The sequence below is a fragment of the Crenalkalicoccus roseus genome, assembly GCF_004761865.1.
GTDB lineage: Bacteria > Pseudomonadota > Alphaproteobacteria > Acetobacterales > Acetobacteraceae > Crenalkalicoccus > Crenalkalicoccus roseus.
In genome coordinates this window covers 1-55763 of record NZ_SJDM01000018.1, presented here as the reverse complement: position 1 = coordinate 55763, position 55763 = coordinate 1, and the positions used below count along the sequence as shown (strand labels likewise).

Genomic DNA, 55763 nt, shown 5'->3' with positions numbered 1-55763 from the left:
CAGAGCGCCGTCTGCGCGTCCACCGGCACGACCATGCAGCGCGCCCGCATCAGCCCCTCGGCCGCCACGCGGTCCCTGAGGTCGCGGAGCTGGGCGGTGGTGACGATGTCGAGGCGATGTGTGAGGCTCATGTCCACCCTGAAATACCGCGCGCGAATCCCGCATCCGGGCGAAGGCCAGCGGAGGCAGAGCCACCATAGGTTGCATCCTCCCCCGCAGGCAACCTTGCTTCCGCCGGCGGGCCGGATTCGCCTGGCGGAGCGCGACCCGGCCGGCGGGGGTGCCAGCCCGGTGGACGGCGGCGGCGGCGGCGTCTAGACCGCCCGCATGCCGGAGCCGCCGATCCCCGCCTCCATCCCCCGCGCCGCCCTCGTCACCGGGGGGGCGAAGCGGCTCGGCCGCGCCATCGCCCTGGCGCTGGCGGAGGCCGGGTTCGATCTCGCCGTGCATTACGGCGACAGCGCGGCGGAGGCCGAGGAGACGGCGCAGGCCATCCGCGCCCTCGGGCGGCGCGCCGTTCCCCTGCGCGCCGATCTCGGGCGGGAGTCCGAGACGGCGGCGCTGCTGCCGGCGGCGACGGCGGCGCTCGGGCCGCTCGGGGTGCTGGTGAACAATGCCTCGCGCTTCGAGCGCGACGAATGGCACGACGCCACGCGGGAAAGCTGGGACCGGCATATCGAGCCGAACCTGCGCGCCCCCTTCGTGCTGACCCAGGCCTTCGCCCGGCACCTGCCCGAGGCGGCGGAGGGGGTGGTGATCAACATGCTCGACCAGCGGGTCTGGTCGCTGACGCCGCATTTCGTCTCCTACACCGTCGCCAAGGCGGGGCTCTGGGCGCTGACGCGGAGCCTGGCGCTGGCGCTCGCGCCGCGCATCCGGGTCTGCGGCATCGGCCCCGGCCCGGCGCTGCCGAGCGCGCGGCAGAGCGCGGAGCAGTTCGCCCGGCAATGCGCCTCGGTGCCGCTGCGGCGCGGCACGGGGCCGGAGGAGGTGGCGCGCGCCGCGCTCGCCATCCTCGCCCTTCCCTCCATGACGGGGCAGATGATCGCGCTCGACGGCGGCCAGCATCTGCAATGGTCGCCCGCCCGCGGCGGGGAGCCGCTCGCCGAATGAGCCTCGCCCCGGATGCCGAGCGGCGGCTGCGGCTGGTCTTCGTGCGCGGTCTCGTGGTCGAGGCGCGGCTCGGCGTGCATCCGCACGAGAAGGCCAGGCCGCAGCGGGTGATCCTGAGCGTGGAGCTGGCGGTGGAGGACGAGGCGGCGCCGCACGGCATCGGCCGCGACGACCTGCGCCGCGTCGTGGATTACGAGCGGACGGTGCGCACGGCGCGGGCGGTGGCGGCGGCGGGCCACACGCTGCTGGTCGAGACGCTGGCCGAACGGATCGCGGAGGCCGAGCTGGCCGATCCGCGGGTGCAGCGGGTGCGGGTGACGGTGGAGAAGCCGGACGCCTTCCCGGATGCGACGAGCGTCGGGGTCGTCATCGAACGGACACGGCGCTGAAATGGTTTCGTCGTTTACTTTGTCCACCGCCATCACGATTTTGAGAGGACGTGACGCATCTCCTGCACCCTCCCCCGGCGAATGTCCGAAGCACGCAAAAATCCTTTCTTAATCAAAGCCATGAAGGGCAGCGCGGGGCGCGCGGGACGGCGGATGCCCGCCAGCGTCAGCGGTTTTCCCCCTCCACGGCGCAGTCCTTCCACAGACTTGTCCACAGGGTTTGCAGCAAAGCCGGCCAAGCTTCCGGAGGGCGCCGCCCTCCCGGCGGCAACGTTCCGCGGGGGATAGGCCACGTCCCTTCCGCCGCGGATTTCCGGGCCGGCCTGATTCCAGCCACCCCCGATCGGCCCTAATTCCCTGGTCATGAGCGAAGCCGAGACCGAGGCCGCCGGCGTCCCGGCCATGGAGGGCGCGCGCGTGATCGAGCGTGCGCTGGCGACCCTCCCCCTCTCGCCCGGCGTCTACCGCATGCTCGACGCCAAGGGAGATGCCCTCTACGTCGGCAAGGCCCGGGCGCTCAAGCGGCGCGTCGCCACCTACACCCGCCCCGCCCGCCTGCCCGAGCGGCTGCGCCGCATGGTGCACGAGACGCGCAGCCTCGAGGTCATCACCACCGCGAACGAGGCCGAGGCGCTGCTGCTCGAGGCCAATCTGATCAAGCGCCTGCGCCCGCGCTACAACATCGTCCTGCGCGACGACAAATCCTATCCCTGGCTGGTGCTGACGGAGGATCACCCCTTCCCGCAGATCGCCAAGCATCGCGGGGAGCGGCGCAGGGGTGCGAGCTACTGGGGGCCCTTCGCCTCCGCCTGGGCGGTGAACCAGACGCTGACGGCGCTGCAGCGCGTGTTCCTGCTCCGCTCCTGCCGCGACACGGTGTTCGACAGCCGCGACCGTCCCTGCCTGCTCTACCAGATCAGGCGCTGCTCCGCCCCCTGCGTCGGCCGCATCTCGCGGGAGGACTATGCCGGGCTGGTCGCCCAGGCGAAGCAGTTCCTCTCCGGAGAGACGCCCTCCATCCAGAAGGACCTGGCGCGGGAGATGGAGGCGGCGGCGGAGCGGCTGGAATTCGAGCGCGCCGCGGCGCTGCGGGACCGCATCAGGGGGCTGACCCATGTGCAGGGCCGCGACCGCATCAACATCGAGGGGCTCGGCGATGCCGACGTGGTGGCGCTGCATCAGGCCGCCGGCCAGTCCTGCGTGCAGGTGTTCTTCTTCCGCGGCGGGCGCAACAACGGCAACCGCCCCTTCTTCCTCAGCCATGCGCGCCAGGAGCAGGGGCCGGAGCAGGTGCTCGGCGCCTTCCTCGCCCAGCTCTACGACGACCTGCCGCCGCCGCCCCTCATCCTGGTCAGCCACGATCCGCCGCAGCGCGAGCTGATCGCGCAGGCGCTCTCCCTCAAGGCCGGGCGCAGGGTGGAGATCCACCGCCCGCAGCGCGGCGACAAGCGGGCGGCGGTGGAGCACGCCGAGACCAATGCGCGCGAGGCGCTGGAGCGGAAGCTCGCCGAGGGCACGGCGCAGCAGGCGCTGTTGCAGGGCGTGGCCCGCCTCCTCGACCTGCCCGCGCCCCCGGAGCGGATCGAGGTCTATGACAACAGCCACATCCAGGGCGCCAGCCCCTATGGGGTGATGATCGCCGCCGGACCCTCCGGCTTCCTCAGGCAGGCCTACCGCAAATTCGCCATCCGCGGCCCGGTCGCCCCCGGGGACGATTTCGCCATGATGCGCGAGGTGTTCGAGCGCCGCTTCGGCCGCGCGCTGCGCGAGGATCCGGAGCGGGAGAGCGGCACCTGGCCCGACCTCGTGCTGATCGACGGCGGCGCCGGGCAGCTCAACGCCGCGCGGGAGGTGCTGGCCGAGCTCGGCTGCGATGACATCCCGCTGGTCGCCGTCGCCAAGGGGCCGGACCGCGACGCGGGGCGGGAGTGGTTCCACCGCGCCGGCCGCGAGCCCTTCCAGCTCCCGCCACGCGACCCGGTGCTCTACTACCTGCAACGGCTGCGCGACGAGGCGCACCGCTTCGCCGTCTCCGCCCACCGCGCCGGGCGGTCGAAGACGCTGACGCGCTCGGAGCTGGACGACATCCCAGGCGTCGGCGCCGCCACCAAGCGGCGCCTGCTGCACCATTTCGGCTCCGCCCGCGGCGTGCGCCAGGCGGGGATCGAGGATCTGGAGAACTGCCCCGGCATCGGCCGGGGCCTCGCCCGGCGCATCCACGAGCATTTCCACCCCGGCGCCCTCCCCTCGCAGGAGTGACGCCGGGCGCCGGGCCCTCCCGGCCGGAACCTCCCCTGGCACCCGGGCGGCGGATCAGCCACCCCCTCAGCAAGGGGCGGAAGCATGATCCCCCGAAGTGCTGTAGGTTGGGGGTCCGAACCAGGGACCCCCTTCGCCCGAGACAATGCCGACCGACCTGCCCAACCTGCTCACCCTCTCGCGCATCGCTGCCATCCCGCTGCTGGTGGCGCTGGTGGCGCTGCGCCATCCCTGGGCGGATGTCGCGGCCTGCGCGGTGTTCTCCGCCGCCGCCATCACCGACTACTTCGACGGCAAGATCGCGCGCGAGCGCCAGATGGTCAGCGGCTTCGGCCGCATGCTGGACCCGATCGCGGACAAGCTGCTGGTCGGGGCGGCGCTGATGCTGCTGGCGGGGATGGAGCGCCTCTCCGCCGCCGCGCTCTACCCCGCCATCGTCATCCTGCTGCGCGAGATCCTGGTCTCGGGCCTGCGCGAATATCTCGCCGGGCTGAAGGTGAGCCTGCCGGTGACACGGCTGGCCAAGTGGAAGACCGGCTTCCAGATGGGCGCGCTCGGCACGCTGCTCGCCGGCGACACGGCGGCGGCGGCGCTCGGCCTCCCCTTCCTGCCCGTATCCTTCATCGGCGAGGCGATGCTCTGGATCGCGGCGGTGCTGACCCTGATCACCGGCTGGGACTACCTGCAGGCGGGGCTGCGGCATGCCGGGCACGACACCGGCAAGCCCGGCACCCGGTCCCACCCGGCGGTGCGGCCTTGAGCCGCGCCACCGGGCGGCGCATCTTCCAAGCAGCTTCGCGGGAGCAGGCGATGGAACGGACTCGGAGTGGCCGGAGCATGGCGGGGGGCGTGGCGGCGCTCGGCCTGCTGGTGCTGCTCGGCGGCTGTCAGGGGGGAGAGGGGCCGTTCACCACCTCGGCCAACCACCTGCGGGCGGGCGGCGTCTTCGGCCCTGCCTGGGGCGGAAGCCCGCCCGAGATCCTCTCCGCCAGCACCACCGTCGCGCGGCTGCGCGGCGAGCCGGTGGCGCTCGCGCCGCTGCTGCCCGAGCCGGGCGATGTCTGGCCGGGCGAGCTGCCGCCGCGCGCCACCCTCGCCAACCCGGACGCGGCGCTGCGCGGCATCCCGGACTACCGGCCGGCGCAGCGCGACCCGCTGCCGCCCCTGGAGCCGCCCCCGCCTCGCCGGCCCGGCCAGGTGCGCGGCAGCTCCTCCCTGCCCCCGCCGCCGCCGGACCAGCCTCTGCCGCCGCGCGCGGTCGCCCCGCTGCCGCCGCCCGCGCCGCTGCCGGAGCGGCCGCCGCCGCGGGCCGACGGGCGGGTGCTGATGACCCCGAACGGGCCCGTGGTGACCACCGGCGGCACGGATCGGGTGCAGAGCTACGTGGATCCGCAGGGTCGCACCGGCGTGATCCACCGCGACGGCGAGCGCGCCGTCGCCTTCCCGCCGGACCGCCCGCCCGAGCCGGCGGTGCCGGCGCGCTGAGGAGGCCGGACGGATGCGGGTGCTCTATTTCTCCTGGGTGCGGCAGAAGGTCGGCGTGGCCGAGGAGGAGGTGGCGCCGCCCCCGGAGGTGACGGACGTCGCCGGGCTGATGCGCTGGCTCGCCGGCCGCAGCCCCGGCCATGCCGCCGCTTTCGCCGAGGCGCGCGCCATCCGCGCCGCGGTCAACCAGGACTTCGCCACACCGGACCGGCACGTCGGCCCGGGCGACGAGGTCGCCTTCTTCCCCCCGGTGACCGGCGGATGACCGCGCCGCGCGTGCGGGTGCAGGAGGCGCCCTTCGACCCGGCCGCGGAGACCGCGGCGCTGCTCGGCGGGCGCACCGACATCGGCGGCATCGCCAGCTTCCTCGGCGTGTGCCGCGCCGATGACGGGCTGGAGGCGATGGTGCTCGAGCACTATCCCGGCATGACGGAGCGCGCCATCGCCCGCATCGCCGCCGAGGCCTGTGCCCGCTGGCCGCTCGCCGGCTGCACCGTGATCCACCGCCACGGCCGGCTGCGCCCGGGCGAGCCGATCGTGCTCGTGCTCACCGCCTCCTCGCACCGTGCCGCCGCGCTTGAGAGCTGCGCCTTCCTGATCGACTGGCTGAAGACCAGGGCCCCCTTCTGGAAGCGGGAGGAATTCGCCTCCGGCGAGACCCGCTGGGTGGAGGCGAAGGCCGAGGACGAGGTCTCCGCCGCCCGCTGGGAGGAGAGCCGCCCGGCTGCCCCGGCGTGAACCCCGGCGCCCTTGCGCGGGTGGAGCTGCCCTGCCACGACCCGCCCCGGCTGCACGACTTCTACGGCCGCATCCTGGGCCTGCCGCCCGCGGGACCCTATGGCTTCCTGCTCGGCGCGGTGGAGCTGGTGCTGCGGGCACGGGGCGACGCGCTGTTTCCCCTCTCCGCCCCTTCGGGCGGCGGTGGGGTGCTGCTGGCCCTGCCCGTGCCGGAGGAGGAGCTGGACCGCTGGCACCGGCGGATGATGACGACCCGCGTCGCGGTGCTGGAGGCGCCGGGGCCGGGCGGAACGCCGCCGCGGCGCCTGCGCGTCGCCGACCCGGAGGGCAACGTGCTCGAACTCTTCGCCGCGCCGTGACCCGCGCACCATGATCCGCCGCCTGCTGGCGCTCCTCGGGGGGGCGGCGCTGCTGCTCTGGCCCGCAGCGCTGAACGGCTACCCGCTGCTGTTCAGCGACACCGGCGCCTTCCTCGCGCAGACCCTGATGGCCTGGCCGATCTGGGACAAGCCCTATGTCTACGGCCCGGTGCTGCACGCCTTCCACTGGCGCCTGACCTTGTGGCTGCCAGCGCTGGCGCAGGGGATGCTGCTCTCCTGGCTGCTGTGGCTGGCGCAGCGGGCGCTCCGGGGAGAGGCGGAGCCGGGGCGCCATCTTCTGCTCTGCGCCGGGCTCGCCGCCCTCACCGCCGCCCCCTGGTTCGCGGCGCTGCTGATGCCGGACCTGCTGGCGCCGGCCCTGGTGCTGGCGCTGTTCCTGCTCGGCTTCGCAGAGGAGCGCCTCTCGCGGTGGGAGCGGCTCGGCCTCGGCGCGGTGGCGGCGCTCTCGGTCTCGGCGCATCTCTCCCACCTGCCGGTGGCGGTGGCGCTGGTGGCGGTGGTGCTGGCGCTGCGCCGCGCCTGGCGGCCGGCGCTGGCCGCGGCGGTGCCCGTGCTGGCCGGCGTGGCCGTGCTGCTGGCGACCAACCTCGCCGTACACGGGCGCCTCGCCATCTCCCCCTATGGCGCGGTCTTCGCCCTGGCGCGGCTGGTGGCGGACGGGCCAGCCGCGCGCACCATCGAGGCGCGCTGCCCGGAGGCGGGCTGGCACCTCTGCCGCTGGACGGGACGGCTGCCGACGGATTCCGACGCCTTCCTCTGGGACGGCGACGGCCCGGTCTGGGCGCCGCGCGCGGATGACGCGCGGCCCGGTGGGCCGATCAGCCTCGCCCCGGAGGCGCGGGCCATCGTCGCCGAGACGCTGCGGCGCGAGCCGCTCGCCGTGCTGCGCGCCGCGGCGGCGAACACGCTGCGCCAGCTCGCCATGGCGCGGGTGGGGGATACGCTGGTGCCGGACCACCTGGCGGTGCAGGTGGGCGGGCAGCTCGCGCGCGGCTTCCCCGAGGCGGAGCGGCGGCGCTTCGCCGCCTCGCTGCAGGCGCGCGGAGCGCTGCCGCAGACGGCGGCGCTCTTCCTCGCGCCGCATGGGCCGGCGCTGCTGCTCGGCGCGCTCGGCACCCTGCTTGCCGCCTGGCGGGCGGCGCGGGCGGGGGATGGACGGCGCCTCGGCCTGGCGCTCTGCGTGCTGGCTGGCCTCCTCGCCAACGCCGCCGTCACCGGCGCGCTGAGCGGACCGCACGACCGCTACGGGGCGCGCATCGCCTGGCTGCTGCCGCTCGCCGCCCTGCTCGCCTGGACCCCGCGCCGCGCCGTTTCGTTCCGCGCCGCACCATCGCCGCGCGCGGCGCGGTAGGAGGGCGCCGCATGGGCCTCGACCTCCTCGACGCCGCGCTGGTGTTCGGCATCTTCACCCTGGCGGGGCTGATCAAGGGCATCGCCGGCTTCGGCCTGCCGACGGTGAGCCTCGGCCTGCTGGCGCTGACCCGGCCGCTGCCGGAGGCGATCCCCCTCGTGCTGCTGCCGACGCTCGCCACCAACATCTGGCAGGCCTTCGGCAGCGGCGCACTCGGCCCGACGCTGCGGCGCTTCGGCGGCTTTTTGCTGGCGGCGGCGGTCTGCACCTTCGCCGCGGCGGGGCAGCTCGCGCGCGCCGATGCGGCGCTGCTCGCCGGGTTCCTTGGCCTGCTGCTGGCCGCCTCCTCGCTGCTGGCGCTGCTCGGGCCGCGCTGGCCGATGCCGCCGCCGCGGGCGGAGCGCTGGCTGTCGCCGGTGATGGGCGGCGCCTCGGGCGCGGTGGCGGGGCTGACCGGCAGCTTCATGGTGCCGGCCGCGCCCTGGCTGGCGGCGCTGCGCCTCTCCCCCGACATGTTCGTGCAGGCCTTCGCGCTGGGGGCGGTGGTGGCGACACTGGTGCTGGCGGTGAGCATGGCCGGGCAGGGGCTGCTGCCGCCGGAGCTCGGCCTCGCCTCGGTGGCGGTGATGGCGCCCGCCTTCCTCGGCATGGCGGTGGGGCGGCGGGTGCGCGGGGCGCTGTCGGAGGCGGCGTTCCGGCGGGTGGTGCAGGTGTGCCTGCTGGTGCTCGGCCTGTATCTGGTGGCGCGCAACCTGGCGTGAGGCGGCCGCCGGTGCCTCCGGCCCGTTGCCTGGGGAGCGGAGGCACGCTCCCGGCCGATTCGGCCCTCTGCGATCTGCTCTAAAGCTGCGGCCTGAGGAAGCTCAGCACCCAATCCGATACTTTCTTGCGCCAGCCGCGGTTGCGCCACTCCTCCAGCGTGATGCGCCGGGACCTGGCGAGGTCCTGCTCGAACAGCGCGATCTGCTCCCGCACGAAGGCAGGATCATAGACGTTCAGGTTGGCCTCGTCGTTCAGGCGGAAGGAGCGCTCGTCGAAATTGACGGAGCCGACCGAGGCCCAGGCCTCGTCGACGACCAGCAGCTTCAGGTGGTACATGGTCGGCTGGTATTCGTGGATCCGCACCCCGGCTTCCAGCATCGCCCCCCAGAAGTGGCGCGAGGCGCGGCGGACGAACTCCTTGTCCATGTGTTCCCCCGGCACGATCACGTCCACCTCCACCCCGCGCGCCCGCGCCGCGACGAGGTGGCGGATGGAAAGATCGTCCGGCACGAAGTAGGGCATGCCGATGCGGATGTGGCGCTCCGCCGCGGCGATCGCCATCATGAACATCAGGTGCATCGCCGTGCTGCCGCCGAGCGGCGCGCTCTTCATCACATGCGCGGGTGAGTCCCCGACCGGACCGAGCGGCGGGAACTGGCTGGCCTCGGCGGGCAACCTCCCGACCGCCTCCAGCCAGTTCTCGATGAAGGCGGCCTGGAGCTGCGCCACCACCGGCCCGGTGATGCGGTAGTGGTTCTCCCGCCACTCCCCCTCGTGGCGCGCGTCGCCCAGCCACTTGTCGGCGATGCCGACGCCGCCGGTGAAGCCCACGGCCCCGTCCACGATCAGCAGCTTGCGGTGGGTGCGGTTGTTCATGCGGTCGAGCGTGTACCAGCGCGGGCGGCGGAAGCGCCGCACATCGGCGCCGGCCTCGCGCATCAGCGCGAGCAGGTCGCGGTCCATCGGCACGCTGCCCTGCCAGTCGAGCAGCACGCGCACGGCGACGCCGGCCCGGGCACGCTCCGCCAGCGCCTCGGCGAAGCGCCCCGCGATCTCGCCGGACCAGTAGACATAGGTCTCGAAGTTGATGGAGTCCGAGGCGGCGCCGATCGCCCCCAGCATGGCGGGGAAGATGCGGTCGCCGTTCACCAGGGTCTCGACCCGGTTGCCTTCCAGGATCGCGGCGGAGAGCACGCCGCTCATCTGGCGGCGGAACGCCTCCTCCGCCGCGCCGTGGCGGTGGTCCAGCAGGTATTGCAGGTCGCGTCGCGCGGGCAGGATGTTGAGGACGAGCAGCGTCGCCACGACGGAGGCCAGCGCGGTGCCCAGCACCCAGCCCAGCCATCGCCATCGCCGCGCCATTGCCGCCCCCTGCCGTCCCGGAAGTTTCGCAGCTACTACGGGCCGGCGACCGCGGGGTTCCCGCTCAGCCGGGTCCGCGCACCGCCCCGCCGGCGAGCAGCGCCGCGATCTCCGCCTCCGCATAGCCCGCCTCGCGCAGGATCTCGGCGCTCTGCTCGCCGAGGCGCGGCGCGGGGCGGCGCTCGCCTGGCGTGCTGGCGGAGAAGCGCATCGGTACCGCCATGCGGCGGAGGCGGCCCTCGGTCGGGTGCTCCTCCGTCTCGAAGAAGCCGGTGGCCCGCACATGCGGGTCGTCGAAGATGCTGTCCAGCGTGTGCACCGGCGTCACCGGCAGGTCGGCCTGTTCGAGGATCTCCATCCACTCCGCCGTGGTGCGCGTCAGGAACAGGTCGGACAGCAAAGCCAGGATCTCGTCGATGTGCCGCGTGCGGGTGGCGTGGCTCGCGAAGCGGGGATCCTCGCTGACCAGGTCCGGCCAGCCGACGGCCTTGCAGAAATTCCGCCACTGCCGGTCGTTGTAGATCATGGTGCAGATGTAGCCGTCCCTGGTGCGGTACGGCTTCCGGTCCGGCGAGAGGTGGCGCTGGTACCCACCGCCGTCGAGCGGCGGGTCGTACACCTTGCCGCCCAGGTGGTCGCCGAGGACGAAGGTCAGCATCGTCTCGAACATCGGGACCTCGACGAGCTGCCCCTCGCCATGGCGCTCCCGCCACAGCAGCGCGGCATTGATGGCGTTGGCCATCATCAGGCCGGTGATGCGGTCCGCCATGGCCAGGGGCGCGTAGCGCGGCTCGCCATCCGTGGCGCGGGCGAAGAGGCCGGCGATCAGCGCCGCGCCCTGCATCAGGTCGTCATAGGCCGGCTTCGGGGCATAGGGGCCATCCTGGCCGTAGCCGAGCACGGCCGCATAGACGATCCGCGGATTGGCCTGCCGCACCGCCTCGTAGTCGAGGCCGAGCCGCGCCATCGCCTTCGGACGGATGTTGGTCACCAGCACGTCCGCGCCGCGGGCGAGGCGCAGCAGCACCTCCCGCCCCTCCGGGCGCTTGAGGTCGAGGGCGATGCTGCGCTTGCCGCGGTTGATGGTGAGGAACATGCCGCCCATGCCGGGGTGCCGTTCCGGCCCGATCAGACGGACCACGTCGCCCTCGGGCGGCTCCACCTTCGTCACCTCGGCGCCCATCTCGGCGAGAAGCTGGGTGCAGTAGGGCCCGACCAGCACGGTGGTGAGGTCGAGCACGCGGATGCCCGCGAGCGGTCCCGGCATTCCGTCTTCCCTTCGGTGGCGGCGCGTCAGGCGAGCCCGTACACCGCCCGCGCGTTTGCGGAAAGGATGGCCCGGCGCTCGGCCTCGCTCATCCGGCACTTGAAGGCGTAGCGGGGATCGTCGGAATCCCAGTGCGGGTAGTCCGAGGCGAAGAGCAGCCGGTCCCAGCCGATCCAGCCGATCAGCCGGCGCAGGTGCTCCGGGTTCTCCGGCTCCTCCACGGGCTGGGTGGTGAACCAGAATTGCGACTTCAGGTATTCGGAGGGCTTCCTGCGCAGGTGCGGCACCTCGGAGCGCAGCGCCTTCCAGTGGCTGTCCATGCGCCAGCCGAGCGAGGGCACCCATCCGAAGCCGCCCTCGATGATGACGAATTTCAGCCTCGGGAAGCGCTCCGCCACGCCTTCCAGGATGAAGCTCGCGCACATGGCGGCGAGCGACATGGCCACCGCCTGGTGCTCCTCGAAGTAGAAGGAGGGCCAGCCGCCGCCGGCCACCGAATGCCCGCTGGTGCCGAGGGTGTGCAGGCCGAGCGGCAGGCCGTGATGCTCCGCCGCCTCGTAGATCGGCCAGTAGCGCTGCCGCCCGAGCGGCTCTAGCGCCCGCGTCACCAGGGAGACCTGCACGAAGTCCGGCTGCCCGGCCCAGCGCTCGATCTCCCGCACCGCCGCCGCCGCGTCCTCGCCCGGGACGGCGATGGTGCCCCTGAGGCGCGGGTCGCGGCTGGTCCAGTCCTCGCGCTGCCACTCGTTGACGGCGCGCGAGACGGCCTCGGCGAAGCCCGGCACGCGCTCATCCATGCCGCGTACCGAGAGCGGCTGCAGCATCCCGTACTCGATATCGTGCGGGTCGAGGTGCTGGGCGCGCATGAAGTCTAGGTCGCTGCCGGGCGGCCCGCCATTCGGCGGCCAGCTGTCGCGCCGCGACAGCGCCGGCGTCGCCTTCGGATAGGGGTAGGTGGCGGTGAAGGGCTGGCGCAGCCGCAGCCCGTACTCGCGCCGGTGCCGCCGCCAGCGCTCCGGCAGCCAGCGGTCGAGCTCGGCGCCGGAGCGCATGGCCGGATGGATGTCGCAGTCCACCAGGCGCAGCCTCGCCTGCGCCGCGGTCTCGGGCCGGGGAAGAGTCGTCGCGCTCACTGCACCGTCTCCCTCGCGGTTGGGGCCGGCCGGGACGCGCCCTCGGGCGGGCGCAGCCTCGGATAGGTATCCAGCGCATTGCCGCGCAGCAGGCGCGGCAGCAGCCGCTCCGGCAGGCCGCGCGGCAGCGCCTCCGTGCCGTCGAAGCGCCAGTGCGGCCAGTCGGTGGCGAAGAGCAGCACCTCCTCGCTGCCGATCATGTCGAGCAGCGCGGCGAGGTCGTCCGGCTCCTCCGGCGCGTCGGCGGGCTGGATGGAGAGGCGCACCTGCTCGCGGAAGATCTCCGCCGGGCTGCGGTCCACCCAGGGGATCTCCTTGCGCAGGGCGCGCCACATCTTCACCCCGCGCCAGAGGAAATTCGGCACCCAGCCGATGCCGGCGCCGAGCAGCACCACCTTCAGCCGGGGAAATTTGGTGAACGCCCCCTCCGCGATCAGGCTGAGGAGCTGGCTCTGGAAGGTCTGGGCGAAGGCGACGTGGTCCTCGATCAGATAGGTGGGCCAGCCATTGGCGGTGGGCGAGAAGCGCGTACCGCTGCTCACCTGCAGGGCGATGGGCAGCCCATGCCGCTCCGCCGCGGCGTAGATCGGCCAGTTCGCGCGCCGGCCGAGCAGCGTCTCCCCCGCGCCGAGCATCAGCACCTGCACGAAGCGGCGGTCCGGCGCCAAGCGCTCGATCTCCTCCACCGCCAGTTCGGGGCTGTCCACCGGCACCAGGATGCCGGCGCGCAGGCGCGGCTCGCGGTCCAGCCATTCGGCGGCCAGCCAGTCGTTGGCGGCGCGGCAGAGTGCGGCGGCCATGTCCACGTTGTGCAGGGCGGGCGCGCCGAACAGGGAGTTGCAGATGGCGATCTCGGAGCCGAAGGGCTCCAGCGCCTGGCGCCGCAGCGCCTCCAGCGTGCCGCCTGCCAACCCCTTCTCCGGCCGCCAGTCGGGCCGCGCCGTCAGCGGCGCGCCGCGCGGCCACAGCGCCAGGTCGAGATCGTCAAGGCCACGGCCCGTGATCACCTCCCGCCAGTGGTCGTCGAGGTAGGGGAGCAACGCCATGCAGCCGGGAAGGGCCGGGTGCAGGTCGCAGTCGATCGGCGCCATGCCAAAGGGGGCCATGCGCTGTCTCCTCGCGCCGGTGCGCGGCGGGGCCGCCAGTGGTCGAGCCTGCCCCCGGGGCCGGACACGGTCAACCCGCAGCCGCCCGGCGGCGGAGGCCCGAGGCGGCCGCGGCGAAGCCGTTGACCGCCGCGGCACGCCGCGCGAGTGTCCGGCGAAAGGCCAGGTCAGGCGCGCCGCCCCGGCCCCGCGGCCGCAGGCGCGCGCGGGGAGAAGCATTGTCCATGTTCTGCCATGTCGGCGACATCGTGATCCACGCCCAGGTCGAGGGGCCGGCGACCGCGCCGGCGGTGCTGCTGCTGCACTCGCTCGGCACCACGCTGCACATGTGGGACCCGCAGGCGGCGGCCCTGAGCAGGCGCTTCCGGGTGATCCGCATGGACATGCGCGGCCACGGCCTGACCGACGCGCCGCCCGGCCCCTACCGCATGGAGCAGCTGGTCCAGGACGCGCTCGGCCTGCTGGACGCGCTCGGGGTGCGGGAGGCGCATGTCGGTGGCGTCTCGATCGGCGGGCGCATCGCCATGGGAATGGCGGCGCGGGCGCCGAGCCGCGTGCTCTCGCTGATGCCCTGCGACACGGCGCTGGAGTTCCAGCCGGCCGAGACCTGGCAGGAACGCATCGCGGCGGTGGAGCGGGGCGGCATTCCCGCGATCGCGGAGGCCACCATGGGCCGCTGGGTGCTGGACCAGTCCCTCGCCTCCTCGCACGGACTGCGGCGCATGCTGCTCCGCACCGATCCCGTCGGCTGGCTCGGCTGCGCCGCGGCGCTGCGCGACTGCCGCAAGGAGGAGATCCTGGGGCGGATCCGCTGCCCCACCACCATCGTCGTCGGGGACCGCGACGTTTCCACGCCCCCCTCCGCGGCGCAGGCGATCCACGAGGCGATCCCGGACAGCCGCCTGGTCACCATCGCGGAGGCGGCGCACATCCCGAATTTCGAGCGTGAGCAGGCCTTCACCGCCGCCATCCTCGCGCACATGAAGCTGGTCACCGCCCTGCCCGCCGACACCGCCGAGGCCGGCATGGCGGTGCGGCGGCAGGTGCTCGGCGCGGCGCATGTCGAGCGGTCCGACGCCGCGGTCACCGCGCTCGACGCGCCGTTCCGCGACTTCATCCTGGAAGGCGTCTGGGGAAGGGTGTGGACGCGCCCGGGCCTGTCGCACCGCGACCGCAGCCTGCTCTGCCTCGCGATGCTGGCCGCGCTCGGCCACCACGAGGAGCTTCGCCTGCATGTGCGCGCCACGCGCAACACCGGCGTGACGGTGGAGGAGATGGGCGAGGCGCTGCTGCAGGTCGCCGCCTATGCCGGCGTTCCGGCGGCGAACGCCGCGCTGCGCGTGGCCAAGGACACGCTTCGGGAGATGGAGGACGCATGAGCGACCCGGCCGGCTACCGCCTTCCCGCCCCCGGCACCCAGCCGCCCTACGACGCGCCGGACTATGGCAGCACGCGCCGGCGCCATCCGACGCGTCCGCTGCTGCGCGTCCCGCACACGCCGACGGAGGTGAGCGCGCCGCGGATGGACCCCGCCCGCTACCCGCCCCACGCCGACCTCTCGAAGCTGGAGGGGCGGGAGGGGCTGGGCGAGCGCATCATCGTCGCCGGCCGCGTCCTCGACGAGGAGGGCCGCCCGGTGCGCGGGGCGATGGTGGAGGTCTGGCAGGCCAACGCCGCCGGCCGCTACCACCACCCCGGCGACACGCACGACGCGCCGCTCGACCCCAATTTCCGCGGCCAGGGCCGCGTCTTCGCCGACGCGGAGGGCCGGTACCGCTTCACCACCATCCGCCCCGGCGCCTATCCCTGGCGCAACCACCACAACGCCTGGCGGCCGGTGCACATCCATTTCAGCCTGTTCGGCGCCGGCTTCGCGCAGCGGCTGATCACGCAGATGTACTTCCCCGGCGACCCGCTGCTGCCGCTCGACCCGATCTTCAACAGCATCCCCGACCCGGCGGCGCGGCAGCGCCTGGTGGCGCGCTTCGACCTCGACGTCACCGAGCCGGAATGGGCGCTCGGCTACCGCTTCGACATCGTGCTGCGCGGGCGCGAGGCGACGCCGATGGAGGACGCGGCATGAGCGCCGCGACGCCGAGCCAGACCGCCGGCCCCTACTGGCACCTGATCGACTTTCCCGAATGGGCCGACCTGCTGCGCGAGGACGGCCCCAATGCCGGCCTCGCGGGGGAGCGCATCCTGCTGACCGGCCGCGTCACCGACGGCGACGGCGCCCCCTGCCCCGACGTGATGGTGGAGCTGTGGCAGGCCGGGCCGGATGGGGAGTATGGCGGCGCCTTCCACGGCTTCGGCCGCTGCGCCACCGACGCGGAGGGGCGGTTCCGCTTCGTCACCCTCAGGCCGGGCCCGGTGCGCGGCCGCGGCAACGCCGTGCAGGCGCCGCACGTCACGCTCAGCCTCTTCGCCCGCGGGCTGCTGAGGCAGCTCGTCACCCGCCTCTACTTCGCGGGAGAGCCGCTGAACGAGACCGATCCGGTGCTCTCCGCCGCCGAGCCGGAACGCCGCGCCACGCTGATCGCGCAGCCCGCGGGCGGCGGGGAATGGCGCCTCGACATCCGCCTGCAGGGCGAGGGCGAGACGGTGTTCCTGGAGGTCTGAGCCCATGCCGGTGAACCCCGCCGACGCGCCGGTGCTCGGCGCCCTCTACGGCACCGACGCGATGCGCGCGGTGATGGGCGAGCGCGCCTTCCTGCAGCGCATGCTGGATGTGGAGGCGGCGCTCGCCCGCGCCCAGGCGCGGCTCGGCATCGTGCCCGAGGCGGCGGCACGCGCCATCGCCGAGGCGGCGCGGGTGGAGCGGCTGGACCTCGCCGCGCTCGCCGCGGCCACCCGCAACACCGGCTATCCGGTGGTCGGGCTGGTGCGGCAGCTCTCCGCCCTCGCCGGGCCGGAGGCGGGGCGGTGGACGCATTGGGGCGCGACCACGCAGGACATCATGGACACCGCCGTGGTGCTGCAGATGCGCGAGGCGCTGACGCTGCTCGACGAGGATCTCGCCTCCCTCAACGCGGCGCTCGGGCGGCTCGCGCAGGCGCATCGCGGCACGGTGATGGCGGGGCGGACGCATCTGCAGCACGCCCTGCCCGTCACCTTCGGCTACAAGGCCGCGGTCTGGCTCTCGCCGCTGCTGACGATGCGGGAGCGGCTCGCGCAGCTCCGTCCGCGCGTCGAGAGGCTGCAATTCGGCGGCGCCGCCGGCACCCTCGCCTCGCTCGGCGCGCAGGGCGAGGCGGTGCAGGCCGAGCTCGCGCGCGAGCTCGGCCTCGCGGTGCCGGACATCACCTGGCACGTGGCGCGCGACGGCCTCGCCGAGGCGGTGTGCTGGCTCGGCCTGCTCTGCGGCTGCCTCTCGAAACTCGCCACGGACGTCATGCTGCTGATGCAGACCGAGCTGGCCGAGGTGGCGGAACCGCACCAGGAGGGGCGCGGCGGCTCCTCCACCATGCCGCAGAAGCGCAACCCGATCGCCTGCGAATACGTGCTCGCCCAGGCGCGGGGCGTGCACGCGCTGGTGCCGCAGGTGCTCTCCGCCATGGCGCAGGATCTGGAGCGCGGCACCGGCCCCTGGCAGGCCGAGCCTCTGGCGCTCGGCCAGGCCTTCCTGCTGACGCATGGCGCGCTCGCGCAGGCGCGGACCATCGCCGAGGGTCTGGTCGTGGACGCGGCGCGGATGCGCCGGAACCTCGACGCCACCGGCGGGCTGATCGTGGCCGAGGCGGTGATGATGGGCCTCGCCCCGGCGCTCGGCCGCGGCGAGGCGCACCATGTCGTCAACCGCGCCTGCGACGTGGCGCGGGAGGAGGGCGTGCCGCTCGCCGATGCGCTGCTGCGCGAGCCGCGCGTCGCCGAGCGGCTTTCGGCGGAGGAGGTGGCGCGGCTGACCGATCCGGCCGCCTATCTCGGATCGGCGAACGCCTTCATCGGCCGGGTGCTGGCGCGGCTGCGGGGCTGATCCGCGCCACGCCGCCGGCCGGTTCCGGCCCCCGCGCCCCGCCCTATCCCGGCAGGCCCGACCGCTTCGCCCCCATGCCGCGCATGAAGCGGTCGCGGATCTGCGCCGGATCGCGCTCGGTCTGCCCGGCCGGCGGCGCGTCGTCGAGCTTGAGGCCGATCACATGCGGCCCCTCGGTATCGAGGCACTGGGCGACAAGCCGGTCGAAATCCGCCTCGTCGGCGGCCCAGGCGGCCTGGGGGAGGCCGGCGGCGCGCGCCACCGCCACCAGGTCGGTGCCCGCCAGCTCCGCCGGCGTCCGCTGGCCGCCGGTGATCTGGTAGGTGCCGTTGTCGAGCAGCAGGATCGCCAGGTTGGCCGGCCGCTGCGCCGCCACGGTCGAGAGGCAGCCGAGCTGCATCAGCAGCGAGCCGTCGCCCTCCAGCACGAACACCTTGCGCCGCGGCTGCGCCAGGGCGACGCCGAGACCGATCGGGACGGCAAGCCCCATGCTGCCGAGCATGTAGAAATTGCGCGCCCGGTGCCCGGCGGCCCAGAGGTCGAAATTGGAATGGCCGATGCCGCCGATCACGGCCGGATCCTCGCCGATGCGCGCGACCAGGCGCCGCACCAGCGCGGCGCGGTTCATCCGCTTGGCGTTGTGGGCGGTGGTGACGGACGCGCTCATGCCTTCAGCACCTTGCCGCCGGTCAGCAGGGGGGAGAGGATCAGGCAGGCCGGCGCCTGGGTCGTCACCGCCTGCCTGATGCTGCGGTCCAGGATGAAGCCGCATTCGTCGCGCCGGGTGATGGTGTGGTGCTCGATGCCGAGGCTGTCCAGCACCGGGCGCATGGTGCGGTTGACCATCGCCTGGCCGATGTTGAACTCGCCGAGCGTGCCGCGCTCGCTCACCATCATCAGCGCCGGAATCTGGAAGGCGCAGGGCAGCGAGGCGAGCACGTTGGCGAGGGTGGCGAAGCCGCTGGTCTGCATCAGCGCGATGCCCCGCATACCGGCCATCCAGGCGCCGCAGAGGATGCCGATCGCCTCCTCCTCGCGCGCGGCGGCGAGGGTGGTGAAGAAGGGATCGGCATGGCAGCCGGAGATCAGCGGCTTGAGCACGTTGTCCGGCACGTAGGCGACGAGGCGCACCTCGTTCGCCTTCAGCACCTCGAGCACGATCTCGTGCCAGGGCTGCGCTGCGCCCTCGTTCATTCCTGACGGTCCTTCCGGTTGCTGGGGCGCGGGGTCGGTCAGGCCGCGTCCGTCTCCTCGGGCGGGAAGTTCAGCTCGACGGCGATGCCGTCCGGGTCGCGCAGGAAGAGCTGCGTCTGCCGGTCGCGCGGCACCACCCGCTCCTCATGCGGCACGCCGTGCCGCTTCAGCCGCTCGCGCATCTCGGCGAGGCCGGTGCAAGTGAAGGCGATGTGGTCGAGCAGGCCGGTCGGGCCCGCCTCCCGCGGCAGGTGCGCGTCGCGCTCGCGCGGGCCGACGAGGTGGACCGTCGGCTGGCCGCCGCAGTAGAGCCAGTAGCCCGGAAAGCCGAGCGGCGGGCGGTGGCCGACCTCGAGGCCGAGGACGGTCACGTAGAAATCCCTGGTGCGTTCCAGATCCGCGGTGCGGATCGTGTAGTGGTTCAGCGCGTGCAGGCCCATCGGGCGTTCCTCCCCCGGCGGCACCAAGCTCAGGGGAGCGGAGGCGGCCCGTCAAGGCCCCCGGCCCGCCCCGGCAGCGGGAGGCCACCCGGTTCGCGCGGCCTCAGCGCGGGTCGGCCAGCGGCACCGCCGCGGCGCGTTCGATCGCCCGCGCCGCGCGGAAGGCGAGGTCGTCGCGGTAAAGGGCGGCCGCCACCTGCACCGCGCGCGGCATCCCCTGCTCGTCGAGGCCGACGGGCAGCGCGATCGCCGGCTGGCGCGTCAGGTTGAAGGCGAAGGTCCAGGGCGCCCAGTCGCGCCAGAGCGCCTCGGTCGGGCGGACCGTCGGCTGGTCGGCGGCGAAGGCCGCGGTCGGCGTCGCCGCCGTCAGCAGCACATCATAGCGCTGGTGGAAGCGCGCCATGGCGTGCGCGGCCTCCAGACGCAGCGCCTCGGCACCGAGATAATCCACGGCGGACATGCCGCCCTCGCGCTCCGCCACCTCCTCGAGGCCCTGATCCAGAAGCCGGCGCTTCTCGGGCGGCATCTGCGCCACCAGCCGCGCCAGCGCCACGCCCCAGACCCGGCCGAAGATGGCGCGGGTGTCGGGCAGGTCGGGATCCGCCTCCTCCACGATGGCGCCCTGCTCCTCCAGGAGCCGCGCGGCGGCCGTGAGCGCCGCCTCGCCCTCCGCGTCCAGCGGCGGGTCGAAGCCGAGGCGGCGCACCAGCGCCACGCGCAGCCCCTCGACGCCCTGCTCGATGCCCTGCCGCCAGTCGCGCGGCTCGTCCGGCAGGCAGTAGGGGTCGCGCAGATCGTGCCGCGCCATGGCGGAGAGCATCAGCGCCGCGTCGCGCACCGTGCGCGTCATCGGCCCGGCCACCGCGACATGGGCGAAGGCGCCGAGCGGCCATTGCGGCACGCGGCCGAAGGACGGCTTCACCCCCACCAGGCCGCAGAAGGCGGCCGGAATGCGGATGGAGCCACCGGCGTCGGTGCCGATGTGCAGCGGCCCGAAGCCGGCCGCCCCCGCCGCCCCGGCGCCGGAGGAGGAGCCGCCCGGCGTGCGTTCCCGGTTCCAGGGGTTGCGGGTGATGCCGTGCAGCGGGCAGTCGCCGGGCGACTTCCAGCCGAACTCGGTGGTGGTGGTCTTGCCGAGGATGACGGCGCCCACCGCCTTCAGCCCGAGCACGGCGGGCGCGTCCTGCGCCGCCGGCGCGGCCTCCGTGGTGCGGCTGCCGCGGCGGGTCGGGAAGCCGGCGAGGTCGAGCAGATCCTTCACCGTCGCCGGCACGCCGTCGAGCGGGCCGATGGGGCGCCCCGCCGCCCAGCGCGCCTCGCTCTCCCCCGCCGCCTGCACGGCGCGGGGGTTCATGGCGGCGAAGGCGTTCACCCAGGGGTTCAGCCGGGCGATGCGCTCCGTCACCGCCTGCAGCGCCTCCACCGGCGAGAGGGCGCGCCGGGCGTAGAGGGCGAGCAGCGTCTCGGCCGGCATCAGGGCGGGATCGGTGGGCAGGTTCATCGGATGGTTCTTGAGAAAGGAAGGAAACGCGTCCGTCAGTTGCCCTGGTGGGTAACGATGGTGACCCCGAAGCGCAACCGCAGCGCCTCGTTCTGCCGCAATTCGCGCTGCCAGAACCGCTCCTGCCAGCCCAAGGGGTCGGGAAGGCCCTCGTAGCGGCCACCCACGATCCGGTTGGCGGCCTCATCGGCCGCGAGGCGCCTGTGGTAGGCACCCGGCAGGACGCTGGGGTGCCACGACAGGCCCGATTCGATGAACCAGTGTAGCGCCGCCTGGTATTCGCCGATCTCGTTCTCCAGGGATATGACGCGCACCACCGCGTCGTTCTCCAGGTTCAGCCTTTCGCTCATCGCCCTGGCATAGGTGCTGACCTGCTCGAAGCATCCCGTGAAGAACGGCGCGAGGCTGGTGCTCGCGCCGGCGCCCTGGCTCAGCGAGGTCGCCGTCCGCACGAGGCCGGCGCACTGCTCGAAGGGCACCACGAAATTCAGCGTCAGGATCACGTGGCGCGTCATCGAGCGGTACTGTTCCTCGTTGATCAGGTTGTTGATCTTGGCCTCGCAGAGGCGGAACATCAGGTCGCGCAGGGCCTGGATGCCCTGCGAACGCTCATAGAGCTTCTCGACGGCGGAACGGAGCTCCTGTGCAACCTGCCCGGACCCTTCGGCGTCACTCCCGCGGCGAGCGGCGAGCTGGGCGGAAAGCTGCGCGGCCACCGTGCTGGCTGTGTCCGGCGGCGGTTCGGCGCAGACGGAACCGCCAGCGGTTGCGATGATGTTCCGCCGGCTCGCATCCATCGGATAGGCCCAGACCGCCTGGTTGATCTGGGCCGCGGCCGCGGGCGGATCCTGCAGGAACGAGGCGTGCGGGAGAAGGAAGCGGCTGATCACCAGCCCCGCGACAAGGCCCGCGATACCGACGGCGAATGCCAAACCAAGGCTTTCAACCTTCTCGCGCATCGCCGTTTCCTCCGGCAGGCCGTGAGGAAAGGTTGAACCAGGAGAGGAGCGCTCCGCAACATGCGGTGCGCGCAGCATGCGGAATCCGCTTGCCGGCAATGCCCGCGCGCACACTGGAGAAGGAGCCGCCGATGTCCGATGCCGCCCCCTGGGAATGGCCCGAGGCGACCTGGCGCCGCATCATCGGCCGCGCCCGTGCCGGGCGCAGCCTGAAGCCGCCCGCCTGGCCCGCCGGGGCGCGCTGCGCCGTCGCGCTCTCCTTCGACGCCGACCACGAGACCATCCCGCTGCGCGATGCCGACGAAAGCCCAATGCGCCTCAGCCAGGGCCATTACGGCGCACGCCGGGGCGTGCCGCGCATCCGCGCGCTGCTGGCGCGCCACGGCATCGCCGCCACCTTCTTCTACCCAGCCGTCTCCGCCCTGCTGCATCCGGAGGAGGTGCGCGCCCTGGCCGCGGAGGGCCACGAGATCGCCCTGCATTCCTGGATCCACGAATCCAACACCACCCTGCCGCCCGGCGCGGAGCGCGAACTGACCCTGCGCGCGGCCGAGGTGCTGGAGAGGCTGGCGGGCCGCCGGCCCGTGGGGCTGCGCACCGCGAGCTGGGACTTCTCCACCGAAACCCTCGGCATCCTCCGCGAGATGGGGCTGCTCTACGATTCCAGCCTCATGGCCGATGACGAGCCCTATGAGCTGCTCGACGGCGGCGAGCCCACCGGCATCGTCGAACTGCCGGTGGAATGGATCCGCGACGACGCGGTGTACTTCCCCATGCGCTACGCCAGCGCGCTGCGTCCCTATACGCCGCCCTCGGCGGTGGAGGAGATCTTCCGCGCCGAGTTCGACGGCGCCTTCGCCGAGGGTGGGCTGTTCCTGCTGACCCTGCACCCGCACATCATCGGCCACCGCTCCCGCCTGCCGCTGCTGGAGCGGCTGATCCACCACATGAAGGCGCAGGACGGCGTGTGGTTCGCCACGCATGAGGACGTGGCGCGCTACTGCCGCGACCGGATGGGGGCCGAGGCGGCGTAGAGCGCGGCGCCGGCTCAGCCCGCCGCCACCGCCGCGCTCCAGGGCGAGGCGGCGTCGCTGACCCCCACCACCCGCCCCTCCGCGTCGCGGCGGATCAGGTTGGGACAGGCGAAGTTGATCGGCATCGCCGCGTGCTCCACCACCGTCAGCGGCGCCTCGGCCTCGAGCGCGGCGAGCGTCGCCGCATCCAGGCGCCGGTCGGCGGTCACGCCCTCCGGCCCCGAGACGTCGATGCGCGGGTGGTGCGCCGCCTCCTCCGGATCCATGCCGAAATCGGCCACGAAGGAGAGAAGCTGGAACACGCTCGCCATGATCCGCCGCCCGCCGGAGGCGCCGGCGGCGATCTCCGGCGCGCCGTCGCGCGCCGCGATCACCGGGCACATGTTGGTCAGCGGCCGCTTGCCGGGGGCGATGGCGTTCGGCGTGCCGGGCTGCGGGTCGAACCACATCACCCCGTTGTTCATCAGCACGCCCGAGCGCGGCAGCACCATGCGGCTGCCCATGGAGGAGAGCAGCGTCGTCGTCATCGCCACCATCATCCCCTCCCGGTCGCAGACGGTGAGGTGGGTGGTGCAGGACTCGGCGGCCCGCGGCTCGGCGTCGCCAAGGCCCCTGAGGCGGTCGGCGTAGGCCTCCCGCATCACCCGGGCGAGGCGGGCATACCAGGCGGCATCTGGCGCCGCGCCGAACTCCGCCCCTTCCATGCCGCGCAGCACCTGCGCAAGCGTCGGTGCGGCGGTGAGGCCGTTGGCGAGCATCAGCGTGCGTCCGCGCCAGGGCACGGCGAGGGCGGGCAGCACGCGGGCGCGGCAGCGGGCGAGGTCCTCGGCGGAGAGCACCCCGCCCATCTCCCGCATGTCGGCGGCGATCTGCGCCGCGATCTCGCCCCTGTAGAAATCCTCGAGCCCGGCCTGCTGCAGCCGCTCCAGCGTCGCCGGCAGGTTGCCGAGGGTGAAGAAGCCGGGGCTGCCCTGATAGGGCGGCACCGGCGGCAGCCCGTCCGGCAGGTAGATGCGCGCGGATTCCGGGTAGAGGCGGAGCACCGCGGCCGAGGTCGCGATCTTCAGCGTGGTGTACCAGTCCTGCGGCAGGCCGCGCCTGGCCAGCGCCACGGCGGGGGCGAGCACGTCGCGGATCGGCAGTCGGCCGTGGCGCTCGTGCAGCAGCGCGTAGCCCGCCACCGCGGAGGGGACGACGCAGGAGAGCGGCCCGTGGATGTTGCGGTCGCCCTCCACCTCCGGCCAGGCGAAGAGGTCCTGCTTCATCCGCCCGGTCAGGGGGAAGGCGGAGGGGTCGAGGCCGGCGGGGGCGACCGGGCCGAAATCGAAGGTCTCGGCCGCGCCGCCGGGCGCCATCACCTGCGCGAAGCCGATGCCGCCGAGGCCGCTGTTCCAGGGCTCCAGCGCAGCGAGGGCGAAGGCGGTGGCGACGGCGGCATCGGCGGCGGTGCCGCCCGCTTCCAGCATCGCCGCCCCGGCTTCCGCCGCCGCCTTGACCTGCGAGGCCACCATGCCGCCCCTCCCCCGCGCCGCGGGCTTGCGCAGGTGCCAGTGCTGGGTGACGTGCGGGCCTGGGGTGAAGGCGAGGGTCATGGGCTGGCACTCTCCGGTGGAAGGCGGGGCGCATCGTCCCGCCGCGCGGCCCTGCCGGCAAGCCCGCCCGCGCCCCGGCTCAGGGCCTGTAGAGCAGGTCCGCGCTTCCCGATGGCGCCGCCCTCCGGTGGCGATCCGCCCGCAGCGCCGGCAGCGCGAGCAGGGCGGGCGCCAGCACGAACAGCCAGGCGATCCGCGCCTGGTAGCGTTCCGCGGGGCCGGAGAGCCCTCCCGTCACCGCGGCGTTGCCGAGCGCCGCCGCCAGCACGAAGGCGGCGAGGGCGAAGCGGGGCAGGCCGAGCGTGCGCCGGTGGCGGACCACGAGCAGCGCCACGCCGAGCAGCCCCGCCAGCGCCAGGAGGCGGTGCAGCGGCGCCAGACTCCGGACGTCGTCGAGCAGAAGCCCCTGCTGCTGGCGCGAGGCCAGGAAGCGCTCCCGCTCCTGCGGGAAGAAGCGGGCGATCAGCGGCTCCGGCCCTGGCACGCCGGGCCAGGGCTCAAGCCCGTCGCCGGGGGCGACCAGGGCGAGCTGGCGCAGGGTGTTGGCCAGGGCGGCGGCTCCCATCGCGGCCGGCGCCTCCCGCAGGGTGCCGAGCACGATGGCGGAGGCCTCCGGCGCCCAGGCCTTCGGCCCGCCGAGTTCGTTGTGCAGGGGGCTCGTCGGATACCAGAGGAAGGCGTTGTGATAGGGGCCGAGACGGTCGAGCACGCCGCAGATGCGATAGCCGGCCTCCGGGCAGGCGCGCCGTAGATGCGCCATCCCGGGCCCGTCATAGATGACCCGCGCCGCCATGAAGACGGAGCCGAAGGGGGAAACCGCGAGCCGACCATGGCCGGCGGCGTTCGCCGCCATCATGGCAAGGGAAGCCAGCAGCGGCGGCGCCAGCATGCGCGCCGCGCCGAGATACGCCTCCCGCCGGCCGCGAAAGGCGAAGAGCAGCGCGCTGCCCAGCAGGCCGAGGCCGAGGGCCAGCGGCAGGTGGCTGAGATGCACGGCCACCCCTCCGCTGGCCAGCAGCAGCACCCAGACCCGCTCCCCCGTGCTCAGCACCGCGGCGCGGAAGCCGAGCAGCCACAGCGCGAGGACGAGCAGGCCGGTGAACAGGTCCGGCATGAGCTGGGCGGCGAGCCATGGCAGCCCGCTCAGCACCGCGAGCCCGGCCGCCGCCAGGAGCAGGGGCAGGTTGCCCGGCAGCCCGTGCGCGCGCAGCACCAGGGAGAGCAGATGGGCGGTGATCAGCCCCTGTGCCAGCACGGACAGCCAGAGGGTGAGCCGCCAGTGGGTGAGCAGCAGGAACAGGCTGTAGAAGGCCGGGCGATCCCAGCCGAGATAGCCGATCAGCGCCTGGCCCAGATAGGTGCCGGTATCGGAAAAGACCAGGGGGTAACCGTTCCAGGCGGCGGGCCAGATCAGCAGCAGCGCGGACAGGCAGAGGGTGCCGAGGCGCCTTGCCGTCCGCATGGCGGGGCGCCGGGGCGCCCGCTCCGCCGGCTGCGGCAGCGGGGCCGCGCCCTCCGCGGGCATGGGGGGTCAGGCTGAACGGTCGGCGAAGCCGCGCGGATGCGCCGCGTGCCACGCCCAGGCGGTGCGCACGATGTCGTCGAGCGCGCCGAAGCGAGGCGCCCAGCCGGTCTCGCGCCGGATGCGCTCGCTGGAGGCCACCAGCACCGCCGGGTCGCCGGCGCGCCGGGGGCCGTAGCTGTGCGGCACCGGCCGCCCCCCGATCCGTTCCACCGTCTCGATCACCTGCCTCACCGAGTATCCCGTTCCGTTGCCGAGATTGTAGCGCACGCTGCGCTCTTCCAGAAGGTTGAGCACGCGGATGTGCGCATCGGCGAGGTCGGAGACATGCACGTAGTCGCGGATGCAGGTCCCGTCCGGGGTCGGGTAGTCGGCGCCGAAGACGGTGAGCGGGGGGCGGGTGCCGAGAGCGGCGCCGATGGCGAGGGGAATGAGGTGGGTCTCGGGCTCGTGGTCCTCGCCGATCCGGCCGGCCGGGTCGGCGCCGGCGGCGTTGAAGTAGCGCAGGCAGGCGGAGCGCAGGCCGTGGACGCGGTCGGCCCATTCCAGGCCACGCTCGACCATCAGCTTGCTCTCGCCATAGGCGCTGGTCGGGGCGAGGCGGGCCTCCTCATCGATCGGCACCCGCTCGGGGTCGCCGAACAGCGCGGCGGTGGAGGAGAGCACGAATTTGCGGCAACCCGCCCGCACCGCCGCCTCGGCCAGGCGCAGGCTGTTGGCGACGTTCTCGGCGCAGTAGCGCAGCGGCTCGCGCATGCTCTCACCGACCAGCGAGAGGGCGGCGAAATGGAACACCGCGTCGAAGCGCGGGCCGGAGAACACCTCCCGCAGCAGCGCGGGCTCGCCGACCTCGCCGACCACGAGCCTGGCTTCGGGAGGCACGGCGGCGCGATGGCCCTGGCGCAGGTTGTCTAGGACCACCACCTCCTCCCCCCGCTCGATCAGGGCGAGCACGAGGTGGCTGCCGACATAGCCGGCGCCGCCGGTGACCAGGTATCGGGCCAAGGATCACTCCCGGAAGTAGCCGCCGTAGCGGGGGTGGTAGACTTCCGCGTCGGCGTAGCCGGAGCGGCCGTGCACCTTGGCATCCACCTGCGTCAGCGCCGCGCCGACCACGCGCGCATGCGCCTCCTCGAGCAGGCCGAGGGAGTTGCGCACCACCGAGCGCGGCGTGTCGCGCCACTTCACGCAGAGCAGCGTGGCGTCGGCGAGGCGGGCGACGACGCGGGCATCGGCCATGGCAAGGGCCGGCGGGGCGTCGAGCACGATCAGGTCGTAATCCCGGCGCACCCGATCGAGCAGCCCCGCCATCGCCTCGGACATGAACAGGCCGAGGGAGTGGATCTCCGCCGCCCCGGCCGGGATGTAGTCGAGGGAGGAGAGGTGGTCGCGGCGGATGATGCGCTCGAGCACCGCCTGGCCGAGCAGCAGGTCGGTCACGCCCGCCGCGCCCTCGCAGCGGAACACCTGGCCGAGCGAGGGCTGGCGCACGTCGCAGTCTATCAGCAGCACCCGCTCCCCGTTCATCGCCGCGGAGCGGGCGAGGGCGACGGCGGTGGTGGTCTTGCCCTCGCCCGGGCGGGCGGCGGTGATGACGATCACCCGCGGCGGCTCGGCGCCGAGCCAGAGCGCCGCGCGCAGCGTGCGCATGCTTTCCGCGAAGGGCGAGAGCGGCTTGCGCACCACGTAGTCCTCGGCGCGGTGGCGGCCGAGCAGGCCGCGCTTCAGCATCGGCACCAGGGCGAGGCAGGGCAGGCCGAGGGCGCTGCGCACCTCCTCGCCGCTGCGGATGGTGCTGTCCGCCTGCTCGAGGAACCAGATGACCAGCAGGCCGAACAGCACGCCGAGCACCACGGCGGCCATCACGAAGGTGGTGACCTTGGGGAAGCTCGGCAGCGCCGGCGTGGTAGCGGGGGAGAGCACGCGGGCGTCCGGCCGCTCGATCGCGGTCTGGGCGACGGTCTGCTGCGAGCGCTCCAGCACGGCGCGGAGCAGGCTGCGCGAGGCCTCCGCCTCCCGCTCCAGCGCGGCGAGCTGGATCTCGGCGGACTGGCCGGTGTTGACCCGGTCCTCCTGCAGGCGCAGCGCCTCCTCCAGGCTGCGCACCCGCGCCCGCGCCGCTCGCGCCTCGGCGTCGAGCGCCTGCACCACCCGCGTGGTCTCGGCGCCCACGGCCCGCTCGGCCTCGGCGAGGCGGGAGCGCGCCGCGCGCACGTCCGGATGGTTGGCGCCGAGCGTCGCCTGCAGGCGCTCCAGCTCCTGGCGGGCGGCGTCGCGGGCGGTGCGCTGCGCCGTCAGGTTGGCCGCGCCGAGCGCGGTCAGGTCGGCGCCGCCGCCGCCGCCGCGTGCCGCGGCAAGCCGCGCCTCGGCGGTGGCGAGCTGGTTGCGCGCCTCCAGCAGGTCCGCGTTGATGCGGCTGATCTGCTCGGTCGCCAGCACGGCGCTGACGCCGCGCGTCAGCCCCGAGGCCGCGCGCAGCTCGGCGATCCGCTGCTCGGTGACGGCGACCTCCTGGCGGAGCTGCGCGACCCGCGCCTCCAGCCACTCGTTGGCGCGGCGGACGGCGTTGAACTTCCCCTCGAGCTGGTCGGCGATGTAGAGCTCGGCCACGTAGTTGGCGACGTCGCGCGCGAGGTGGCGGTCCTCCGAGGTGAAGCGGATGGACAGCACGCGGGAGTTGCGCACCACCTGCACCTGCAGGGCGTTGATCATGGCCTCCGCCGCCATGATCTCGGCCGCCTCAGGCGGCGGCACCCGCGCCGGCGGGCGCGGGGCGATCGGCTCGGCCAGCCAGGGCGCGAAGGAGCCGAGCCAGCGGCTGAGCCCGTCCTGCATCCGGTACCAGGCCCCCTCGGCCCGCTGCGCGTCGCGCAGCCACCAGGCGAATTCGGGCCGCTGCTCGAGGCCGAACCGCTGCACCACGCGGCGCGCGATGGAGAGGCTGCGGATGATCTCCACCTGGCTCGCGAGCACGGCATCGGTCGTGTTCTCGTCGCGCAGGATGCTCTGCAGCTCGCGCACCGAATACTCGGTCGGCTCGAACATCACCGTGGTGTTGGCGGTGTAGCGCGGCGTGAGCTGCTTCGCCGCGATGTAGGCCGCGAGCGGGAACAGGATGGCGCAGAGGATCAGCACCCAGCGGCGGCGGCGCAGCGCGGCGAGCAGCGCGGTGACCGTCAGCCCCTCCGGCTCGATCGGCGCGCTTCCCGGCACCGGGGCGCGCGGAGGCGGCCGGCGGTCCGTCGGTGGCCGAGCATCAACCGTCCTGTCGAGCATGCGCGGTCTTCTTCCCTTGGCCGATGCTGCAGTGGGCGCCGAATACGCGCCGTGCGCCGCGGCGGTCAATCAACGGTAGGGCGATACAGCATCAAGTCAGAAAAACTCGGTGTGATGAACCAGCCGCGCAAGGAAAAACGAATGTGCGGAACGGTCCCGCTCTGGCAAAGAGGGGGTGCGACGTCGCCGCCGCAACCTGCGCGCGCGACGCAGGGAAGCAGTCGCTTCAGGATCAGAAGGGAGTTCCGATGCCATCACGCCGCCTGCTCTGCCTCCTGGCGCTCACCGGCCTCGCCGCCTGCGCCGCTCCCGGCGCCCATCTGCCGCCGCTGCCGGAGACGACGGCACCCACCACCTACCGTCTGGGGCCGGACGACCGGGTGCGCGTGACCGTCTTCAACGACCCGAGGCTGACGGGAGAGTTCCGCGTCTCCGACGCCGGCACCCTCGCCCTGCCGCTGGTCGGCACGGTGCAGGCGGCCGGCCGCACCACGAGCGAAGTCGAGGCCGCGATCGCGCAGGAGATGCGCCAGCGGGGCCTGTTCAGGGACCCCAACGTCGCCGTCGAGGTCACGCAGTACCGGCCGATCTTCGTGCTCGGTATGGTTGAGCGAGGCGGCCAGTTTGCCTACCAGCCCGGCATGACCGTTCTCACCGCGGTGGCGGTGGCCGGCGGCTTCAACTATCGCGCGATACAGAACTACGTCTCGATCACCCGCATCGGGCCGGACGGCCGCGCGCAGGAATTCCGCGCGCCCCGCGACGCGCTGGTGCTGCCGGGCGATGTGATCACCGTCTTCGAGCGCCGCTTCTGATACGGCTCGGCGGCAACCCGTCGCGCGGGTTGGCGTGACGGCCTTGGCCCGAGCCGCCGGTGGGGGGCGCCCTCTTCGCGCCCCGTGGGGGCCGGCCCGTCCCCGCAGGGCCTGTGCCCCCCCGGCCGCCGCCCTCCGGCTACCAGCGACGCGAGGGGCCGCAATCAAGGTGTACGAAGCCGTCGCTCCGGTAGAGGCCGACGCCGCCCAACTGCATCTGGGCGGCGAGCCGCGCCAAGCCGATGGAGTCCCGCCCCGGCAGGCGCAGATCGGCCGCCATGCCCGACATGTGCAGCGAGACCCGCGAGACGCGGCTGGACTGGCGCGCCCGCGCCGCGTTGGTTTCCGGCGCGCGGTAGCCGCTGATCACCTCGAAGGGACCGGCCGCGTCGAGCCGCTCCGCGATGTGGTGCATGGCGTCGAAGAGGCGCGGGTCCATCGGCGTCGCCTCATCGCGGGAAAGGTCGCGGAACAGCCAGTCCAGGCGTGCCAGGGCCTCTCGGTCGTGCCGGCCGTCCCGCCAGTAGACGCCCTCGAAGGTCTCCCCCGTCTGCACGCGGATGACCGACAGGCTGCGGGCGCCGCCCGCCGACGCGGCGATGGCGGGCGCGGCGAGGCCGGCGAGCGCGACGCCCAGCGTGGCGCGCAGCAGGCCGCGGCGGCCATGGACGTTCCCCTCGCAGCAGGGGCAGGCGAAGAGCGGGCGCCGCATCTCAGCGCCACCCCCCATCCGGCCGCTGCCCCCCGGCAAGCCGGGGGCGGGGCGCGTCCAGCGCCCGCGCATAGGCCTCGTCGAGGCCGTAGAGGTCTGACCGCATGCGTATCTCCCCCCTCTCGATCACCACGGTCGTGTAGTGCAGCCGCACCGGCAGGTCGCGGGCAAGGGCGACGATCCGCGTCTCCCGGCTGTCGAGCTGCCGTGCCGCTTGCGCCGGATCCCAGCCCGGCGTGCCCTCGAGCGCGAGCGCGAGCAGCTCCATCGGCCGCTCCAGCCGCACGCAGCCCGAGGAGAAGGCGCGCTCCGCCCGGCGGAACAGGTGCCGCTCCGGCGTGTCGTGCAGGAAGATGTCCTCCCGGTTCGGCAGGATGAATTTCAGCCGGCCGAGCGCGTTGGCCTCCCCCGGGTCCTGCCGGACCACATAGGGAAAGTGGTCGGCGCGGACGGCCTTCCAGTCGATCGCCATGGGGTCGAGCTCGACGCGCTGGCCGTCCACCATGCCGAAGATGCGGAACCCCTTCTCCATCATGGCGCGCGGGTCCTGGCGGAAGCGTGGCAGCAGATCCTCCCGCGCGTTGCGCTGCGGCACCCCCCAGGGCGGGTTGAACTGCACCGCCGTCAGCCGCGCCACCAGGGTTGGCGTGGGGCGGGACGGCCTGCCGACGATCACCGCCATCTCCAGAAGCGGCCGGCCATCCTCGATCACCTGCAGGCGCTGATCGGGGATGTTCACCTCAATCCGCCGCCCCCGCTCCGGCGGCGGGGCGCCGCGGCGCATGTCGAGCGCCACACGGAGCTGGCGGAGTTCCGCCTCCGCCGGGCGGTTGAGCGCGGCGAGGGTGTGCCGGCCGACGCGGCCATCGGCCTCCAGCCCCCGCGCGGCCTGGAAGCGCCGCACTGCGGCGACCAGAGCAGGATCGTAGAGCGGGCCCGCATCCGGGGCGGCGGCGAGCTCCGGATCGGTCGCCAGCAGGCGCGCGCGCAGCGCCGGCACCCGCACCGGATCCTCGGCGCCGGGCTCGATGGTGGCCGTGCCCGGCACCTCCCCCCATCCGCCCGCCGCGACGGCGGCCCGGGCGCGGGCCAGGGCCGCCTTCAGCGGCACCATTCCGGAATGCAGCAGCGCCGCCCGGTCCAGCACCGCGGCGGGCTCGTCCGTGGCCGCCAGCTCGGCGAGCCAGGTGTCGAGCGGGATGGTCTCGGGGCTGCGCCGCAGGTCGGCGCGTCCGGGCAGCGCCCGCACACGGCCGTGCAGCAGGTCCTCCAGCGCCCGGCGCGCCGCTTCGGCCAGGGCGGCGCGCCAGGCGGCGGCATCCCGCCGGGCCAGCGCCTCGTCCGGAATGGCGTAGGCGGCCGGGTCGAGCCCGTCCTCCCCGAGGCGCCGCAGGCGCTCGGCGAGCCGCAGCAGGGCCGGCTCGGCGGCGGCGAGGGGCGCTGCGACGGGCAAGGCCGGTCCAGCGGCGGCAGATCCGCAAGACGGGAGACATGCGCCGAGGAGGAGCAACAGAAGGGGAAGGAAGCGCACGGCGGGCCTGCATAGCTGCACGCCCGGCGGCCGCCAAGGCACCTTCACCCCGGCGCGGCGCGGGCGTGCATCGGCGGGGCCGTCCGCTGTAGCCTCGCCGCGCAGGCCGGGCCGCACGGCGCGACGACCCGGCGCGAGAGCCAGCAACACGCCGCGGAGGCTGCGATGGGCGTTCCCGGGCCACGATGCATCCCTGCCGGCCGCCATGCCCGGCGGCGACTCCTGCCGGGCCTCGGCCTCGCCCTGCTGCTGGCGCCGGAGGCCTGGGCGCGCGACACCCTGACCATCGGCATCACGCAATTCCCCTCCACCTTCCACCCGAACATCGAATCCATGGCGGCGAAATCCTACGTGCTCGGCTTCGTCCGCCGGCCGCTGACCGCCTACGACCCGGGCTGGGAGCTCACCTGCCTCGCCTGCGAGACGCTGCCGACGCTGGAGAACGGCCTCGCCGTGCGCGAGACGACGCCGGAGGGCAAGCCGGGCATCCGCGTCACCTACCGGCTGCGCGGGGACCTGCGCTGGGGCGACGGCACGCCCGTCTCGGCCGAGGATCTGCGCTTCGCCTGGGAGGCGGGTCGGGATCCCGCCACCGGCTTCGGCCCGGCGGAGTTCTACCGCTCCGCCTACGAGCTCCGGGTGGAGGATTCGCGCACCGTCACGCTGCGCTTCGACAAGGTCACCTTCCAGTTCGCCGCCGCCGGCGACTTCCAGCCCCTGCCCGCGCATATCGAGCGCGCGCGCTGGGAGGCGGAGCCGCGCGGCTACCGCAACCGCACCGCCTACGACACCGAGACCACCAATCCCGGCCTGTGGAACGGGCCATGGCGCATCGCCGCGGTGCAGCCCGGCGCCGGCGTCACGCTGGAGCGCAACCCGGCCTGGCAGGGCCGCGCCCCGGCCTTCCGCCGCATCCAGATCCGCACCGTCGAGAACACGGCGGCGCTCGAGGCGCAGCTCCTCGCCGGGCAGATCGACATGGTGGCGGGCGAGCTCGGCCTGCCCGTGGAGCAGGCGGCGGCGCTGGAGCGGCGCACCCGCGACCGCTTCCGCGTCACCTACAAGCCGGGCCTGATCTACGAGCATCTGGCGGTGCAGCACGACCACCCGGCCCTGGCCGATGCGCGGGTGCGCCGCGCCCTGCTGCAGGCGCTCGACCGCGGGCAGATCGTCGCCCGGCTGTTCGAGGGACGGCAGACGGTGGCGCACGCCAGCCTCAACCCCCTCGACCCGATGCACCACCCCGACGTCGCGCAATGGCGCTTCGACCCCGCGGCGGCGGAGGCGCTGCTGGACGAGGCGGGCTGGCGGCGGGGCCCGGACGGCATCCGGCGCAACGCCGCCGGCGAGCGCCTGGCCCTGGAGCTGATGACCACGGCAGGCAACCGCGCGCGCGAGCAGGTGCAGCAGGTGCTGCAGGGCATGTGGCGCCAGGTCGGGGTCGAGACGCGCATCCGCAACGAGCCGCCGCGGGTCCTGTTCGCCGAGACGCTGTCGCGCCGGCGCTTCCAGGGGCTCGCCCTCTTCGCCTGGATCAGCGCGCCCGAGGGGGTGCCGCGCGGTCCCCTGCACTCCGAGGAGATCCCGACCGAGGCGCGCAACTGGTCCGGGCAGAACTACGGCGGCTGGCGCCACGCGGAGACCGATGCGCTGCTGGAGGCGATCCCGACCGAGCTCGACCGCGAGCGCCGGCGCGCGCTCTGGGCGCGGCTGCAGACGATCTACGCCGAGGAGCTGCCGGCGCTGCCGCTGTGGTTCCGCTCCGACGCGCATGTCTGGCCGCGCTGGCTCGACGGGGTGCGGCCGACCGGGCACCTGAACCCGAGCTCGCTCTGGGCCGAGGAGTGGACGGCGCGGTAGGGCGGGGTGACCGGGAACGGTCGCGCGGCAGAGCTGCTCTCGAATTCATTGGCGGAAGCCGCCGCGGGAATGCCTAGATTGCAGGGTGCGGCCGCGCCGGCCGCGGGGGATCGCGGCCGGGCGCCCGCGCGATACTGCGCAGGGAGGCCAGGAATGCCGAAGCAGAGCCAGCACCCCTTCCTCGACATGCTCGCCGCGGCCCTGTCCACGCATGTGCTGCACAGCGCCGGCCATGAGAGGGACCCCCCTCCGGTCGAGCGCCTGCTGCCGCAGGGACTGACGGAGCCCGAGCTGCGCGGGCTGATCGATTTCTTCGTCGCCGCCGACCACGACATGCGCGAGGACCGCTACGTCGCGGCGGCGCGCCACCTGGAGCTGGCCGAGACGCGGATCCGCCTCGCCATCAGCCGCGGCGGCGGGCCGCGGGAGCGCCACGAGGCGACGCTGCGCCACATCGCGCGGGCGCGGGACGCGGCGGAGCGCCGGAACAGCGCCGAGGGCTGCCGCGCGGTCGCCGAGGCGGTACGCTGCACCCTGGCCGAACTGCGCGCCCATTAGAGCGGATCCCGGAGGCGCGACAGCGGCCGGAAACGCCCATCCGCTCCACGCATGACGCGCTGCGGCGTGATCCGCCCTGGCGGATCACGCTTCCGCCTTCGCGGATCGGGCGCTAGCGGTAGCCGGGATCCGCGAGGTTGGTCAGCGGGAAGGCGCTGTGCACGCCCGGCGGCACGACCGGTGCCGCCGGGTGCAGGTAGCTGCCATCGAGCTGGCCGTAACCGGTGACGCCGAGCAGCCCGAGCACGGTGTGCATCTCCGCCTGCAGCAGCCGCAGCATCTGCGTGATGCCGGCCTCGCCGGCGGCGGCGAGCGCATAGCAGTAGAGGCGCCCGAGGCCGACCAGCTCGGCGCCCATGGCCATCGCCTTCACCACGTCGCTGCCGCGGCTGAAGCCGCCGTCGATCCACACCTTGGCGCGGCCGCCCACGGCCTTCACCACCTCCGGCAGCACCTCCAGCGCGCCGCGGCCGTGGTCGAGCTGCCGCCCGCCATGGTTGGAGACATAGACCGCCTCGACGCCATGCTCCACCGCAAGCGCCGCATCCTCGGCGGTGGCGATGCCCTTGAGCACGAGGGGGATCCGGTGCCGGTCCTTGAAGTGCTTCACGTCGTCCCAGTTCAGCGCCGCCTGGAAGTCCTGCCCCATGGCGCGGGCGCGCCAGGGCTTGACGAAGCGCTTGGCGATGTCGCGCTCGCGGCGGCTGTAGATGGCGGTGTCCACCGTCAGGCAGAAGGCGTCGTAGCCGGCGTCCACGGCGCGCTTCACCACCTCGTCCACCCAGTGCCGGTCGCCGCGGACGTAGAGCTGGAAGATCTTGGGCCCCTTCCCCGCCGCCTCCGCCATCGCCTCCAGGCCCGGCGCGCTGACCGAGGAGACCATGATCGGCACGCCGTAGGCGGCGGCGGCGCGCGCGGCCGGGGCGCCGCCCTCGGGGTCGAAGCTCTCGAGGCCGCCGACGGGGGCGAGCATCACCGGCAGCGCTATGGGCCGGCCGAGGAAGCGGCCCGTCACGTCGATCTTCGAGACGTCGCGCAGCACGCGCGGGCGGAAGGCCACGCTGTCCAGCGCCAGCCGGTTGCGCAGCATGGTGGTCTCGGTCTCGGTCGCGCCGACCAGGTAGTCCCAGTGACCGGGGCTGAGCTTGGCCTTCGCCGCCTTGACGAATTCGTGGAGGGTGAGGAAGTCGCCCTCGGTCTCGCTGAGCATGGTCGGGTTCCCTTGTGCCGTCAGGCGCCGCCGAGGAAGTTCCTGGTCCGGCGCCGGTACTCGTCCTCGCGCGTGACGCGCGCCATCAGCCCGCCCTCCGGCAGCCCCGGCAGCCTCGAGGGCGGCGTGCCCTCGCGCAGCGCCTTCAGCGTCTCGTACACGGCGCGCTGCGCCGCCATGATCGGCTGGTGGCCCTGCAGCGCGACGCGCACGCCGCGCGCGGCGAGGTATTCGCGGTCGTCCACCTCCGTCCCCTCGATGCCGCCGAGGATGATGGGCAGGGTGGCGGCGGCGGCGACCGCGTCCAGCTCGGCGCGGGTGCGGATGCCGGTATAGAACAGCGCGTCGGCGCCGGAGGCGCTGTAGGCGCGCGTCCGCTCCACCGCGTCCGCGATGCCGTTCACCGAAACGGCGCCGGTGCGGGCGACGATGACGAAGGAAGGGTCGTCGCGCGCGGCAAGCGCCGCCCTCACCCGCCCGAGGCCCTCCTCGATCGGGACCAGCCGCATCCCGCCCTCGCCATAGGGGCGCGGCAGGACCGTGTCCTCCAGCGTCATCGCCGCGACGCCGGCCGCCTCCAGCTCCTCGACCGTGCGCATGGCGTTCAGCGCGTTGCCGTAGCCGTGGTCGGCATCCACCAGCAGCGGCAGCCGCCGCGCCGCGCGGCAGATGCGCCGCGCCTGCTCGGCGAACTCGGTGAGCGTCAGCAGGATCAGGTCCGGCGCGCCGAGCACGGCGAGCGAGGCGGTGGAGCCGGCGAACATCCCGGCCTCGAAGCCCAGCTCCTCGGCCATGCGCGCCGACATCGGGTCGAAGACCGAGCCGGGGTGGATGCAGGCCTCGCCGGCGAGCACGGCGCGGAAGCGGTGGCGGCGCTCCGTCACGCTGGTCATCGCGGCGCCCTCAGCCCTGTCCGTCCAGCGGCGGCACGGCGGCGGCGTAGGGCACGTTGCGCCCGCCATGGCGCCGCACCCGGATGTTCGCCTGCTCGGCATGGCCGGCGAAGCCCTCCAGCATGCAGAGGCGGGAGCAGACGGCGCCGATCCGCGCGCTGGCCTCGTCGGTCAGCACGCGCTGGTAGGTGACGGTCTTGAGGAACTTCCCCACCCAGAGGCCGCCGGTGTAGCGCGCCGCCTTCTGCGTCGGCAGGGTGTGGTTGGTACCGATCACCTTGTCGCCGTAGGAGACGTTGGTGCGCGGGCCGAGGAACAGCGCGCCGTAATTGGTCATGTGGCGCAGGAAGTGGTCGTCGTCCCGCGTCATCACCTGCACATGCTCGCTGGCGATGCGGTCCGCCTCCCGCACCATCTCCTCCAGACCGTCGCAGAGGATCACCTCGCCGTAGTCGCGCCAGGCCTGGCGCGCGATCTCCGCCGTGGGCAGGATGCCGAGCAGCCGCTCCACCTCGGCCATCGTCTCGCGCGCAAGCTTTTCCGAGTCCGTCAGCAGGATGGCCGGGCTGGTCGGGCCGTGCTCGGCCTGGCCGAGGAGGTCGGTGGCGCAGAGCTCGGCGTCCACCGTCTCGTCGGCGATCACCAGCGTCTCGGTCGGGCCGGCGAAGAGGTCGATGCCGACGCGGCCGTAGAGCTGGCGCTTCGCCTCCGCGACATAGGCGTTGCCGGGGCCGACCAGCATGTCCACCGGCGCGATGCTCTCGGTGCCGAGCGCCATCGCACCCACCGCCTGCACCCCGCCGAGGCAGTAGATCACGTCCGCCCCCGCCAGGTGCTGCGCCGCGACGATGGCGGGCGCCGGCCGGCCCTGGTAGGGCGGCGCGCAGGTGATGATGCGCGGCACCCCCGCCACCTTGGCGGTGACCACCGACATATGGGCCGAGGCGAGCAGCGGGTACTTGCCACCCGGCACGTAGCAGCCGACGGAGTTCACCGGGATGTTGCGGTGGCCGAGCACCACGCCCGGCAACGTCTCCACCTCCAGGTCGCGGAGCGCCTCCTTCTGGTGCTGCGCGAAGGTCCGCACCTGCTCCTGGGCGAAGCGGATGTCCTCGAGGTCCTGGCGGGAGAGCTGGCTCAGGCAGTCGCGGATCTCGGCGTCGGTCAGGCGGTAGTCGGCACGGTCCCAACCATCGAAGCGGACGGACATCTCGCGCACCGCCGCGTCGCCGCGTGCGGCGATGTCGGCCAGCAGCCCCTCCACCGCGGCGCGGACCTTCGCCTCGGCCGCCGCCTTGTCCGTCGCGGGGATACTCGTCTTCAGCCAGCGCGCCATGGCGATCCTCCTGAGCCTCGTGCCTTGGGGTTGGCTACTCCGCGGTCCAGCCGCCGTCCACCACCAGCGCCGACCCGGTCATCAGCGCCGAGGCGTCGGAGGCGAGGAACACCACCGGCCCCATCAGGTCCCGCACCTGCCCCAGCCGGCCGAGCTTGATCTTGGACAGCACCCAATCGCGGAAGCGAGGATCCTCGAAGAAGGGCCTGGTCAGCGGCGTCTCGACGAAGGTGGGCCCGATGGTGTTGGCGCGGATGCCGTGCGGGGCGAGGTCGATCGCCATCGCCTTGGTCCAGCCCTCCATCGCCCATTTCGAGGCGCAGTAGACGCCGCGGTTCGGCCCGCCGACATGGCCCATCTGGGAGGAGACGTTGATCACCGAGCCGCGCACGCCCTCCGCGATCATCCGCCGGACCACCGCCTGGGCGGCAAAGAAGGCGGCGCGGAGGTTGAGGTCCATCACGGCGTCGAAATCCTCCACCCGCACCTCGTGGAAGGGCGCCGGGCGGTTGGTGCCGGCGTTGTTGACGAAGACGTGGAAGGCCGGCCGCGCGCCGACGGCGCCGGCGAAGGCGCCAAGATCGGTGACGTCGAGCGCCAGCGCCTCCGCCCGCCCGCCGGCGGCGCGGATGGCGGCCGCGGCCTGCTCGACCTCTGCGGTGCTGCGCGCCACCAGCGTCACCGCCGCCCCCGCGCCGGCCAGGGCCGCCGCGGCGGCGAGGCCGATGCCGCGGCCGGCACCGGTGACCAGCGCCCGCCGGCCATCGAGGCGGAAGGAGGGCGTTTCGGGCAGGGCGGGAGTGTCGGTCATGGGGGAAGGCTAGAGGCTCCCGGCCGGGCCGCCCATCCCCCGTCCGCCCCTCATTCCAGCAGCAGCTCGCGCAGCGCCTCGAGGCGCGGGGGATCGAGGCCGAGCCCGTGCTCCAGCAGCCCCGCCTCGTCGCCGAAAGGCTCGACCGCAGCGTCCAGCGCCGCTTCCAGAAGGTGCGGATGGGTGCCGTAGAGCGCCTCCGCCAGCGGCCGGGGAGTGCCCGCGGGCAGGGCGTATTCGCGCCGCCACAGCCGGTCGGTGGCGACATAGTCGGCCATCACCGTCTCGCGCGAGGCGCCGAGCGCCATCAGGAGCAGCGCCGCGCCGAGGCCGGTGCGGTCCTTGCCGGCGGAGCAGTGGAAGAGCAGCGCGTGCCGCTTCGGCTGCAGCAGCAGCTCGAACAGGCGGCGATAGCGGTGCAGGTGCGTCGTGACGTAGTCCGTGTAGGCGCGGCCGAGGAGCAGCACCACATCCTCGCCCGTGCTCGCCTCGCGCGCCAGCAGGTCCCGCAGCGAGGCGCCGACGGTGGGCTCGATGGGCAGGGCCACGCGCTCCACCCCCGGCGGCAGGCGCGAGGGCGCGCGCGCCGCCTCTTCCTCGCCGCGGAAGTCGCAGACGGTGCGCAGGCCGAGCGCGGCGAGGGTGGCCATATCCTCCTCGGTCAGCCTGGCGAGAGAGGCGGAACGGAACACCCGGCCGTAGCGCACCCGCCGCCCGTCGGCGACCCGCCAGCCGCCGAGATCGCGCAGGTTGGAGGCGGCGCGCAGCGGGACGGCGCGCGGCAGGCTGTCCGGTTCGGCTGGTCTCACGGCGGGCGTTCCTCGCTGATCGGCGCCGCCTTGTAGCGCGGGCCGCGCGGGAAATCGTCCCCCGCGGCTTGACGCTGCGGCGCGGCGCGGCCGAGCATCCTGCCGCCACAGGCCTTGCGCCATCCCCACGCAGGAGGAACCGCTGCCATGCCAGGCTCGTCCCTGTTCGACCTTTCCGGCAAAGTCGCCATCGTCACCGGCGGCTCCCGCGGCATCGGCCGCGCCATCGCCGAGCGCATGGCGGAGCATGGCGCGAAGGTCGTCGTATCGTCGCGCAAGCTCGATGCGTGCCAGGTGGTGGTGGACGCCATCAGGGCCAAGGGCGGCGAGGCGATGGCGGTCGCCTGCAACATCGGCCGCAAGCCGGAGCTTCAGGCGCTGACGGACCAGACCCTGGCCGCCTGGGGGGGCGTGGACATCCTGGTCTGCAACGCCGCCATCAACCCGCATTTCGGCCCGGCCATGACCATGCCGGACGAGATCTTCGACAAGATGATGGCGACCAACGTCAAGTCGAACCTCTGGCTGTCCCACATGTGCATCCCGAGCATGGAGGCGCGAGGCGGCGGGGCGATCATCATCATCTCCTCGATCGGCGGCTACCGAGGCTCGGTCAATCTCGGCGCCTATGCGATCACCAAGGCGGCGGACCTGCAGCTTGCCCGCAACCTGGCGGTGGAATGGGGCCCGAAGAACATCCGGGTGAACTGCATCGCCCCCGGCCTGATTCGCACCGATTTCGCCCGCGCCCTGTGGGAGGATCCGGTGAACTACCGCAAGCGCACGCGCGAGACGCCGCTGAAGCGGATCGGCGAGCCGGACGAGATCGCGGGCGCGGCGGTGTTCCTCGCCTCCCCCGCCGGCAGCTTCATGACCGGCCAGAGCATCATCATTGACGGGGGCGTCCTCGCCGGCAGCCCTGCCGGGGCCGAGGAGTAAGGGAGGCGGACGGTGCGGCCCGGGCGTGGTGCGTCCTGCCCGGCCCGCTCGCGGAAACCGGAACCGGAGGCGGTGCCCAGGCCGCGGACAAGGAATCGTGTCGGCCCTGGAATCGGGAACAGGTGGTCCGCCCCCCGGCTCCATCAGCAAGACGGGCCAGTCCCCCACCGTTGCAGGCAGTCAAAAACCTCGCCCCCCGGATCGCGGAGGCAATAAAGGGCAAGTGCCGGCTTCGCGCTCTTCCGGGCGCGTCCCGGTCTGTCACCCACCGTTACATTGTCTCTGGACGTCCCCTTGCGGTCGCGCTCCAGATGCCGCGCCCGCACCCCCCTATATCTGTGCCACTCTACAGGGCTGCAGACCGCCTCAGCAATAAAAGTTTACCGCAGGACGCGCCGACAATCACCATCCTATTGGCGTTGCCTGCGATGACGCAGGTTCCAGGGGCGGCTGATGGACACCATGCACGACATCTTCGCGGACTATGCCCGGGCCTATGAGGCACGGCGCGAGTCCGACATGTCACTCCGGGAGTATCTCGAGGGGTGCCGGAACGACCCCTCCATGTATGCGAGCGCGCCCGAAAGGATCCTGAAGGCGATCGGCGAGCCGGAGGTGGTGGACACGGCCAAGGATCCGCGACTCGGACGCATCTTCCTGAACCGGACCATCCGCATCTATCCCGCTTTCTCCGAATTCTACGGCATGGAGGACACGATCGAGCGGATCGTGGGCTTCTTCCGCCATGCCGCGCAGGGCCTCGAGGAGCGCAAGCAGATCCTCTACCTGCTGGGGCCCGTCGGGGGCGGCAAGTCCTCGCTCGCGGAACGGCTGAAGGCCCTGATGGAGCAGGAGCCGATCTACGTGCTCCGGGCCGGGGACCAGCTCTCCCCCGTGTTCGAGAGCCCGCTCGGCCTCTTCGATCCGGAGCGGATGGGGCCGGTGCTGGAGGAGCGCTACGGCATACCCCGCCGCCGGCTGACGGGCCTGATGAGTCCTTGGGCGCTGAAGCGCCTCGATGAGTTTGGGGGCGACATCACCCGCTTCCAGGTGGCGCGGATCCGCCCCTCGCGGCTGCGCCAGATCGCGGTGGCCAAGACCGAACCGGGCGACGAGAACAACCAGGACATTTCGAGCCTGGTCGGCAAGGTGGACATCCGCAAGCTCGAGATGTTCGCGCAGAACGACCCGGACGCCTACAGCTTCTCCGGCGGCCTGAACCGGGCCAATCAGGGCATCCTTGAATTCGTCGAGATGTTCAAGGCGCCGATCAAGATGCTGCACCCGCTGCTGACGGCGACGCAGGAGGGGAATTACATCGGGTCCGAGAACATCGGTGCCATCCCCTTCCACGGCATCATCATGGCCCACTCCAACGAGGCGGAGTGGCAGAGCTTCAAGAACAACAAGAACAACGAGGCCTTCATAGACCGCATCTACGTCATCAAGGTCCCCTACTGCCTGCGCGTGACCGAGGAGCAGAAGATCTACGAGAAGCTGGTGCGGGGCAGCGAGCTGGCGGCCTCCCCCTGCGCCCCCGGCACGCTTGAGATGCTGGCGCGTTTCAGCGTGCTGACCCGGCTGAAGAAGCACGAGAACTCCAACCTTTTCGCCAAGATGCGCGTCTACGACGGGGAGAGCCTCAAGGAGACCGACCCGCGCGCCAAGACGGTGCAGGAGTACCGGGACGCGGCGGGCCCGGATGAGGGCATGGACGGCGCCTCGACCCGCTTCGCCTTCAAGGTGCTGGCGGCCACCTTCAACTACGACACCACCGAGATCGCCGCCGACCCGGTGCATCTGATGTACGTGCTGGAACAGGCGATCAGGCGGGAGCAATTCCCTGACGAGACGGAGAAGCGCTACCTCGAATTCATCAAGGCGGAGCTTGCCCCTCGCTACGCCGAGTTCATCGGCAATGAAATTCAAAAAGCTTACCTTGAGAGTTACCATGATTACGGTCAGAATCTATTTGACCGTTACGTTGCCTATGCTGATGCCTGGATCGAGGACCTCGACTTCAAGGATCCGGATACCGGGCAGATGCTGTCGCGCGACATGCTGAACCAGGAACTCACCAAGGTCGAGAAGCCCGCGGGCATCGCCAATCCGAAGGATTTCCGCAACGAGGTGGTGAAGTTCGCCCTGCGCGCCCGCGCGAACCGCGGCGGGAAGAACCCGTCCTGGACCAGCTACGAGAAGATACGGGAAGTCATCGAAAAGCGGATGTTCTCCCAGGTAGAGGATCTTCTGCCGGTGATCAGCTTCGGGTCGAAAAAGGACAGCGAGACGGAAAAGAAGCATACGGAATTCGTGAGCCGCATGGTCGCACGCGGCTATACTGAACGACAGGTGCGCCGTCTCGTTGAATGGTACATGCGGGTCAAGCAGTCGGGCTAGGCCACCGGACCCGAGGCAAGGCAGCAAATGCAGATCCTCGACCGACGTCTCAACCCTCGCGGGAGAAGCCTCCCCAATAGGCAGCGCTTCCTGCGCCGCGCCAAGGCTCTGGTGCAGGAAGCGGTGCGGGAGGCCTCCGCCAAGCGGGACATCCGCGGCGCCGACGCGGGAGGCGAGATCAGCATCCCCCTGCATGGCATCCGGGAACCGAGCTTCCACCTCGGCCAGGGCGGGGTACGCGACCATGTCCTGCCGGGCAACAAGGAGTATCGCGCGGGGGACGAGATCCCTCGCCCGCCCGGGGGAGAGGGTGGCGGGGGGAGCGAGGGCAGCCCCGACGGGAGCGGCGAGGACAGTTTCCGCTTCGTGCTCTCGCGCGAGGAGTTCCTGGACCTGTTCCTGGACGACCTGGAACTGCCCGACCTCGCCAAGCGGCGCCTGGTGGAAGGGGCGGATCCTGGCTGGCAGCGCGCGGGCTATCAGGTCAGCGGCTCCCCGGCCAACTTGGCGCTGGCGCGCACCATGCGTAACAGCCTCTCGCGGCGAATCGCGCTGCGCCGCCCCAAGCCGGAACAGGTTGAGACGCTGCGGGAGGAGATCGCTCGCCTCGAGGCCGAGGGAGACGATCCAGAGCGGCTGGCCAGGCTGCGGCTGGAGCTGGAGCAGGCGCTGCGGCGCACCCAGCGCGTGCCCTGGATCGACCCGATCGACGTGCGCTATCGCCGCTTCGAGCCCATGCCGCGGCCGGTCGCGCAGGCGGTGATGTTCTGCCTGATGGATGTCTCGGGCTCGATGACCGAGGACATGAAGGACTTGGCCAAGCGGTTCTACACGCTGCTCTACATTTTCCTGCAGCGCCGCTACAAGCATGTGGAGATCGTCTTCATCCGCCACACCCACGAGGCGTCGGAGGTGGATGAGGAGACCTTCTTCCATTCGCGCGAGACGGGCGGCACCCTCGTCTCCACCGCGCTCGAGGAGATGCGGCGGGTAGTGGCCGACCGCTACCCCCCCGCGGAGTGGAACATCTACGCCGCGCAGGCCTCGGATGGCGACAACGCGGCGGGCGACAGCCAGAAGACGGCGCGCCTGCTGACCGACGTGATCCTGCCCGTGTGCCAGTACTACGCCTATATCGAGGTGGGGCGCGAGAGCGAGCACGGCATGCCCGGCTTCCCCCGCGGCCCGACCGACCTCTGGCGCACCTACGAGCAGCTCGTCGCCGCCGGCGCGCCGATGGCCATGAAAAAGGTGCGGCACCGGCGGGAGATCTTCCCGGTGTTCCGCGAGCTCTTCGCCAAGCGCGCCCAGGGCGAGGAGGCACACGCATGAGCCTGGATTGTCCCGGCGACCGCCTGCTCTACCAGGGTGCCGAATGGGATTTCGGCACCCTCCGCGCCATCCACGACGCCTGCGAGGAAGTCGCGCTCGGCGAGCTTGGCCTCGAGATCTACCCCAACCGCATCGAGGTGATCAGCGCCGAGCAGATGCTCGACGCCTACGCCTCCACCGGCCTGCCGCTCTTCTATCGTCACTGGTCGTTCGGCAAGCACTTCGCGCATCACGAGGCGATGTACCGAAAGGGGCTGCGCGGCCTCGCCTACGAGATCGTCATCAACTCCGACCCGTGCCTCTCCTACGTGATGGAGGAGAACACGGCGACGATGCAGGCGCTGGTCATCGCCCACGCCGCCTTCGGTCACAACCACTTCTTCCGCAACAACCGCCTGTTCCGCGACTGGACGGATGCCCGCGGCATCCTGGACTATCTGGAGTTCGCCCGCGCCTATGTGGCGCAGTGCGAAGAGCGCCACGGCGAGGCGGCGGTGGAACGACTCCTCGATTCCGCGCATGCGCTGATGAGTCACGGCGTGCACCGCCAGCTCCGCCGCCGCGCTCCCGATCTCCGCCGCGAGAAGGACCGGGAGCGGGAGCGCCGGCAGCACGACGAGCGGATGTACAACGTCCTGTGGAGCACCCTGCCGCAGAAGAAGGCCGCGACACCCGAGCGCGGGACCGACGAGCGGCGCCGCGCCTTGCTGCAGCTTCCGCAGGAGAACATCCTCTACTTCCTGGAGAAGACGGCACCGCGCCTGGAGCCCTGGCAGCGGGAATGCCTGCGCATCGTGCGCAACATCGCGCAGTACTTCCACCCGCAGCGCCAGACCAAGATGATGAACGAGGGTTGCGCCACCTATGTGCACCATCGCATCCTGCGACGGCTGCACGAGCAGGGGCGGATCAGCGACGGGGCCTGGCTCGAGATCATCCACTCCCACAGCAACGTCATCCTGCAGCCCGAATTCGACGATGCGCGCTACGGCGGCATCAACCCCTATGCGCTCGGCTTCGCCATGATGCAGGACATCGAGCGCATCTGCCGCGAGCCGACCGAGGAGGACCGCGCCTGGTTCCCGGACATCGCCGGCTCGGGCGACCCCATGCCGGTGCTGCGCGAGGCCTGGGCGGAGTACCGCGACGAGAGCTTCATCCTGCAGTTCCTCAGCCCGCACTTGATGCGCAAGCTGCGGCTGTTCCACGTGGTGGACGACAGCGCCGAGCCGGTGATGCGGGTCGAAGCGATCCATGACGAGGTCGGCTATCGCGCGCTGCGACGCGCCCTCGCCCGGCAATACGATCCCGCCTGGCTGGATGCCGACATCCAGGTGGTGGATGTGGATCTCGACGGCGACCGGCGGCTGGTGCTGGAGCACCGCGTGAGCGCTGGCCGCCTGCTGGAAGAGGGCGAAGCCCGGCAGGTGCTGCGCCACCTCGCCTCGCTTTGGGGCTATGACGTGCTGCTGCAGGAGGTAGATCCGGCAACGGGGGCGGTGCTGAAGCAGCACGCCGTGTCGCCGCCGCGGCTGTAGCGCTCCTACCACCCCATCGCCCGCGCCGCGCGGCGGGGGTCGGCGCCGCCCATCAGCAGCCCGTCCCGCTCGCGCCGCTCGATCGCCATGACGCCGGCGGTGTTGAGCGACAGTGCCGGGCGGGGCTCCACCCGATGTCCCATGGCCGCCAGCGTGGCGCCGAGCCGCTCCGCCAGCGGCTCCTCCACGTCCAGCCGCCCGGGGTAGTAGGGGTGCGGCTCGAAGCTGCCGGGGAAGCTGTGGGTGACGAAGCGCGGCGCCTCCACCGCCTCCTGCACGCTCATGCCGAACACGGTGCGGTTCAGATAGACCTGCAGCATCGCCTGCGGCTGCAGGTCACCGCCGGGACCGCCAAAGGGCATCGCCCACTCGCCACGCCGGATCGCCAGCGCGGGGTTGGGCGTGAGCCGCGGTCGCTTGCCCGGCGCGACCGAGGCGGCATGGCCGCGCCGGCCCCAGCTTTGCGATCCGCGCGAGGAAGGCACGAAGCCGAGCCCGGGCACCAGCGGACTCTCATAGGAGGTATCGGACGGCGTCGCGGAGACGACGTTCCCCCACCGGTCCACGGCGCAGACATAGGAAGTGTCGCCCGCCAGCGCCGGATCCCCCGGCCGCCAGGGAGAAGGGGCCGGCGGTGGCAACGCCTCTCCAAGACCGGGCGATGGCATGCCTGGCGTGGCAAGGTCAGAATTGATGCGGCGTCGCTGCGCCGCGGCATACTCGGCCGAGATCAGCCGCTCCATTGGCACCCGCACGAAGCGCGGATCGCCATAGTAGCGGTCCCGATCCGCGAAGCCGAGCTTCATCGCCTCGGTCAGCATGTGCACATAGGCTGCGGAGTTGTGGCCGAGGCCGTGCAGGTCCACCCCCTCCAGCAGCGCGAGGAATTGCAGCAGCACCGGCCCCTGGCACCAGGGACCGCAGGAGTAGATTTCGGTGCCGTGGATGTCGCGCCGCACCGGCGGCTCGACGGCGCTGCGATACTCCGCCAGATCCTCCGCCGTCAGCCAGCCGCCATTCTCGCGGTGGAAGCGCACCATCGCGGCGGCAAGGTCACCGCGGTAGAAGGCGTCGCGCGCCGCCCGCAGCCCGGCCACGCGGCCGCCATGGCGCCTCGCCGCCGCCTCCTCATCGGCCATGTACTGCAGGCTGCGGGCGAGGTCCTCCTGCACGAACAGGTCGCCCTCACATGGCGGCGCGCCACCCGGCAGGAACTGCGCCGCGTTCTGCGGCCAAAGCCGGTACTGGTCGGCGTACTGCGCGATGTAATGCGCCATCACCGGATGCACGCAGAACCCTTCCCGCGCGTAGCGGATGGCGAAGCACGCGACCTCGCCGAAGGACATGGTGCCGTAGCGTTCAAGGGCGAGGATCCAGGCATCGGGCGCGGCCGGCACTACGGTGCGCAGGATGCCAAGGGGGATGGCGCCGCCATGCTCCCGCTCGAAATGCTCAAGCCGCGCCGCGCGGGGCCACCAGCCGAGGCCGCTGATGGTCACCGGTTCCCCCTGCTCGCGCATCCAGATCAGCATCGGCGCGACGCCCGAGACCTGCACCTGGTCGGGATGCACCACGCCGAGGGCGATGCCCGCGGCGGCGGCCGCGTCCACCGCGTTGCCGCCGGCGGCGAGCACCTGATGGCCGGCCTCGGCGGCCAGCCAGTGTCCGGCGCAGACCATGAAGCGGCGGCCGGTAACCATGGGCTGCAGCGGCATGCGTCCTCCTCCCCGTTCCGTACGGGAAGTGTCGCACGGCCCGTCTGGCGCGCAACCGCCCGGCGTCGGGCGGTTCAGCGCCCGGTCAGGATGCGCTCGACAAGCTGCTTCACCGTCGGGATGAAGCCGTTGGAGTAGAAAGGATCCTGCCCGAAGCGGAAGGCGTTGTGGCCGGCGAACATCAGGTTCCGCTCCAGTGCCCCGTCATGGGCGATGTCCTGCAGCGTCTTCTGGATGCAGAAGCTGCGCGGATCGGCCTTCTTTCCGGTGCTGTAATCCGGCGCGTGCTGGCTCCAGTTGCTGAACCGGCAGACCGAAAGGCAGCCCATGCAGTCCACTTGGTCCTTCAGGATCTCGCGCGACTTCTCGGGCGTCACGAAGATCAGCGTGTTGTCCGGGGTGCGCATCGCCTCGGTGAAGCCCTGCGCCTCCCACTGCTCCACCCGCAGCAGGTCCTGAGGGGTCAGGAACACCTTGCGCTTGCGCGGGCCGACGCCGTACTCCGCCACGTGGTCGCCCACCGGCTCGGTGGTGTAGGCCACCTGGCGCTCGTTCCGCTCCTCAAGCTCGCGCAAAAACTCGTTGCGCACCGCCGAGGAATAGAAACCGGTCGGCGAGAAGGGCTGCAGCAGCACATCCCCCGCCTTGAGCGTCAGCAGCTTCTGCTTCCAGGCGTCGGAAATCGGGCTCTCCTTCGTCACCAGCGGGCGGGTGCCGAACTGGAAGGCGATCGGGCCCAGCTCCGGGTTATCGATCCAGTCCTCCCACTCCTCCAGCCACCATACGCCGCCGGCCATGATGATGGGCACGTCGCCAAGGCCGAATTCGCGCATCTGCTGGCGCAGCTTGAGGACGCGCGGATAGGGCGGCTCGGGCACCTTCGGGTCCTCGCTGTTCGACAGGCCGTTGTGCCCGCCCGCGAGCCAGGGATCCTCGTACACCACGCCGCCGAGCCATTCGCGCGCCTTGTTGTAGGCGCGCCGCCACAGCGCGTTGAAGGCGCGGGCCGAGGACACAATGGGATAGTAGTAGACGCCGAATTCCCGCGCGATTTCGGACAGGCGGTAGGGCATGCCGGCGCCGCAGGTGATGCCGTGGATCAGCCCCCGCGCGCCCTCGAGCATGCCGCGGGCAACACGCTCGGCCCCGCCCATCTCCCACAAGATGTTGGCGTGGATGCGGCCCTTGCCGCCCGCGCGCTCATAGGCTTCCTTCGCCTGCGCGATGGCGCCGGCGATGCCGTAGGCGACCAGCTCCTCGTGCCGCTCGCGCCGGGTCCTGCCGTGATACACCTGCGGAATAAGGTTGCCTTCGCGGTCGTAGCTGTCGGCGTTGACCGCGGAGAAGGTGCCGACCCCGCCCTGGGCGGCCCAGGAGCCGGCAGAGACGCCGTTCGAGACGGAAACGCCCTTCCCGCCTTCGACCAGCGGCAGGACGTCCACGCCGCCCATGCGGATCGCATTGATCGCCTTCAAGGACGCAGGCTCCCGATGCCCTTGGATGAGAGGTACCGCAGATAGGGCGCGGCCGGGGCGGAGAGTAGCCCCGGCCGCGCAACATGCCGCTACTCGGCGGCCTCAGTGCGCTCCCGCCGCTCGCGGCGCTCGCCCTCCTGGCGGGGCCGGCGCGCGCCCACCTGTTCGGTGATGTCCGCGCCCGTGGCCTGGTCCACCACGCGCATGGACAGCTTCACCTTGCCGCGCTCGTCGAAGCCGATGACCTTCACCTTCACCGTGTCGCCGACATTGACCACATCGGTTGTTCTGGCGACGCGCTCATTCGACAGCTCGGAGATGTGCACGAGCCCGTCGCGGGAGCCGAGGAAGTTGACGAAGGCGCCGAAATCGGCGGTCTTCACCACCTTGCCGCTGTAGATCACGCCGAGCTCCGGCTCAGCGACGATGCCGCGGATCCAGTCGATCGCCCTCTGCGCCTGTTCGATGCTGGTGGCGGCGATCTTGATGGTGCCGTCATCCTCGATGTCGATCTTGGTGCCGGTCTGCTCGGTGATCTCGCGGATCACCTTGCCGCCCGAGCCGATGACGTCGCGGATCTTGTCCTTCGGCACCGTGATCACGGTGATGCGAGGCGCGGTGGCCGCCACCTCCACCCGATGGCCGGAGAGACCCTTCGCCATCTCGCCCAGGATGTGCATCCGCCCATCCCTCGCCTGCTCAAGCGCCTGACGCATGATGTCGAAGGTGATGGAGGTGATCTTGATGTCCATCTGCAGCGAGGTCACGCCCCGCTCCGTCCCGGCCACCTTGAAGTCCATGTCGCCGAGATGGTCCTCGTCGCCAAGGATGTCGGAGAGCACGGCGAAGCCGCGATCCTCCTTGATCAGCCCCATGGCGATGCCGGCGCAGGGGCGCTTCAGCGGCACGCCGGCATCCATCAGCGCGAGCGAGGCGCCGCAGACGGTCGCCATCGAGGAGGAGCCGTTGCTCTCCGTGATCTCGCTTACCACGCGCAGAGTGTAGGGGAACTTCTCCTTCTCCGGCAGCAGCGGGTGGATCGCCCGCCAGGCGAGCTTGCCATGGCCGATCTCGCGCCGACCCGGGCTGCCCATGCGTCCGGTCTCATTCACGCTGTAGGGCGGGAAGTTGTAGTGCAGCATGAAGTGCTCCCGGTACTCGCCCGTGAGCGCGTCGATGATCTGCTCGTCCTGCCCGGTACCGAGGGTGGCCACGCAGAAGGCCTGGGTCTCGCCACGGGTGAAGAGGGCGGAGCCGTGCGCACGCGGCAGCACGCCGACCTCGGCGGTGATCGGCCGCACCGTCCGGGTGTCGCGCCCGTCGATGCGCATGCCGGTGTCGAGGATGGCGTTGCGCACCACCTCGGCTTCCAGGTCCTTCAGCAGCCCCTTGGCGTGAGCGACATCCGCGCCCTCGGCCTCCAGCGCCTCGAGCACCGCCTTCTTCACCGCCCCCACCTTCTCGTGGCGGGCGAGCTTCTGCGTCTCGCGGTAGGCCTCGGCCATGCGCTCGCGGCCAAGCTCAGCGATGCGGGCCTTCAGGGCGAGCTCCGCCTCCGAGGGCTCGGGCAGCGGCCAGGGCTCCTTCGCCGCCACCTCGGCGAGTTCGATGATGCCCTGGATCACCGGCTGGAACGCCTTGTGGCCGAACGCGACGGCACCGAGCATCACTTCCTCGGAGAGCTCCTGCGCCTCGGATTCCACCATCAGCACGCCCTCGGCGGTGCCGGCGACCACCAGGTCGAGCTGCGACTGCTGGCGCTGCGCCGCGGTCGGGTTCAGCACGTACTGGCCGTCGATGTAGCCGACCCGCGCCGCGCCCACCGGCCCGAAGAACGGGATGCCGGAGAGGGTCAGCGCGGCGGAGCAGCCGACCATCGCCACAATGTCCGGATCGTTCTCAAGATCGTGGCTGAGAACGGTCGCGATGACCTGCACCTCGTTGCGGAAGCCTTCCGGGAACAGCGGGCGGATCGGCCGGTCGATCAGGCGGGAGACCAGGGTCTCCTGCTCCGAGGGGCGTCCCTCGCGCTTGAAGAAGCCGCCCGGAATCTTGCCGGCGGCGAAGGCCTTCTCCTGGTAGTTCACCGTCAGGGGGAAGAAGTCCTGGCCCGGCTTGGCGGCGCGGGCGCCGACGGCGGTGCAGAGCACGATGGTGTCGCCAAGGCGGGCCATCACGGCCCCATCCGCCTGGCGGGCGATCTTGCCCGTTTCGAGCGTCAGGAGCTGGCCGCCCCAGGCAATGTCCTTGCGGTAGTAGTTGTCGAACATGCGTCGTCCTTCGCGGACCCCTCGGGGGTCCCTGCCCGCCCCGCCGGAAGGCGGGCTGCGGGTCGTGGGCAGGCCGGACCGCCAGGCGGCAGCATGCTGGCGCGCGGACGATCCGGTGCGACGCGGTGGGTTGGCAGTCTCGGCCTCACGTCCTGCCGGGATTGCAGGCTCGGCGCTTCGGGCGGCATGGGAAACGGCCTCAGCACGAAATGCTGCGGAAAGGCCGCCCATGTGGCCGGAAACGCCGTCGCCTCCCATGGATCCAGGCTGGCGCGGCTCTGTCTGTCAGCCCGCCGCGTTCGCGGCGGTGACCCGGCGGCCCTCACTGGCCCGCCGGCTCCGAGCCGGAGATATGGCCCGGCCGGATTCGGAATTCCACGAAAATCTGCGGCCGGGGCAGGCGCCCCGGCAGGCCGCTCAGCGCCGCAGGCCGAGCCGCTGGATCAGCGCCTCGTAGCGGCCCTGATCCTTCCTCTTCAGGTAGTCGAGCAGGCTGCGCCGCTGCCCCACCAGCACCAGCAGGCCGCGCCGCGAGTGGAAATCCTTGGCGTGGGTCTTCAGGTGCTCGGTCAGGTTGGCAATCCGCTCGGAGAGCAGGGCCACCTGCACCTCCGGGCTGCCGGTGTCGCCCGGCTTGGTGGCGTATTCCTGGATCAGCGCCGTGCGGCGCTCCGCGGTGATCGACATCGGGTTGTTCTCCTGTTGGCCGGGCCGATCAGGGCCGCCGGCTGGTCACGCGCCGGCCCGCGCGGGCTCCTGCGCCATCAGCCGCTCCGGCCGCATCAAGCCGGATTCGAGACGGCAGAGCCCCACGAACCGCCCCCCCGCCATGGCGCGCACCAGCCCCCCTTCGGGGTCGGCGGCGCCCGGAACCCGGCCCATCAGCTCCACCAGGCTGATCGCCTGTCCGAAGCCGAGCCGTGCGGCCTCCGCCTCCGTGATGGCCAGCGCCGGGATGTCGGCCAGCGCGGTCGTCACCGGAAGCAGGAGGTCCGGGGAAGGCGGCGGCATATCCCCCGAAATCAGCAGCCTGTCCAGGGGGATCGCGTGCTCCTCGCGGAACGGCCCGACCCGCATGCGCCTGAGCGCGCTGATGTGCCCGACCGTGCCGAGGGCAAGGGCAAGGTCGCGCGCCAGGCTGCGCATGTAGACCCCCTTGCCGCTCTCCACCAGGAACACGGCATGGTCGGCATTGGGGCGCCCGACCAGCTCGAACCGGTCCACCCGCGCCGGGCGCGCCTCCAGCACCGGCGCCTGCCCCTCGCGCGCCAGGTCGTAGGCGCGTTCGCCGCCAACCTTCACGGCGGAATAGGCGGGCGGCACCTGCATAATGTCGCCGGTGAAGCGCGGCAGGGCGGCGCGGATCTCCTCATCGGTCGGACGCGCCTCGCTGGTCGCGGTCACCTGCCCGTCGGCATCGTCGGTGTCGCGCGCCTCGCCGAAGCGGAGGGTGAAGCGGTAGGTCTTCGTGCCGTCCATCACATAAGGGACGGTCTTGGTGGCGGCGCCGAAGGCGACCGGCAGCAGCCCGGTGGCGAGCGGATCGAGCGTGCCGCCATGGCCGGCCTTCTGCGCGTCGAAGGCACGCTTCACCTTGTTGACGACATCGGTCGAGCCGATGCCGGAGGGCTTGTCCACGATCAGCCAGCCATCAAGCGGACGGCCGCGCGGCCTTCTCCGGGCGTGGCGGCGCTGCGTCATGGCCCGCCCTCCTCCTTCTCCGGCGTTTCCGGGCCGGGATCGATGTCCCGCCGCACCTCGGGCCGCTTCAGCAGCGCATCCATGCGCATGGCGTGGTCGAGGGCGGTATCGGGCTGAAAGTGCAGCTCGGGCGCGAATTTCAGCCGCACGGCCTTCGCGACCTGCGTGCGCAGGAAGGGCGCGGCACGCCGCAGCGCGGCGAATTGTCCGGGCGGCACGGCCTGGCCGAGGCCGCTGACGAAGGCGGTCATGTGCCGGAGATCGGGGGAGGCACGCACCTCCGTCACCGTTACATGGGCGCTGGCCAGCTCGGGATCGCGGAAGTCGCGCCGTTCGAACAGCGCGGCGAGGGCATGGCGCACCTCCTCCGCGACGCGAAGCTGGCGTTGGGACGGGCCGGCGCCGGGTTCGGCGCGCCGCTTGGGCATGGGACTGGAACCCCTCTGAAGCAAGGCATGGCGGAGCGCGATCCAGGCCTCCGGCCCGGGCGGCCTTCGGCGATCACGCTCCGCACCGCGGCGCCTGGCGCCGCGCCTTCGGATGGAGGCGCGGCTCAGGCCGCCGCCACCGTCTCCGTCTCGTAGCACTCGATCACGTCGCCGACCTTGATGTCGTCGTAGTTGGCGAAGGACATGCCGCACTCGAAGCCGTTGGTCACCTCGCGCACGTCATCCTTGAAGCGCTTGAGGGTGGAGAGCTCGCCCTGGTGGATCACCACGCCGTCGCGCAGCAGGCGGACCCCGGCGCCGCGCTTCACCACGCCCTCGGTCACGCGGCAGCCGGCCACCTTGCCGACGCGCTTGACGTCGAAGACCTGCAGGATCTGCGCGTAGCCCAGGAACTTCTCGCGCTGCACCGGCGCCAGACGCCCCTTGACCAGCTTCTCAATGTCGTCCGCCACCTCGTAGATGATCGAGTAGTAGCGGATGTCCACGCCCTCGCGCTGCGCCAGCTCCCGCGCCTGGGCGGTGGCGCGGACGTTGAAGGCGACGATCACCGCCTCGGAGGCCTTGGCGAGCTGCACGTCGGATTCGGTGATCTGCCCGACCGCGCTGTGCAGCACGCGGACCTTCACCTCCTCGTTGCCGAGCTTGCCGAGAGTGACGCCGATCGCCTCCGCCGAGCCCTGCACGTCGGCCTTGACGACGACCGCGACCTCCTTCTGCTCGCCCGCCTGGATGCGGGCCAGCATCTCGTTCAGCGTGCCGCGGCCGGCGCCGGCGGCGAGGGCCGCCTTCTCGCGCTGCCGCCGCTGGCGGTACTCGGAGATCTCGCGGGCACGCGCCTCGCTCTCGACCGCGACGAAGCTTTCGCCCGCCACTGGCACCCCGGACAGGCCGAGGATCTCCACCGGCAGGGACGGCCCCGCCTCCCTGAGCTGGCGCCCCTTGTCGTCGAGCATCGCGCGCACGCGGCCCCATTCGGCCCCGGCCACCACGATGTCCCCCTGGTGCAGCGTGCCCTTCTGCACCAGCACGGTCGCCACCGGGCCGCGGCCGCGGTCGAGCTTGGCCTCGATCACCGTGCCTTCGGCCGAGCGGTCCGGATTGGCCCGGAGGTCCAGGATCTCGGCCTGCAGCGTGATCGCCTCGAGCAGGCGGTCGAGGTTGATCTTCTGCGTCGCGGAGACCTCCACCTCCTGCGTCTCGCCGCCGAGGCTCTCCACCACCACCTCGTGCTGCAGCAGCTCCTGCCGCACGCGGTCGGGCTTCACCCCCGGCTTGTCGATCTTGTTGATCGCCACGATGATCGGCACGTTCGCCGCGCGGGCATGGCGGATCGCCTCCACCGTCTGCGGCATCACGCCGTCATCGGCGGCGACCACCAGCACCACCATGTCGGTCACCGAGGCGCCGCGGGCGCGCATGGCGGTAAAGGCCTCGTGGCCCGGCGTGTCGATGAAGGTGACGCGGCTGCCGTCGGGAAGCTGCACCTGGTAGGCGCCGATATGCTGGGTGATGCCGCCCGCCTCTCGCGCCGCCACGTCGGTCTGGCGCAGCGCGTCGAGCAGGCTGGTCTTGCCGTGGTCCACATGGCCCATCACGGTCACCACCGGCGGCCGCGGCTTCAGGTCCTCCTCGGTGTCGGCCATGCCCTCGAGGCCGAGCTCGACATCCGCCTCGCTCACGCGCTTCGGGCGGTGGCCGAATTCCTGCACCACCAGCTCGGCCGTGTCGGCGTCGATGGTCTGGGTGAGGGTGGCCATCACGCCCATGCGGAACAGCGCCTTCACCACCTCCCCGCCGCGGGCGGCCATGCGGTTGGCGAGCTCCTGGACAGTGATGGTCTCGGGGATCACCACATCGCGCACGACCCGCTCCTGGCCCGAGCGCAGACGGGCCAGCTCCTGCTGCCGACGCTCGCGCTCACGCGCGCGGCGCAGCGAAGCGATGGAGCGGACGCGCTCATCCTCGCCCTCGATCGCGGCCTGGACGTCGATGCGCCCCTCGCGCCGGCGCTCGCCGCCGGGCAGGCCCTTCTTGGCGGGCGCCAGAGAAGGCTTCTTCGCCGCTGGCGAGGCGCCGGGGCGGCGCAGCGGGGCACGGCGCCCCTCCTCCTCCTCCTCGGCCGCGCGGCTGCGCAGGGTGAGCTTCGCCGCCCCGGGCGCGGGCGCGGCAGGGGCCGCGGGAGCCGGGCGGCGCAGGCCGGGCGCGGAAGCCGGGCCGGGCGCGGCAGGCGCCCGGGCGGGACCGGCCGTGGTCGCCTCGGCGCGGCGGCGCGCCTCCTCCTCGGCCTTGCGGCGCGCCTCCTCCTCGGCGCGGCGGCGCGCCTCCTCCTCCTCCTCGGCCTTGCGGCGCGCCTCCTCCTCGGCGCGGCGCGCCTCCTCCTCGGCGCGGCGCGCGGCCTCCTCGGCGGCGCTGCGGAGCTGCAGGGCCTGGCGCTCCCGCTCCTCGCGCAGGCGCTGCGCCTCCAGGCGGCGCTGCTCCTCCAGCACCCGCTGGCGGGTGGCGAGCTCGGCCTGGGTCAGCGGGCGGCCGCCGGCCGGGCCGGACGGGGCGCGCAGCGGCGCGCCCCCGCCGGC

Annotated in this window: 50 protein-coding genes (1 of these 50 running past the window's edge); 22 read left to right on the top strand and 28 right to left on the bottom strand. The window is 72.5% G+C overall.

The window, feature by feature from the left end; all coding sequences use genetic code 11:
• Positions 1 to 131, bottom strand: the 5' portion of a protein-coding gene (locus ET526_RS13010) for an FkbM family methyltransferase (protein WP_135468139.1). The gene continues 739 nt to the left of window position 1, outside the view; 131 of the gene's 870 nt are visible here — the first part of the coding sequence; it begins with the start codon at positions 129 to 131; the stop codon falls past the left edge of the window.
• A gap of 196 nt (positions 132 to 327) precedes the next feature.
• Here ET526_RS13010 and ET526_RS13005 point away from each other — a divergent pair, with 196 nt between their 5' ends.
• From ET526_RS13005 to ET526_RS12960, 10 genes are all read left to right on the top strand, one after another.
• A complete protein-coding gene (locus ET526_RS13005; protein WP_135468138.1) occupies positions 328 to 1113 on the top strand; it encodes an SDR family oxidoreductase in 786 nt (261 codons plus the stop codon).
• A complete protein-coding gene (gene folB / locus ET526_RS13000; RefSeq protein WP_240048382.1) occupies positions 1110 to 1502 on the top strand; it encodes a dihydroneopterin aldolase in 393 nt (130 codons plus the stop codon). Before ET526_RS13005 ends, folB begins: the two co-directional genes overlap by 4 nt.
• A 363-nt stretch (positions 1503 to 1865) precedes the next feature.
• Entirely contained in the window at positions 1866 to 3761 is a 1896-nt protein-coding gene (gene uvrC, locus ET526_RS12995) for an excinuclease ABC subunit UvrC (protein WP_135468136.1), read from the top strand.
• A 145-nt stretch (positions 3762 to 3906) separates the two neighbouring features.
• Positions 3907 to 4521, top strand: coding sequence for a CDP-diacylglycerol--glycerol-3-phosphate 3-phosphatidyltransferase (pgsA, locus tag ET526_RS12990; RefSeq protein ID WP_135468135.1), 615 nt, complete (start codon positions 3907 to 3909; stop codon positions 4519 to 4521).
• A 77-nt stretch (positions 4522 to 4598) separates the two neighbouring features.
• Positions 4599 to 5246, top strand: coding sequence for a hypothetical protein (locus ET526_RS12985; protein ID WP_135468134.1), 648 nt, complete (start codon positions 4599 to 4601; stop codon positions 5244 to 5246).
• Between the two features lie 13 nt (positions 5247 to 5259).
• Positions 5260 to 5511: a molybdopterin converting factor subunit 1 gene (gene moaD, locus ET526_RS12980; RefSeq protein WP_135468133.1), complete on the top strand. Its 252-nt coding sequence runs from the start codon at positions 5260 to 5262 to the stop codon at positions 5509 to 5511.
• Complete coding sequence (locus ET526_RS12975; protein WP_135468132.1) at positions 5508 to 5984, top strand: molybdenum cofactor biosynthesis protein MoaE; 477 nt, start codon at positions 5508 to 5510, stop codon at positions 5982 to 5984. Before moaD ends, ET526_RS12975 begins: the two co-directional genes overlap by 4 nt.
• Positions 5981 to 6343 (top strand): VOC family protein, encoded by a 363-nt coding sequence (locus ET526_RS12970; protein ID WP_135468131.1) that lies wholly within the window; start codon positions 5981 to 5983, stop codon positions 6341 to 6343. Before ET526_RS12975 ends, ET526_RS12970 begins: the two co-directional genes overlap by 4 nt.
• 10 nt (positions 6344 to 6353) lie before the next feature.
• Positions 6354 to 7715, top strand: a complete 1362-nt coding sequence (locus ET526_RS12965; protein WP_240048381.1) for a hypothetical protein — start codon at positions 6354 to 6356, stop codon at positions 7713 to 7715.
• Between the two features lie 11 nt (positions 7716 to 7726).
• Positions 7727 to 8476, top strand: a complete 750-nt coding sequence (locus ET526_RS12960) for a sulfite exporter TauE/SafE family protein (RefSeq protein WP_135468130.1) — start codon at positions 7727 to 7729, stop codon at positions 8474 to 8476.
• 79 nt (positions 8477 to 8555) lie between these two features.
• On the opposite strand, the gene ET526_RS12955 is transcribed toward ET526_RS12960, so the two are convergent.
• The 4 genes from ET526_RS12955 to ET526_RS12940 form a co-directional block, all read right to left on the bottom strand.
• The gene (locus ET526_RS12955) at positions 8556 to 9839 is read right to left on the bottom strand and encodes a phospholipase D-like domain-containing protein (protein WP_135468129.1); all 1284 of its coding nucleotides are present in this window, start codon (positions 9837 to 9839) and stop codon (positions 8556 to 8558) included.
• A 64-nt stretch (positions 9840 to 9903) separates the two neighbouring features.
• Positions 9904 to 11106 carry a CaiB/BaiF CoA transferase family protein gene (locus ET526_RS12950; RefSeq protein WP_135468128.1) on the bottom strand — a complete coding sequence of 401 codons (1203 nt, stop codon included), beginning with the start codon at positions 11104 to 11106 and terminating at the stop codon, positions 9904 to 9906.
• A 26-nt stretch (positions 11107 to 11132) separates the two neighbouring features.
• Positions 11133 to 12239: an amidohydrolase family protein gene (locus ET526_RS12945; protein ID WP_204623618.1), complete on the bottom strand. Its 1107-nt coding sequence runs from the start codon at positions 12237 to 12239 to the stop codon at positions 11133 to 11135.
• A complete protein-coding gene (locus ET526_RS12940; protein WP_135468127.1) occupies positions 12236 to 13345 on the bottom strand; it encodes an amidohydrolase family protein in 1110 nt (369 codons plus the stop codon). The genes ET526_RS12945 and ET526_RS12940 overlap by 4 nt, the downstream gene beginning before the upstream one ends.
• A 224-nt stretch (positions 13346 to 13569) precedes the next feature.
• Between ET526_RS12940 and pcaDC the strand changes: the two genes are divergently transcribed.
• From pcaDC to pcaB, 4 genes are read left to right on the top strand one after another with little or no spacing between them, the layout of a single operon-like run.
• A complete protein-coding gene (pcaDC, locus tag ET526_RS12935) occupies positions 13570 to 14724 on the top strand; it encodes a bifunctional 3-oxoadipate enol-lactonase/4-carboxymuconolactone decarboxylase PcaDC (protein ID WP_135468126.1) in 1155 nt (384 codons plus the stop codon).
• On the top strand, positions 14721 to 15428 hold the full coding sequence (gene pcaH, locus ET526_RS12930) for a protocatechuate 3,4-dioxygenase subunit beta (RefSeq protein ID WP_135468125.1): 708 nt from the start codon (positions 14721 to 14723) through the stop codon (positions 15426 to 15428). Before pcaDC ends, pcaH begins: the two co-directional genes overlap by 4 nt.
• Positions 15425 to 15964: a protocatechuate 3,4-dioxygenase subunit alpha gene (gene pcaG / locus ET526_RS12925; protein ID WP_135468124.1), complete on the top strand. Its 540-nt coding sequence runs from the start codon at positions 15425 to 15427 to the stop codon at positions 15962 to 15964. The genes pcaH and pcaG overlap by 4 nt, the downstream gene beginning before the upstream one ends.
• Before the next feature lie 4 nt (positions 15965 to 15968).
• On the top strand, positions 15969 to 17318 hold the full coding sequence (gene pcaB, locus ET526_RS12920) for a 3-carboxy-cis,cis-muconate cycloisomerase (RefSeq protein WP_135468123.1): 1350 nt from the start codon (positions 15969 to 15971) through the stop codon (positions 17316 to 17318).
• 43 nt (positions 17319 to 17361) lie between these two features.
• Here pcaB and ET526_RS12915 read toward each other — a convergent pair whose 3' ends face one another.
• From ET526_RS12915 to ET526_RS12895, 5 genes are all read right to left on the bottom strand, one after another.
• On the bottom strand, positions 17362 to 17985 hold the full coding sequence (locus tag ET526_RS12915; RefSeq protein ID WP_135468122.1) for a thiamine pyrophosphate-dependent enzyme: 624 nt from the start codon (positions 17983 to 17985) through the stop codon (positions 17362 to 17364).
• On the bottom strand, positions 17982 to 18512 hold the full coding sequence (locus ET526_RS12910; RefSeq protein WP_135468121.1) for a thiamine pyrophosphate-binding protein: 531 nt from the start codon (positions 18510 to 18512) through the stop codon (positions 17982 to 17984). The genes ET526_RS12915 and ET526_RS12910 overlap by 4 nt, the downstream gene beginning before the upstream one ends.
• A gap of 38 nt (positions 18513 to 18550) precedes the next feature.
• Positions 18551 to 18952 (bottom strand): VOC family protein, encoded by a 402-nt coding sequence (locus tag ET526_RS12905; RefSeq protein ID WP_135468120.1) that lies wholly within the window; start codon positions 18950 to 18952, stop codon positions 18551 to 18553.
• Between the two features lie 103 nt (positions 18953 to 19055).
• Entirely contained in the window at positions 19056 to 20453 is a 1398-nt protein-coding gene (locus ET526_RS12900) for an amidase (RefSeq protein ID WP_135468119.1), read from the bottom strand.
• Between the two features lie 35 nt (positions 20454 to 20488).
• Positions 20489 to 21412: a hypothetical protein gene (locus ET526_RS12895; protein ID WP_135468118.1), complete on the bottom strand. Its 924-nt coding sequence runs from the start codon at positions 21410 to 21412 to the stop codon at positions 20489 to 20491.
• 131 nt (positions 21413 to 21543) lie between these two features.
• On the opposite strand from ET526_RS12895, the gene ET526_RS12890 reads away from it, so the two are divergent.
• Positions 21544 to 22446, top strand: a complete 903-nt coding sequence (locus tag ET526_RS12890) for a polysaccharide deacetylase family protein (protein WP_135468117.1) — start codon at positions 21544 to 21546, stop codon at positions 22444 to 22446.
• Positions 22447 to 22460: 14 nt separating this feature from the next.
• Here the strand turns inward: ET526_RS12890 and ET526_RS12885 are convergent, their stop codons facing one another.
• The 4 genes from ET526_RS12885 to ET526_RS12870 all read right to left on the bottom strand — a co-directional run bounded on the left by ET526_RS12885 (position 22461) and on the right by ET526_RS12870 (position 28836).
• Entirely contained in the window at positions 22461 to 24038 is a 1578-nt protein-coding gene (locus ET526_RS12885) for a gamma-glutamyltransferase (protein ID WP_135468116.1), read from the bottom strand.
• Between the two features lie 79 nt (positions 24039 to 24117).
• Positions 24118 to 25500 (bottom strand): hypothetical protein, encoded by a 1383-nt coding sequence (locus tag ET526_RS12880; protein WP_135468115.1) that lies wholly within the window; start codon positions 25498 to 25500, stop codon positions 24118 to 24120.
• Positions 25501 to 25569: 69 nt separating this feature from the next.
• The gene (galE, locus tag ET526_RS12875; RefSeq protein ID WP_135468114.1) at positions 25570 to 26565 is read right to left on the bottom strand and encodes a UDP-glucose 4-epimerase GalE; all 996 of its coding nucleotides are present in this window, start codon (positions 26563 to 26565) and stop codon (positions 25570 to 25572) included.
• Positions 26566 to 26568: 3 nt separating this feature from the next.
• On the bottom strand, positions 26569 to 28836 hold the full coding sequence (locus ET526_RS12870) for a polysaccharide biosynthesis tyrosine autokinase (protein WP_135468113.1): 2268 nt from the start codon (positions 28834 to 28836) through the stop codon (positions 26569 to 26571).
• A 248-nt stretch (positions 28837 to 29084) separates the two neighbouring features.
• Here ET526_RS12870 and ET526_RS12865 point away from each other — a divergent pair, with 248 nt between their 5' ends.
• The gene (locus ET526_RS12865) at positions 29085 to 29651 is read left to right on the top strand and encodes a polysaccharide biosynthesis/export family protein (RefSeq protein WP_135468112.1); all 567 of its coding nucleotides are present in this window, start codon (positions 29085 to 29087) and stop codon (positions 29649 to 29651) included.
• A 139-nt stretch (positions 29652 to 29790) separates the two neighbouring features.
• Here ET526_RS12865 and ET526_RS12860 read toward each other — a convergent pair whose 3' ends face one another.
• Both ET526_RS12860 and ET526_RS12855 read right to left on the bottom strand, forming a co-directional pair.
• A complete protein-coding gene (locus ET526_RS12860) occupies positions 29791 to 30363 on the bottom strand; it encodes a DUF882 domain-containing protein (RefSeq protein WP_135468111.1) in 573 nt (190 codons plus the stop codon).
• Position 30364: 1 nt separating this feature from the next.
• The gene (locus ET526_RS12855) at positions 30365 to 31816 is read right to left on the bottom strand and encodes a L,D-transpeptidase family protein (RefSeq protein ID WP_135468110.1); all 1452 of its coding nucleotides are present in this window, start codon (positions 31814 to 31816) and stop codon (positions 30365 to 30367) included.
• A gap of 243 nt (positions 31817 to 32059) precedes the next feature.
• Between ET526_RS12855 and ET526_RS12850 the strand changes: the two genes are divergently transcribed.
• Together ET526_RS12850 and ET526_RS12845 are read left to right on the top strand one after the other, a co-directional pair.
• The gene (locus ET526_RS12850; RefSeq protein WP_135468109.1) at positions 32060 to 33754 is read left to right on the top strand and encodes a peptide ABC transporter substrate-binding protein; all 1695 of its coding nucleotides are present in this window, start codon (positions 32060 to 32062) and stop codon (positions 33752 to 33754) included.
• Positions 33755 to 33907: 153 nt separating this feature from the next.
• Positions 33908 to 34312 carry a hypothetical protein gene (locus ET526_RS12845; protein ID WP_135468108.1) on the top strand — a complete coding sequence of 135 codons (405 nt, stop codon included), beginning with the start codon at positions 33908 to 33910 and terminating at the stop codon, positions 34310 to 34312.
• Between the two features lie 112 nt (positions 34313 to 34424).
• Here the strand turns inward: ET526_RS12845 and ET526_RS12840 are convergent, their stop codons facing one another.
• Genes ET526_RS12840 through ET526_RS12820 form a run of 5 tightly spaced genes read right to left on the bottom strand, consistent with a single transcriptional unit; the run spans position 34425 to position 39371 of the window.
• Positions 34425 to 35522: an alpha-hydroxy acid oxidase gene (locus ET526_RS12840; protein ID WP_135468107.1), complete on the bottom strand. Its 1098-nt coding sequence runs from the start codon at positions 35520 to 35522 to the stop codon at positions 34425 to 34427.
• A 20-nt stretch (positions 35523 to 35542) separates the two neighbouring features.
• Positions 35543 to 36415 (bottom strand): isocitrate lyase/PEP mutase family protein, encoded by an 873-nt coding sequence (locus tag ET526_RS12835; protein WP_135468106.1) that lies wholly within the window; start codon positions 36413 to 36415, stop codon positions 35543 to 35545.
• A gap of 10 nt (positions 36416 to 36425) precedes the next feature.
• The gene (gene hisD, locus ET526_RS12830; RefSeq protein WP_135468105.1) at positions 36426 to 37751 is read right to left on the bottom strand and encodes a histidinol dehydrogenase; all 1326 of its coding nucleotides are present in this window, start codon (positions 37749 to 37751) and stop codon (positions 36426 to 36428) included.
• A gap of 34 nt (positions 37752 to 37785) precedes the next feature.
• On the bottom strand, positions 37786 to 38562 hold the full coding sequence (locus ET526_RS12825; protein ID WP_135468104.1) for an SDR family NAD(P)-dependent oxidoreductase: 777 nt from the start codon (positions 38560 to 38562) through the stop codon (positions 37786 to 37788).
• Between the two features lie 50 nt (positions 38563 to 38612).
• Positions 38613 to 39371 carry a tyrosine-protein phosphatase gene (locus ET526_RS12820; RefSeq protein ID WP_158295576.1) on the bottom strand — a complete coding sequence of 253 codons (759 nt, stop codon included), beginning with the start codon at positions 39369 to 39371 and terminating at the stop codon, positions 38613 to 38615.
• Positions 39372 to 39518: 147 nt separating this feature from the next.
• Between ET526_RS12820 and ET526_RS12815 the strand changes: the two genes are divergently transcribed.
• The 4 genes from ET526_RS12815 to ET526_RS12800 all read left to right on the top strand — a co-directional run bounded on the left by ET526_RS12815 (position 39519) and on the right by ET526_RS12800 (position 45580).
• A complete protein-coding gene (locus ET526_RS12815; RefSeq protein WP_135468102.1) occupies positions 39519 to 40310 on the top strand; it encodes an SDR family NAD(P)-dependent oxidoreductase in 792 nt (263 codons plus the stop codon).
• Positions 40311 to 40763: 453 nt separating this feature from the next.
• Positions 40764 to 42710 carry a PrkA family serine protein kinase gene (locus tag ET526_RS12810; protein WP_135468101.1) on the top strand — a complete coding sequence of 649 codons (1947 nt, stop codon included), beginning with the start codon at positions 40764 to 40766 and terminating at the stop codon, positions 42708 to 42710.
• Positions 42711 to 42737: 27 nt separating this feature from the next.
• Entirely contained in the window at positions 42738 to 44042 is a 1305-nt protein-coding gene (locus ET526_RS12805; protein WP_135468100.1) for a YeaH/YhbH family protein, read from the top strand.
• Entirely contained in the window at positions 44039 to 45580 is a 1542-nt protein-coding gene (locus ET526_RS12800) for a SpoVR family protein (protein ID WP_135468099.1), read from the top strand. Before ET526_RS12805 ends, ET526_RS12800 begins: the two co-directional genes overlap by 4 nt.
• 5 nt (positions 45581 to 45585) lie before the next feature.
• On the opposite strand, the gene ET526_RS12795 is transcribed toward ET526_RS12800, so the two are convergent.
• The 7 genes from ET526_RS12795 to infB all read right to left on the bottom strand — a co-directional run.
• Positions 45586 to 47295 carry a gamma-glutamyltransferase family protein gene (locus ET526_RS12795; protein WP_135468098.1) on the bottom strand — a complete coding sequence of 570 codons (1710 nt, stop codon included), beginning with the start codon at positions 47293 to 47295 and terminating at the stop codon, positions 45586 to 45588.
• Between the two features lie 74 nt (positions 47296 to 47369).
• Complete coding sequence (locus ET526_RS12790) at positions 47370 to 48770, bottom strand: NAD(P)H-dependent flavin oxidoreductase (protein WP_135468097.1); 1401 nt, start codon at positions 48768 to 48770, stop codon at positions 47370 to 47372.
• Between the two features lie 89 nt (positions 48771 to 48859).
• Complete coding sequence (gene pnp, locus ET526_RS12785; RefSeq protein ID WP_135468096.1) at positions 48860 to 51040, bottom strand: polyribonucleotide nucleotidyltransferase; 2181 nt, start codon at positions 51038 to 51040, stop codon at positions 48860 to 48862.
• A gap of 417 nt (positions 51041 to 51457) precedes the next feature.
• Positions 51458 to 51727 (bottom strand): 30S ribosomal protein S15, encoded by a 270-nt coding sequence (gene rpsO / locus ET526_RS12780; RefSeq protein ID WP_135468095.1) that lies wholly within the window; start codon positions 51725 to 51727, stop codon positions 51458 to 51460.
• A gap of 45 nt (positions 51728 to 51772) precedes the next feature.
• Positions 51773 to 52741, bottom strand: a complete 969-nt coding sequence (gene truB, locus ET526_RS12775) for a tRNA pseudouridine(55) synthase TruB (protein WP_135468094.1) — start codon at positions 52739 to 52741, stop codon at positions 51773 to 51775.
• Positions 52738 to 53169, bottom strand: coding sequence for a 30S ribosome-binding factor RbfA (rbfA, locus tag ET526_RS12770; protein ID WP_135468093.1), 432 nt, complete (start codon positions 53167 to 53169; stop codon positions 52738 to 52740). The genes truB and rbfA overlap by 4 nt, the downstream gene beginning before the upstream one ends.
• 125 nt (positions 53170 to 53294) lie before the next feature.
• Positions 53295 to 55763, bottom strand: a 2469-nt coding sequence (infB, locus tag ET526_RS12765) for a translation initiation factor IF-2 (RefSeq protein ID WP_135468092.1), incomplete at its 5' end; no start/stop codon positions are given.

What these genes read in the sequence shown, in the direction of transcription:
- ET526_RS13005 (WP_135468138.1), top strand. Translation starts at nt 328, where the DNA reads ATGCCGGAGCCGCCGATCCCCGCCTCCATCCCCCGCGCCGCCCTCGTC.
- folB (WP_240048382.1), top strand. Translation starts at nt 1,110, where the DNA reads ATGAGCCTCGCCCCGGATGCCGAGCGGCGGCTGCGGCTGGTCTTCGTG.
- uvrC (WP_135468136.1), top strand. Translation starts at nt 1,866, where the DNA reads ATGAGCGAAGCCGAGACCGAGGCCGCCGGCGTCCCGGCCATGGAGGGC.
- pgsA (WP_135468135.1), top strand. Translation starts at nt 3,907, where the DNA reads ATGCCGACCGACCTGCCCAACCTGCTCACCCTCTCGCGCATCGCTGCC.
- ET526_RS12985 (WP_135468134.1), top strand. Translation starts at nt 4,599, where the DNA reads ATGGCGGGGGGCGTGGCGGCGCTCGGCCTGCTGGTGCTGCTCGGCGGC.
- moaD (WP_135468133.1), top strand. Translation starts at nt 5,260, where the DNA reads ATGCGGGTGCTCTATTTCTCCTGGGTGCGGCAGAAGGTCGGCGTGGCC.
- ET526_RS12975 (WP_135468132.1), top strand. Translation starts at nt 5,508, where the DNA reads ATGACCGCGCCGCGCGTGCGGGTGCAGGAGGCGCCCTTCGACCCGGCC.
- ET526_RS12965 (WP_240048381.1), top strand. Translation starts at nt 6,354, where the DNA reads ATGATCCGCCGCCTGCTGGCGCTCCTCGGGGGGGCGGCGCTGCTGCTC.
- ET526_RS12960 (WP_135468130.1), top strand. Translation starts at nt 7,727, where the DNA reads ATGGGCCTCGACCTCCTCGACGCCGCGCTGGTGTTCGGCATCTTCACC.
- ET526_RS12955 (WP_135468129.1), bottom strand. Translation starts at nt 9,839, where the DNA reads ATGGCGCGGCGATGGCGATGGCTGGGCTGGGTGCTGGGCACCGCGCTG.
- ET526_RS12950 (WP_135468128.1), bottom strand. Translation starts at nt 11,106, where the DNA reads ATGCCGGGACCGCTCGCGGGCATCCGCGTGCTCGACCTCACCACCGTG.
- ET526_RS12940 (WP_135468127.1), bottom strand. Translation starts at nt 13,345, where the DNA reads ATGGCCCCCTTTGGCATGGCGCCGATCGACTGCGACCTGCACCCGGCC.
- pcaDC (WP_135468126.1), top strand. Translation starts at nt 13,570, where the DNA reads ATGTTCTGCCATGTCGGCGACATCGTGATCCACGCCCAGGTCGAGGGG.
- pcaH (WP_135468125.1), top strand. Translation starts at nt 14,721, where the DNA reads ATGAGCGACCCGGCCGGCTACCGCCTTCCCGCCCCCGGCACCCAGCCG.
- pcaG (WP_135468124.1), top strand. Translation starts at nt 15,425, where the DNA reads ATGAGCGCCGCGACGCCGAGCCAGACCGCCGGCCCCTACTGGCACCTG.
- pcaB (WP_135468123.1), top strand. Translation starts at nt 15,969, where the DNA reads ATGCCGGTGAACCCCGCCGACGCGCCGGTGCTCGGCGCCCTCTACGGC.
- ET526_RS12915 (WP_135468122.1), bottom strand. Translation starts at nt 17,985, where the DNA reads ATGAGCGCGTCCGTCACCACCGCCCACAACGCCAAGCGGATGAACCGC.
- ET526_RS12910 (WP_135468121.1), bottom strand. Translation starts at nt 18,512, where the DNA reads ATGAACGAGGGCGCAGCGCAGCCCTGGCACGAGATCGTGCTCGAGGTG.
- ET526_RS12905 (WP_135468120.1), bottom strand. Translation starts at nt 18,952, where the DNA reads ATGGGCCTGCACGCGCTGAACCACTACACGATCCGCACCGCGGATCTG.
- ET526_RS12900 (WP_135468119.1), bottom strand. Translation starts at nt 20,453, where the DNA reads ATGAACCTGCCCACCGATCCCGCCCTGATGCCGGCCGAGACGCTGCTC.
- ET526_RS12895 (WP_135468118.1), bottom strand. Translation starts at nt 21,412, where the DNA reads ATGCGCGAGAAGGTTGAAAGCCTTGGTTTGGCATTCGCCGTCGGTATC.
- ET526_RS12890 (WP_135468117.1), top strand. Translation starts at nt 21,544, where the DNA reads ATGTCCGATGCCGCCCCCTGGGAATGGCCCGAGGCGACCTGGCGCCGC.
- ET526_RS12885 (WP_135468116.1), bottom strand. Translation starts at nt 24,038, where the DNA reads ATGACCCTCGCCTTCACCCCAGGCCCGCACGTCACCCAGCACTGGCAC.
- ET526_RS12880 (WP_135468115.1), bottom strand. Translation starts at nt 25,500, where the DNA reads ATGCGGACGGCAAGGCGCCTCGGCACCCTCTGCCTGTCCGCGCTGCTG.
- ET526_RS12870 (WP_135468113.1), bottom strand. Translation starts at nt 28,836, where the DNA reads ATGCTCGACAGGACGGTTGATGCTCGGCCACCGACGGACCGCCGGCCG.
- ET526_RS12865 (WP_135468112.1), top strand. Translation starts at nt 29,085, where the DNA reads ATGCCATCACGCCGCCTGCTCTGCCTCCTGGCGCTCACCGGCCTCGCC.
- ET526_RS12860 (WP_135468111.1), bottom strand. Translation starts at nt 30,363, where the DNA reads ATGCGGCGCCCGCTCTTCGCCTGCCCCTGCTGCGAGGGGAACGTCCAT.
- ET526_RS12850 (WP_135468109.1), top strand. Translation starts at nt 32,060, where the DNA reads ATGGGCGTTCCCGGGCCACGATGCATCCCTGCCGGCCGCCATGCCCGG.
- ET526_RS12845 (WP_135468108.1), top strand. Translation starts at nt 33,908, where the DNA reads ATGCCGAAGCAGAGCCAGCACCCCTTCCTCGACATGCTCGCCGCGGCC.
- ET526_RS12840 (WP_135468107.1), bottom strand. Translation starts at nt 35,522, where the DNA reads ATGCTCAGCGAGACCGAGGGCGACTTCCTCACCCTCCACGAATTCGTC.
- ET526_RS12835 (WP_135468106.1), bottom strand. Translation starts at nt 36,415, where the DNA reads ATGACCAGCGTGACGGAGCGCCGCCACCGCTTCCGCGCCGTGCTCGCC.
- hisD (WP_135468105.1), bottom strand. Translation starts at nt 37,751, where the DNA reads ATGGCGCGCTGGCTGAAGACGAGTATCCCCGCGACGGACAAGGCGGCG.
- ET526_RS12825 (WP_135468104.1), bottom strand. Translation starts at nt 38,562, where the DNA reads ATGACCGACACTCCCGCCCTGCCCGAAACGCCCTCCTTCCGCCTCGAT.
- ET526_RS12815 (WP_135468102.1), top strand. Translation starts at nt 39,519, where the DNA reads ATGCCAGGCTCGTCCCTGTTCGACCTTTCCGGCAAAGTCGCCATCGTC.
- ET526_RS12810 (WP_135468101.1), top strand. Translation starts at nt 40,764, where the DNA reads ATGGACACCATGCACGACATCTTCGCGGACTATGCCCGGGCCTATGAG.
- ET526_RS12805 (WP_135468100.1), top strand. Translation starts at nt 42,738, where the DNA reads ATGCAGATCCTCGACCGACGTCTCAACCCTCGCGGGAGAAGCCTCCCC.
- ET526_RS12800 (WP_135468099.1), top strand. Translation starts at nt 44,039, where the DNA reads ATGAGCCTGGATTGTCCCGGCGACCGCCTGCTCTACCAGGGTGCCGAA.
- ET526_RS12795 (WP_135468098.1), bottom strand. Translation starts at nt 47,295, where the DNA reads ATGCCGCTGCAGCCCATGGTTACCGGCCGCCGCTTCATGGTCTGCGCC.
- pnp (WP_135468096.1), bottom strand. Translation starts at nt 51,040, where the DNA reads ATGTTCGACAACTACTACCGCAAGGACATTGCCTGGGGCGGCCAGCTC.
- rpsO (WP_135468095.1), bottom strand. Translation starts at nt 51,727, where the DNA reads ATGTCGATCACCGCGGAGCGCCGCACGGCGCTGATCCAGGAATACGCC.
- truB (WP_135468094.1), bottom strand. Translation starts at nt 52,741, where the DNA reads ATGACGCAGCGCCGCCACGCCCGGAGAAGGCCGCGCGGCCGTCCGCTT.
- rbfA (WP_135468093.1), bottom strand. Translation starts at nt 53,169, where the DNA reads ATGCCCAAGCGGCGCGCCGAACCCGGCGCCGGCCCGTCCCAACGCCAG.